This window comes from Orbaceae bacterium BiB, from assembly GCA_036251205.1.
GTDB classification, from domain to species: Bacteria; Pseudomonadota; Gammaproteobacteria; order Enterobacterales; family Orbaceae; genus Orbus; species Orbus mooreae.
The window spans coordinates 2,191,518-2,249,188 of record CP133958.1 but is presented as its reverse complement, the minus strand read 5'-3'; the positions used below and the strand labels follow the sequence as shown (position 1 = coordinate 2,249,188).

General features: G+C 35.5%; 55 protein-coding genes, 1 tRNA gene and 3 pseudogenes (2 of these 59 cut by a window edge). 33 read left to right on the top strand and 26 right to left on the bottom strand.

The window, feature by feature from the left end:
* From RHO11_10635 to RHO11_10620, 4 genes are all read left to right on the top strand, one after another.
* Positions 1-642 carry the 3' portion of an AGE family epimerase/isomerase gene (locus RHO11_10635; GenBank protein ID WVD62890.1) on the top strand. It extends 606 nt beyond the left edge of the window, so 642 of the gene's 1,248 nt are visible here — the last part of the coding sequence; its start codon lies off the left edge, out of view; it ends in the stop codon at positions 640-642.
* A gap of 159 nt (positions 643-801) precedes the next feature.
* Entirely contained in the window at positions 802-2,265 is a 1,464-nt protein-coding gene (locus RHO11_10630) for an MFS transporter (GenBank protein WVD60934.1), read from the top strand.
* 87 nt (positions 2,266-2,352) lie between these two features.
* A complete protein-coding gene (locus RHO11_10625; GenBank protein ID WVD60933.1) occupies positions 2,353-3,747 on the top strand; it encodes a glycoside-pentoside-hexuronide (GPH):cation symporter in 1,395 nt (464 codons plus the stop codon).
* Between the two features lie 131 nt (positions 3,748-3,878).
* Positions 3,879-4,604, top strand: a complete 726-nt coding sequence (locus RHO11_10620; protein ID WVD60932.1) for an oligogalacturonate-specific porin KdgM family protein — start codon at positions 3,879-3,881, stop codon at positions 4,602-4,604.
* A gap of 62 nt (positions 4,605-4,666) precedes the next feature.
* Here the strand turns inward: RHO11_10620 and RHO11_10615 are convergent, their stop codons facing one another.
* The 11 genes from RHO11_10615 to RHO11_10565 form a co-directional block, all read right to left on the bottom strand.
* The gene (locus RHO11_10615) at positions 4,667-5,377 is read right to left on the bottom strand and encodes an IS6 family transposase (GenBank protein WVD60931.1); all 711 of its coding nucleotides are present in this window, start codon (positions 5,375-5,377) and stop codon (positions 4,667-4,669) included.
* 143 nt (positions 5,378-5,520) lie between these two features.
* Positions 5,521-6,327 (bottom strand): SDR family oxidoreductase, encoded by an 807-nt coding sequence (locus RHO11_10610; GenBank protein WVD60930.1) that lies wholly within the window; start codon positions 6,325-6,327, stop codon positions 5,521-5,523.
* Positions 6,328-6,471: 144 nt separating this feature from the next.
* A complete protein-coding gene (locus tag RHO11_10605; protein ID WVD62889.1) occupies positions 6,472-7,056 on the bottom strand; it encodes an IS6 family transposase in 585 nt (194 codons plus the stop codon).
* 348 nt (positions 7,057-7,404) lie between these two features.
* Positions 7,405-9,741: an autotransporter domain-containing protein gene (locus RHO11_10600; protein WVD60929.1), complete on the bottom strand. Its 2,337-nt coding sequence runs from the start codon at positions 9,739-9,741 to the stop codon at positions 7,405-7,407.
* Between the two features lie 505 nt (positions 9,742-10,246).
* A complete protein-coding gene (locus RHO11_10595) occupies positions 10,247-10,504 on the bottom strand; it encodes a hypothetical protein (GenBank protein ID WVD60928.1) in 258 nt (85 codons plus the stop codon).
* Between the two features lie 40 nt (positions 10,505-10,544).
* A complete protein-coding gene (locus tag RHO11_10590) occupies positions 10,545-11,255 on the bottom strand; it encodes an IS6 family transposase (GenBank protein ID WVD60927.1) in 711 nt (236 codons plus the stop codon).
* Between the two features lie 123 nt (positions 11,256-11,378).
* Complete coding sequence (gene hxlB, locus RHO11_10585) at positions 11,379-11,939, bottom strand: 6-phospho-3-hexuloisomerase (GenBank protein ID WVD60926.1); 561 nt, start codon at positions 11,937-11,939, stop codon at positions 11,379-11,381.
* A gap of 11 nt (positions 11,940-11,950) precedes the next feature.
* Entirely contained in the window at positions 11,951-13,360 is a 1,410-nt protein-coding gene (locus tag RHO11_10580; GenBank protein WVD60925.1) for a PTS mannitol transporter subunit IICB, read from the bottom strand.
* A 12-nt stretch (positions 13,361-13,372) separates the two neighbouring features.
* A complete protein-coding gene (locus RHO11_10575) occupies positions 13,373-13,798 on the bottom strand; it encodes a PTS sugar transporter subunit IIA (protein ID WVD60924.1) in 426 nt (141 codons plus the stop codon).
* Between the two features lie 3 nt (positions 13,799-13,801).
* On the bottom strand, positions 13,802-15,019 hold the full coding sequence (locus RHO11_10570) for a mannitol-1-phosphate 5-dehydrogenase (GenBank protein WVD60923.1): 1,218 nt from the start codon (positions 15,017-15,019) through the stop codon (positions 13,802-13,804).
* Positions 15,020-15,040: 21 nt separating this feature from the next.
* Positions 15,041-15,736: a ribulose-phosphate 3-epimerase gene (locus tag RHO11_10565; GenBank protein ID WVD60922.1), complete on the bottom strand. Its 696-nt coding sequence runs from the start codon at positions 15,734-15,736 to the stop codon at positions 15,041-15,043.
* Between the two features lie 169 nt (positions 15,737-15,905).
* On the opposite strand from RHO11_10565, the gene RHO11_10560 reads away from it, so the two are divergent.
* The gene (locus tag RHO11_10560) at positions 15,906-16,676 is read left to right on the top strand and encodes a DeoR/GlpR family DNA-binding transcription regulator (GenBank protein ID WVD60921.1); all 771 of its coding nucleotides are present in this window, start codon (positions 15,906-15,908) and stop codon (positions 16,674-16,676) included.
* 212 nt (positions 16,677-16,888) lie between these two features.
* On the opposite strand, the gene RHO11_10555 is transcribed toward RHO11_10560, so the two are convergent.
* Genes RHO11_10555 through RHO11_10545 form a run of 3 tightly spaced genes read right to left on the bottom strand, consistent with a single transcriptional unit; the run spans position 16,889 to position 19,013 of the window.
* Positions 16,889-17,446: an IS6 family transposase gene (locus tag RHO11_10555; GenBank protein ID WVD60920.1), complete on the bottom strand. Its 558-nt coding sequence runs from the start codon at positions 17,444-17,446 to the stop codon at positions 16,889-16,891.
* 44 nt (positions 17,447-17,490) lie between these two features.
* Positions 17,491-17,889: a hypothetical protein gene (locus RHO11_10550; protein ID WVD60919.1), complete on the bottom strand. Its 399-nt coding sequence runs from the start codon at positions 17,887-17,889 to the stop codon at positions 17,491-17,493.
* 38 nt (positions 17,890-17,927) lie between these two features.
* The gene (locus RHO11_10545; GenBank protein ID WVD60918.1) at positions 17,928-19,013 is read right to left on the bottom strand and encodes a class I SAM-dependent methyltransferase; all 1,086 of its coding nucleotides are present in this window, start codon (positions 19,011-19,013) and stop codon (positions 17,928-17,930) included.
* Positions 19,014-19,212: 199 nt separating this feature from the next.
* Here RHO11_10545 and RHO11_10540 point away from each other — a divergent pair, with 199 nt between their 5' ends.
* The 16 genes from RHO11_10540 to RHO11_10465 all read left to right on the top strand — a co-directional run bounded on the left by RHO11_10540 (position 19,213) and on the right by RHO11_10465 (position 32,807).
* A complete protein-coding gene (locus RHO11_10540; protein ID WVD60917.1) occupies positions 19,213-19,935 on the top strand; it encodes a beta-ketoacyl synthase chain length factor in 723 nt (240 codons plus the stop codon).
* Positions 19,932-20,717 carry a lysophospholipid acyltransferase family protein gene (locus RHO11_10535; protein ID WVD60916.1) on the top strand — a complete coding sequence of 262 codons (786 nt, stop codon included), beginning with the start codon at positions 19,932-19,934 and terminating at the stop codon, positions 20,715-20,717. Before RHO11_10540 ends, RHO11_10535 begins: the two co-directional genes overlap by 4 nt.
* 12 nt (positions 20,718-20,729) lie before the next feature.
* Positions 20,730-20,984 carry a phosphopantetheine-binding protein gene (locus RHO11_10530; GenBank protein WVD62888.1) on the top strand — a complete coding sequence of 85 codons (255 nt, stop codon included), beginning with the start codon at positions 20,730-20,732 and terminating at the stop codon, positions 20,982-20,984.
* Positions 20,985-21,003: 19 nt separating this feature from the next.
* Positions 21,004-21,255, top strand: a complete 252-nt coding sequence (locus RHO11_10525) for an acyl carrier protein (protein WVD60915.1) — start codon at positions 21,004-21,006, stop codon at positions 21,253-21,255.
* A 151-nt stretch (positions 21,256-21,406) separates the two neighbouring features.
* Entirely contained in the window at positions 21,407-21,850 is a 444-nt protein-coding gene (locus tag RHO11_10520; GenBank protein WVD60914.1) for a hypothetical protein, read from the top strand.
* Positions 21,820-23,181: a hypothetical protein gene (locus tag RHO11_10515; GenBank protein ID WVD60913.1), complete on the top strand. Its 1,362-nt coding sequence runs from the start codon at positions 21,820-21,822 to the stop codon at positions 23,179-23,181. Before RHO11_10520 ends, RHO11_10515 begins: the two co-directional genes overlap by 31 nt.
* Positions 23,181-23,528 carry a hydroxymyristoyl-ACP dehydratase gene (locus RHO11_10510; protein ID WVD60912.1) on the top strand — a complete coding sequence of 116 codons (348 nt, stop codon included), beginning with the start codon at positions 23,181-23,183 and terminating at the stop codon, positions 23,526-23,528. Before RHO11_10515 ends, RHO11_10510 begins: the two co-directional genes overlap by 1 nt.
* A complete protein-coding gene (locus tag RHO11_10505; protein WVD60911.1) occupies positions 23,519-25,276 on the top strand; it encodes a glycosyltransferase in 1,758 nt (585 codons plus the stop codon). The genes RHO11_10510 and RHO11_10505 overlap by 10 nt, the downstream gene beginning before the upstream one ends.
* Complete coding sequence (locus RHO11_10500) at positions 25,266-25,688, top strand: thioesterase family protein (GenBank protein ID WVD60910.1); 423 nt, start codon at positions 25,266-25,268, stop codon at positions 25,686-25,688. The genes RHO11_10505 and RHO11_10500 overlap by 11 nt, the downstream gene beginning before the upstream one ends.
* Positions 25,685-26,287, top strand: a complete 603-nt coding sequence (locus tag RHO11_10495) for an outer membrane lipoprotein carrier protein LolA (protein WVD60909.1) — start codon at positions 25,685-25,687, stop codon at positions 26,285-26,287. The genes RHO11_10500 and RHO11_10495 overlap by 4 nt, the downstream gene beginning before the upstream one ends.
* Positions 26,265-28,589, top strand: coding sequence for an MMPL family transporter (locus RHO11_10490; GenBank protein ID WVD60908.1), 2,325 nt, complete (start codon positions 26,265-26,267; stop codon positions 28,587-28,589). The genes RHO11_10495 and RHO11_10490 overlap by 23 nt, the downstream gene beginning before the upstream one ends.
* Before the next feature lie 25 nt (positions 28,590-28,614).
* Complete coding sequence (locus RHO11_10485) at positions 28,615-29,187, top strand: DUF3261 domain-containing protein (GenBank protein ID WVD60907.1); 573 nt, start codon at positions 28,615-28,617, stop codon at positions 29,185-29,187.
* 5 nt (positions 29,188-29,192) lie between these two features.
* A complete protein-coding gene (locus RHO11_10480) occupies positions 29,193-30,374 on the top strand; it encodes a beta-ketoacyl-[acyl-carrier-protein] synthase family protein (GenBank protein WVD60906.1) in 1,182 nt (393 codons plus the stop codon).
* Positions 30,374-30,835 carry a 3-hydroxy-fatty acyl-ACP dehydratase gene (locus RHO11_10475; GenBank protein ID WVD60905.1) on the top strand — a complete coding sequence of 154 codons (462 nt, stop codon included), beginning with the start codon at positions 30,374-30,376 and terminating at the stop codon, positions 30,833-30,835. The genes RHO11_10480 and RHO11_10475 overlap by 1 nt, the downstream gene beginning before the upstream one ends.
* A gap of 17 nt (positions 30,836-30,852) precedes the next feature.
* Positions 30,853-31,584, top strand: a complete 732-nt coding sequence (locus RHO11_10470; GenBank protein ID WVD60904.1) for a 3-ketoacyl-ACP reductase FabG2 — start codon at positions 30,853-30,855, stop codon at positions 31,582-31,584.
* Positions 31,581-32,807 carry a beta-ketoacyl-ACP synthase gene (locus RHO11_10465; protein WVD60903.1) on the top strand — a complete coding sequence of 409 codons (1,227 nt, stop codon included), beginning with the start codon at positions 31,581-31,583 and terminating at the stop codon, positions 32,805-32,807. Before RHO11_10470 ends, RHO11_10465 begins: the two co-directional genes overlap by 4 nt.
* A 426-nt stretch (positions 32,808-33,233) precedes the next feature.
* On the opposite strand, the gene RHO11_10460 is transcribed toward RHO11_10465, so the two are convergent.
* From RHO11_10460 to RHO11_10450, 3 genes and pseudogenes are all read right to left on the bottom strand, one after another.
* The gene (locus RHO11_10460) at positions 33,234-34,073 is read right to left on the bottom strand and encodes an IS3 family transposase (protein WVD62887.1); all 840 of its coding nucleotides are present in this window, start codon (positions 34,071-34,073) and stop codon (positions 33,234-33,236) included.
* A gap of 14 nt (positions 34,074-34,087) precedes the next feature.
* On the bottom strand, positions 34,088-34,381 hold the full coding sequence (locus RHO11_10455) for a transposase (GenBank protein WVD60902.1): 294 nt from the start codon (positions 34,379-34,381) through the stop codon (positions 34,088-34,090).
* Between the two features lie 96 nt (positions 34,382-34,477).
* A pseudogene (locus RHO11_10450) lies at positions 34,478-34,651 on the bottom strand (IS6 family transposase).
* A 77-nt stretch (positions 34,652-34,728) separates the two neighbouring features.
* On the opposite strand from RHO11_10450, the gene RHO11_10445 reads away from it, so the two are divergent.
* Positions 34,729-35,574 (top strand): hypothetical protein, encoded by an 846-nt coding sequence (locus RHO11_10445; protein ID WVD60901.1) that lies wholly within the window; start codon positions 34,729-34,731, stop codon positions 35,572-35,574.
* A 132-nt stretch (positions 35,575-35,706) separates the two neighbouring features.
* Positions 35,707-36,782, top strand: a pseudogene (locus tag RHO11_10440) (IS3 family transposase).
* A gap of 45 nt (positions 36,783-36,827) precedes the next feature.
* On the opposite strand, the gene RHO11_10435 reads toward RHO11_10440, so the two are convergent.
* Positions 36,828-37,538, bottom strand: coding sequence for an IS6 family transposase (locus RHO11_10435; GenBank protein WVD60900.1), 711 nt, complete (start codon positions 37,536-37,538; stop codon positions 36,828-36,830).
* A gap of 154 nt (positions 37,539-37,692) precedes the next feature.
* Between RHO11_10435 and RHO11_10430 the strand changes: the two genes are divergently transcribed.
* Both RHO11_10430 and RHO11_10425 read left to right on the top strand, forming a co-directional pair.
* Positions 37,693-40,362 (top strand): DUF4132 domain-containing protein, encoded by a 2,670-nt coding sequence (locus RHO11_10430; GenBank protein WVD60899.1) that lies wholly within the window; start codon positions 37,693-37,695, stop codon positions 40,360-40,362.
* 119 nt (positions 40,363-40,481) lie between these two features.
* A complete protein-coding gene (locus tag RHO11_10425) occupies positions 40,482-41,636 on the top strand; it encodes an SEL1-like repeat protein (protein WVD60898.1) in 1,155 nt (384 codons plus the stop codon).
* Positions 41,637-41,937: 301 nt separating this feature from the next.
* On the opposite strand, the gene RHO11_10420 is transcribed toward RHO11_10425, so the two are convergent.
* On the bottom strand, positions 41,938-42,648 hold the full coding sequence (locus RHO11_10420; protein ID WVD60897.1) for an IS6 family transposase: 711 nt from the start codon (positions 42,646-42,648) through the stop codon (positions 41,938-41,940).
* A 121-nt stretch (positions 42,649-42,769) separates the two neighbouring features.
* On the bottom strand, positions 42,770-44,395 hold the full coding sequence (gene rtcR / locus RHO11_10415) for an RNA repair transcriptional activator RtcR (GenBank protein WVD60896.1): 1,626 nt from the start codon (positions 44,393-44,395) through the stop codon (positions 42,770-42,772).
* 318 nt (positions 44,396-44,713) lie between these two features.
* Here rtcR and RHO11_10410 point away from each other — a divergent pair.
* The 7 genes from RHO11_10410 (at position 44,714) to RHO11_10380 (ending at position 51,174) form a co-directional block, all read left to right on the top strand.
* A tRNA-Leu gene (locus RHO11_10410) sits at positions 44,714-44,786 on the top strand.
* Between the two features lie 286 nt (positions 44,787-45,072).
* A complete protein-coding gene (locus RHO11_10405) occupies positions 45,073-46,653 on the top strand; it encodes a slipin family protein (protein WVD60895.1) in 1,581 nt (526 codons plus the stop codon).
* 55 nt (positions 46,654-46,708) lie between these two features.
* Entirely contained in the window at positions 46,709-47,929 is a 1,221-nt protein-coding gene (locus RHO11_10400; protein ID WVD60894.1) for an RtcB family protein, read from the top strand.
* A 45-nt stretch (positions 47,930-47,974) separates the two neighbouring features.
* Positions 47,975-48,433 carry a hypothetical protein gene (locus RHO11_10395; GenBank protein WVD60893.1) on the top strand — a complete coding sequence of 153 codons (459 nt, stop codon included), beginning with the start codon at positions 47,975-47,977 and terminating at the stop codon, positions 48,431-48,433.
* Between the two features lie 40 nt (positions 48,434-48,473).
* Positions 48,474-50,075, top strand: a complete 1,602-nt coding sequence (locus RHO11_10390; protein WVD60892.1) for a hypothetical protein — start codon at positions 48,474-48,476, stop codon at positions 50,073-50,075.
* Positions 50,076-50,431: 356 nt separating this feature from the next.
* Entirely contained in the window at positions 50,432-50,707 is a 276-nt protein-coding gene (locus RHO11_10385; GenBank protein ID WVD60891.1) for a DUF1778 domain-containing protein, read from the top strand.
* Positions 50,695-51,174, top strand: a complete 480-nt coding sequence (locus tag RHO11_10380; protein WVD60890.1) for a GNAT family N-acetyltransferase — start codon at positions 50,695-50,697, stop codon at positions 51,172-51,174. The genes RHO11_10385 and RHO11_10380 overlap by 13 nt, the downstream gene beginning before the upstream one ends.
* Positions 51,175-51,529: 355 nt before the next feature.
* On the opposite strand, the gene RHO11_10375 is transcribed toward RHO11_10380, so the two are convergent.
* From RHO11_10375 to RHO11_10355, 5 genes are all read right to left on the bottom strand, one after another.
* Entirely contained in the window at positions 51,530-52,363 is an 834-nt protein-coding gene (locus RHO11_10375) for an IS3 family transposase (GenBank protein WVD60889.1), read from the bottom strand.
* Positions 52,360-52,656 carry a transposase gene (locus tag RHO11_10370; GenBank protein WVD60888.1) on the bottom strand — a complete coding sequence of 99 codons (297 nt, stop codon included), beginning with the start codon at positions 52,654-52,656 and terminating at the stop codon, positions 52,360-52,362. The genes RHO11_10375 and RHO11_10370 overlap by 4 nt, the downstream gene beginning before the upstream one ends.
* A 179-nt stretch (positions 52,657-52,835) precedes the next feature.
* Positions 52,836-53,399, bottom strand: a complete 564-nt coding sequence (locus RHO11_10365; protein ID WVD60887.1) for a DJ-1/PfpI family protein — start codon at positions 53,397-53,399, stop codon at positions 52,836-52,838.
* 149 nt (positions 53,400-53,548) lie between these two features.
* Complete coding sequence (locus RHO11_10360) at positions 53,549-54,688, bottom strand: glycoside hydrolase family 88 protein (GenBank protein ID WVD60886.1); 1,140 nt, start codon at positions 54,686-54,688, stop codon at positions 53,549-53,551.
* A gap of 59 nt (positions 54,689-54,747) precedes the next feature.
* Complete coding sequence (locus RHO11_10355) at positions 54,748-56,247, bottom strand: MFS transporter (protein WVD60885.1); 1,500 nt, start codon at positions 56,245-56,247, stop codon at positions 54,748-54,750.
* A gap of 417 nt (positions 56,248-56,664) precedes the next feature.
* Between RHO11_10355 and RHO11_10350 the strand changes: the two are divergent.
* Positions 56,665-56,919, top strand: a pseudogene (locus tag RHO11_10350) (transposase).
* Positions 56,920-56,995: 76 nt separating this feature from the next.
* On the opposite strand, the gene RHO11_10345 reads toward RHO11_10350, so the two are convergent.
* Positions 56,996-57,671 carry the 3' portion of an IS6 family transposase gene (locus RHO11_10345; GenBank protein WVD60884.1) on the bottom strand. 35 nt of this gene lie beyond the right edge of the window, so the window shows 676 of its 711 coding nt (coding positions 36-711); its start codon lies beyond the right edge, outside the window; its stop codon occupies positions 56,996-56,998.

The following is a 57,671-nucleotide window of genomic DNA, read 5'->3' as shown; positions in this document are numbered from 1 at the left end:
GCTTCTGTCATTATTCATGATGTAGCAAGAAACAATCATTTCCGTGTTAACGAACACTTTGACTCTAATTGGACGCCACTGCTTGATTATAACAAAGAAAGCCCAGCAAGCCATTTTAGAGCTTACGGGGGAACACCTGGACATTGGGTTGAATGGGGTCGTTTAATGTTACACCTTCGAGCAACACTACTTGCTAACAAGATGGAAACACCCGATTGGCTACTTGAAGATGCTAAAAATTTATTTGCAGCAGGTGTTCGTGATGCTTGGTCAGTTGATGGAAAACCGGGTTTTGTCTATAGCGTTGATTGGGATGGTAAGCCAGTTGTACGTGAAAGAATTCGCTGGGTTATCGTCGAAGCAATGGGAACTGCTTACGCACTTTATGAAGTAACTAAAGAGGCAAAATATGAAGAATACTATCAAAGTTTTTGGGATTATTGCCGTACCTATCTTATGGATTATGAAACGGGGTCTTGGTGGCAAGAGCTTGATACGAATAACAAAGTCTCTAACAAAGTGTGGGATGGTAAACAAGATATTTATCACTTATTACATTGTTTAGTAATTCCACGGCTGCCTTTAACGCCAGGATTAGCCCCTGCATTAGCGGCTGGATTATTGGATAAAAACGAACATTAAGTTTGAGGGGTAGAGAGGTATTTTATCTCTCTACCAACAAAAACAACTGGCGTAGCGTTCGAGTCAATAAAAAAACCGAATTAAACACTTAGTTAAAACTGGATAAATCGTATTTTATGCAGAACGGGATTTCTTTGCTCAAAATTTACCGAGGTAACAATGATTCTTTCAAAGCAAACTAATGAATCTAAAGGATTATTAAATATTAATAGCACACAAGATGTGATTAATATTATCAATGAGCACGCGCCTAAAAATAAAAGACATTTCTTTATTTATTTTCTCGCTTTAAGTGGTGTGTTTCTTGATGCTTATCAAGTGGTCATCATGGCTTTTGCCAATAAATATATTGCGGCCGAATTTGCTGTTTCGCCTACATTTAGTGCAACAGTGAACTCTGTTTTTTTTGTGGGATTAATGGTTGGTGGTTTAGTTGCTCAATCAACAGTTGATAAAATCGGGCAAAAACGCTCATTTTTACTCTCGGTTGGACTATGGATACTTGGCGCGTTAATGCTGCCATTTGTCACTAATATTTGGATTTTGCTTTTTGTTTTCCTTGTGATGGGAACGGGTTTAGGGATTGATTTCCCATTATCAACCAGCGCAGTTGCAGAGCTTGCCGGCACTAAATCGAAAAAATCAGGGAGCTCAGTCAATTTATGGCAAGTAGTTTGGTTTTTAACCACAACTTTTGTCTATTTATTACTTTTTGCCTTGTACAAACTTGATATTAGTGAAATGAAACTATGGCGAGTGGCATTTTTTATTGGCGCGCTATTTGGTGTGGCAGTGCTTGTTTTGAGATATCGTTTAATTGGTGAGTCAGCCATTTGGGCAGCTCGAACCAAGCGTACAGATGACCTCCATCATATCATCAAAAAACGTTACAAAATTCATGTTGATATTGCTTCAGATTTCGATGCTTATCAGCATTCTCCTGATGCGCAAAAACAACAAAAAATTAGTAAAGTTGCCCAGTACAAAATTTTATTTACCAAAAAATATTTAAGAAGAACCGTTTTATCTTGTGTGATTGCAACCATGCAGTCATGGCAATACAACGCGGTCGGGGCTTATTTACCTGTCATTTTAATTAGCATGTTAGCTGGCGATTTATCTGCCTCTTTATTAGGCACAGCTTCTGTGAATATGTTAGCGGGGTTAACTGGTGCAGTTATTGGCTCGCTTCTTATCGCCCATTTAGGCACAAGAAGACAAAGTATGATTGGATTTGTTTTTGCGATGCTATCTTTATTGGCGCTAGGGTTTGTAGGTCAATCAAGTGCGCTACTCACGCTTATCTTTTTAATGACCTTGATCTTTTCTCATGCAGCTGGTCCTGCTGGTTTAGGGATTACGATTGCAACATTATCTTTCCCACCAAGTATTAGGGCGGCTGGCGTTGGGTTTACTAATGCAGTTTTAAGAATTGGCGGTATTGCTGGTGTGATTTTCTGGCCATTAATTTGGTACAAATATGGAGTTACCGCATTTTACTTATTAGCCCTTGTTCCATTTATCGGTTCTTTAACTTGCTACTTAATCAAATGGGAACCTCTAGATAATGAAGTAGATAAAGAAGATGAAGATGTGATTTTACAACTAAAACAGATGAGCTGATTCACATCAGACTAACACATGGGTAAAGAACTATCCGTATTGAAATAGAATCAAACGTAACATAGCAGTTTAATTAAGGAGGCTACTATGCCAAAAGACATATCAGTTTCAGAAAATCAAGAATCGTTAACACCGATGAAGACAAATGTTAGACAACGTATTTTTTATGGACTAGGTGATACAGGTTATAACTTTTTATTCGATATGGGACAGTTGTATTTACTTAAATACTATACTGACCATTTAGGTCTACCAAGTGTTTGGGCTGGTTCCGTATTCCTTGTTGCCAAAGTGTGGGATGCGTTTGCAGATATCTCTGTTGGTACCTGGATTGATAGTCGAATGAATATTGGTAAAAATGGGAAATTTAGACCGTTTATATTCTATTCTGCGATTCCGCTAGCGCTACTACTCATTGCAACGTTTGCAATACCTGAGTTTTCATTAACGTGGAAAATTATTTTAGCTTACCTAAGCTACATGATATTTGGTACGGTTTATTCAATAGGGAACATTGCTTATGGTTCTATTGTGCCAGCGATGACTAAAAACTCGCAAGAAAGAACCATTTTAGCGTCATTTAGACAAGCAGGGGGAACGCTCGGGCTATTAATTGCAACCGTTGCTTTTATGCCAATTGTTTGGATATTCGATAATGAGTCAACCGGTTACTTGGTTGCGGTTTGTGTCTTTGGCCTTGTTGGTGCAATTCTTGTGATGCTTTCAGCTAAAAACGTTAAAGAAAACTATGTTGTTAAACCCGCACAGAAAGTAACGAAAGCAGCCCTAAAAAAATCATATGGTGCTTTATTAAAAAACAGACCATTAATTATTCTTTGTATTGTTAATATTTTCACTTTCTCTGCGTATAACGTGAAATTAGCGATTCAAATATACTTTGCGCAATATACATTACAAGATACCTCAATCATACCTTACATGGGATTCTTCGCAATTGGGGCGGTATTTATCGGTACGATTCTTGTTCCTAACCTTGTGAAATATGTTGATAAAGTTTGGTTATATATTGCGGGTTGTGTGATTTGGGCGGTTGCTGATTTAAGCGCATTCTTCCTTGTCGATTCACCTTTTTCTTTTGTTGCCTTTGCCTCTTTAGCATTCTTAGGTAGCTCATTTATTAACACGCTTAACTGGGCATTAATCTCTGATGCGGTTGAGTATGGCGAGTGGAAAACAGGTATTCGGGCTGAAGGTCTAGTATATTCTTCTTATACATTCTTCAGAAAATTATCGACAGCACTAGCTGGATTTATACCTGGTATTGTTTTGGCATTTGTTGGTTATGTGCCAAATGTAATTCAATCAGAAAGTGCACTACTTGGTATTCGTGGTTTAATTTATATCTACCCTGGCGTTTTAAGTATTGTCACTATGCTCGTTATGTACTTCTACTACCCACTTTGGAATGAGAAATATAAACAAGTGATTGGTGAATTATCAAAAAGAAATTCACAACAATAAATAAGTGTATATTGCTTTAATATTTAATTAAAGAGTTTCGATAAGCGTTAGTGGTGTGATTATAATCGCATCACTAAAATGAGAGATAAACACAAAATCTATTTTCAAGTATTTATGTAAGGGCAGATATAATGATTGTACAAAAAAAAACGTATTTAATTAAAACCATGGCAATTGCATTAAGTGGAATTGGGTTTTTAGCCTTACCAATGCAAAGTTTTGCAGCTGGTGCATGGGTTGAAGCACGCCAAGCTTATTTTACAGCCACCGATACAGCAGAAACTGCATTTAAAGCAGGTTATAATTTTGACAATGGACTTGGGTTAATGGTGACTAATGCCTATAATACGAGCAAATTTGATCAGTTTTCTCATAGCTGGAATGAGTTTGAAGGTTGGTATCCTCTATTTAAAATAACACCTGCATTTACGATTGCACCAGGATTAATTTTAACTTCAACAAGTGCGGGATCAACTGTATCTGGTTATGTTGATTTTAAATATCGTTTTACGGATGATTTCAATGTAACAACACGTTATCGTTATAACCATCGTAATTACGACACAATGGATTTAAATAAGAAAGAAGATAAAGATGATACACACCAAATCGTGATGTATTTTAATTATCGCATCAATGAGAGTTTTGATTATACGCTTGAGCCGGATTATTTCTACCGAGTAAATGATTTTCATTCAGCTAACGGCAAAGATTACAACTGGCAAATCAATAATAAATTAACCTATAATTACGACAAGCATTGGAAGCCATATATTGAAGCTTCATGGCTTGATCGAGTTAAGAGCAAAAATAGCGAACAATACAGATTCCGAATTGGTGTTCGTTATAATCTGTAGTATGACTTTAAGGTACTGTCAAATTAACTTTTTAGAATAAATCTTAATTTGACATTTAATCCCTAATTTTGAAATTCAGGTACAACTTGGGTAATAGCGCCCCACTCTTTAAATCGACATTCAGCTAAAATTCGAAAGGTTTTAGCTGAGCATAAATGCCTTGCACAATTAAAATGATCATAGATATTACCAAAGCACGATAAGAATAATTGTGCTTGTTTTAATGATTTAAATTTACGCATTTTCTTCTCTCTAAGCCTTGTTGCTTGGTGTGAGTTTTCTGCTCTGTTATTGGCATATTGTTGAGTAAGATGAGGTGTAGTTGAAAGTAATATTTTGATCGGTTTAATATAACTTTTTAGTTTATCAGTAACGACTTTTGAAACGGGTTTTTGCATACTCTTTCGGACTTTTTTAATAAATTTAGTTGCTGCTTTGCTATCTCTTTTTTCTTGAACTAATACATCAATCGTTTGACCATCTTGATCAACGGCTCGCCACAAATAGACACGTTTACCGTTAATTTTACAAAAGACCTCATCCATATAAACATAATCACCATAGCGCTTAACTTTTTTAATTCGTTTTGCATAAAGTTTACCGAATTTAATACACCAATAACGAATGGATTCATAGGTAACAGATATCCCTTTTTTCATCATGATGAGTTCAATATCTCGATAACTTAATGTAAACCGATAATACAGCCACACGCAGTGGCTAATAATCGAAGAATGGTAACGGTGTCGTTGATAGATTTTATTAGTATTCATCTGTATGATTATACAAAAGATAGGTTAACTTGACAGTACCGTTGCACTTCATACTTGAATCTGAGATATTTTATCCGTTAAGCCTTACATCCTCGCACTGAACGACGAGGTTTTACAACTTAACAGATAAAAATCATTTTTTACTATTTTGTTATAACAAATGAACGATAATCAATATTTCCATATCCCGTGTTCTGCCATCCACCATCAACAACTAAAGAAGAACCATTCATATAGCAAGATAAATCACTAGCTAAGAATATAGCAGGCCAAGCAATCTCATCAACTGTTGCAAACCTTTTTTCAGGACAAACTCTATCAAATTCGGATTTTTTAACTTTATCTTCCATTATTTTATGAGTTAACGGAGTATCTGTTAAACCAGGTAAAATACAATTAACTCTAATTCCGTCTTGAGCCATTTCAATAGAAGCATTTTTAACTAACATTTCAACACCAGCTTTAGATGAGGCATAAGCAGATCCACCCAGCATTGGTACGTGAGAATTTAATGAGCCAACAACAACAATACTTCCTTTCTTTTCTTCCCTCATTACATTGCCTAAATATTTAAGCCAGTAAAAATTAGATATTAAATTAACATCTATTGTAGCTTTCCAATCTGAGGAATTTTGCTCATAAATACTTCCTGTCTTACTAATCCCCGCAACTAAAAAAGCATAATCAATTTTTTTATTTGATTGTTTAACATTGTTAATCAATTGATTAACATGCTCTTCATTCGTAACATCTAATTTTTCGGTTCTAAGTTTAGAGTTATGATGAGCTAATTTTAAAGCATCTAAATTATCCTGATTAAAATCAACAACAACTACATTGCATCCTAAACTTAACAATATTTCAGTTATACTCTTACCAATGCCGGATGCTCCACCTGTAACTATAGCTAGTTTACCAAAAAATGATTTTTCAAAAACACCTGATTTCATTTAAACCCCCTTAAACATTAGATATGCCATTATAATGATAATAACATATCATGAAATATGGTACTGTCAAATTTTTCAGTGGTTTTAGTGACCAGCACTGTCAAATTAACTTTTAACAATACATCTTAATTTGACATTTAATCCCTAATTTTGAAATTCAGACGCAACTTGGGTAATAGCGCCCCACTCTTTAAATCGACGTTCAGCTAAAATTCGAAAGGTTTTAGCTGAGCATAAATGCCTGGCACAATTAAAATGATCATAGATATTACCAAAACACGATAAGAATAATTGAGCTTGTTTTAACGATTTAAATTTACGCATTTTCCTCTCTCTAAGCCTTGTCGGTTGATGTGAGTTTTCTGCTCGATTATTGACATATTGCTGAGTAATATGAGGTGTAGATAAAAGTAACGTTTTGATAGGCTTAATATAACTTTTTAGCTTATCAGTAACCACTTTTAAAACAGATTGTTGAATGCTTTTTCTTACCTTTTGAATAAACCGATTAGCGGCTTTGCTATCTCTTTTTTCTTGAACTAACACATCAATGGTTTGACCATCTTGATCAACGGCTCGCCACAAATAGACACCTTTACCGTTAATTTTACAAAAGACCTCATCCATATAAACATAATCATCATAGCGCTTAACTTTTTTAATTCGTTTTGCATAAAGTTTACCGAATTTAATACACCAATAACGAATGGATTCATACGTAACAAATATCCCTTTTTTCTCATGATGAGTTCAATATCTCGATAACTTAAAGTAAACCAATAATAGAGCCACACGCAGTGGCTAATAATCGAAGAATGGTAACGGTATCGTTGATAGATTTTATTAGTATTCATCTGTATGATTATACAAAAGATAAGTTAACTTGACAGTACCTCTCAACATAATACGTTGTTGTTTTATCCTGATTTAAGGAGTGGGGCGCTATTACCCAAATTACGCCTAAAATTCAAAAATAGGGATTAAATATCAAATTAAAATTCATTCTTAAAAGTTAATTTGACAGTACCCAAAAGAGGCTCATAAGAGCCTCTGGTAGATGTGGCGAAAAGGATGTAATTAAAAATCGTATTTAACCATCACCGCCGCACTAGCACCATCACGTTTACCGCTATAGCCTCTAACATTTAAGTTAAGCGATAAATCTTTATTTCCTTCCAGTGGCGTAGCAACAATACCTAGTTCCATAATCCCCGTTGAACCTTTTACTCTTGGGGCATCAATACCGACTCCAGAGACAGTAGCGTTGGAATCACTATCAAGTTCATACTCATAAATACCGGCTAAGGTAAATTTTATATTTTCTGAAGATTGATAGTTATACTGCTCTTTCACTTGGAATCGCGTTGAGTTCATTTTTTGGAAATCAACGTTATCACTATCTAGTACAATACTATCACTACCTAGTCGCGTCCATAAATAATGAATTGAAGAATCAAAACTTGAACTGTCATTAATGTGATAAATAAAACCTGTTCCTAAATTCACACCATAGTAATTCACTTTACTCTTATAATGAGCGGTATCGCCATTACCCATCACGATATCACCAGATTGAAACTCTGTGCTGGTACGACCAAATCGAATAGCGCCATCCATATACATCTCATTACCAGTATCTAATGCTGTTTGCAATTTACTAAATAAAGAGACGCCGTAATTATACGTATTGCCATCCCCCTTTACCTTACCTGAAGCAAACTCATTATAAGTATCATAATTACTACGGCCATACTCTGTTGTTACACCAAAAAATAAGTTTTCAGTTACTTGATATTGTGAGCCGATAATGACTCGATAATCACGCGTATCAACATGAGAGCCACTTTTATATTTATTCACCACACCATTAATTGCTGCGATTGGCGTAAATGTTCCGACTGGTTTTTGCTCACCCATTACGCTCATAAGTAAATCTGAACCTCTAGTGACATTTTCTAGTGCAGCAAGGCGCCCTTCTGCTAAAGGTTTTACATTTAAGTTAACATCGTCTGGATTGATTCTCATATCATCGATTTTAGCAATAATCGTCTTATCTTTAATCTCATAAGAAATATCTGCACTGCGGACTAACCCGACTTTAACGGTATTATTCGCTGAAGTATTAAACATGGTTTCTAATCCTACCGTTCCCGAATAAGATGTCTGTTGTAATGCCGCATCCGTTGCATCAAGTAATATAACTGATTGGCCTTTGCCTATTATACCGTTACCCGATATGCCGGAAAGCTCAATATTCGACACGTTAGCTGTTTTAACCGCATTATCATTGCCATCATTTACTGAGGTATCAATATTTCTAATCGAATCAGTTACTTTGAGAAGCGCAGTATTAGATCCCACCACGTGTTTATTGTAATCATTAAGGTAAAATCGATAATTTTCAAAACTATCCACGATTGCCACTGTTAGTGGCGCATTTGCTATGGATAGGGTATTGCCAGTAAAAACATCGTAGTATTTGAAATCAGAAGGATAAAAATCAACCGCCGTCAATGTTGTATTATAATTTACCGAGCCATCATCATAATCACGTTGTAGTTTTGAATCACCGTAAATAAACACACTTCCTGTTGCGTTAGTATAGCTATCATTTGAAGCCGCAGAAGCATAAACTCCGGAAATACTGCCATCAATACGTGAGTTATCTATATATACGTTCCCCACTGCTGTTATTTTAGTTGTCAGATTATTGCTATAGGTACCTTGAGAGGACGCTGACACACCAAAAATTATTCCTCGACCACTTGAGTTTTTTAAATACACTTGTCCTATTGCTGTTGCTGTCGCACTAAAGTCTTCCTCACTCCCTGCTGCTGCATGAGCACCAATTATGGAACTTGAAAAAGTTGAATTATTTAAATAGACACCGCCTATTGCGGTAGCGGATGCATCAACGTCGGAAGGCGTATCAGCAAAAGCACCGTAAATTTCATAAGCACTGGCACTGTTTAAATAGACATTTCCTACTGCGTTAACAGGATTATCATCGTTAGCAAACGCACCATAAATTACGTGTCCTCTACTTTTATTCAAGATAACTGCAGTATTTAACACATGACAATTATTAGCTGAATGACGACAATATCCGCCATAAATACGGTTTAAATTAGAGGGTGTTCCGTTTGCGACAACAACGTTATTTTCGTTAATATTACTGCCCGTTGTTGTATCTGTTGAGATAAAATCACCAATATAATTTAAAGGTGTTGAGCTGTCCATGCTAACAATATTGATATTGGTGTTGTTAAGCCATTCACTGCCATCGGTTTGAGATGAAGAAATATCAAAACTGCCATCACTATCTATATTAATGCTATTCGATGCTTGCGCAAATAATGGCATTAATGCTGGGATTAATATTGCTATTATGCTTTTTTTAAAATGCTTTTTCATGTAATTCCTTATAAGTAAAGATTATTAATACTAAAACAATGATGTGCTTTACTGTTAATTATTAAGAATATTATATAGAGCAAAATAAATAAAATTTATACTGTAAGGCACTGTCAAGTTAACTTTTTTTTAGTATAATCATATAGATGAATACAAATAAAATCTATCGGCGGCATCGTTATCCTGCATCTATTAAATGCATTAGGCCATTGTCCAAATGATAAATTACTTGTTAAGGCACTGTCAAATTAACTTTTAACAATACATCTTAATTTGACATTTGATCCCTAATTTTGAAATTCAGGCGCAACTTGGGTAATAGCGCCCCACTCTTTAAATCGACGTTCAGCTAAAATTCGAAAGGTTTTAGTTGAGCATAAATGCCTAGCACAATTAAAATGATCATAGATATTACCAAAGCACGATAAGAATAATTGTGCTTGTTTGAATGACTGGTACTGTCAAATTAACTTTTAAGAATGAATTTAAATTTGACATTTAATCCCTATTTTTGAATTTTAGGCGCAATTTGGGTAATAGCGCCCCACTCTTTAAATCGACGTTCAGCTAAAATTCGAAAGGTTTTAGCTGAGCATAAGTGCCTTGCACAATTAAAATGATCATAGATATTACCAAAGCACGATAAGAATAATTGTGCTTGTTTTAACGATTTAAATTTACGCATTTTCTTCTCTCTAAGCCTTGTTGCTTGGTGTGAGTTTTCTGCTCTGTTATTAGCATATTGTTGAGTAGGTACTGTCAAATTAACTTTTTCACACAAATCTTAATTTGACATTTAATCCCTAATTTTGAAATTCAGGTACAACTTGGGTAATAGCGCCCCACTCTTTAAATCGACGTTCAGCTAAAATTCGAAAGGTTTTAGCTGAGCATAAGTGCCTTGCACAATTAAAATGATCATAGATATTACCAAAGCACGATAAGAATAATTGTGCTTGTTTTAACGATTTAAATTTACGCATTTTCTTCTCTCTAAGCCTTGTTGCTTGGTGTGAGTTTTCTGCTCTGTTATTAGCATATTGTTGAGTAAGATGAGGTGTAGTTGAAAGTAATATTTTGATCGGTTTAATATAACTTTTTAGTTTATCAGTAACGACTTTTGAAACGGGTTTTTGCATACTCTTTCGGACTTTTTTAATAAATTTAGTTGCTGCTTTGCTATCTCTTTTTTCTTGAACTAACACATCAATGGTTTGACCATCTTGATCAACTGCTCGCCACAAATAGACACGTTTACCGTTAATTTTACAAAATACCTCATCCATATAAACATAATCACCATAGCGCTTAACTTTTTTAATTCGTTTTGCATAAAGTTTACCGAATTTAATACACCAATAACGAATGGATTCATACGTAACAGATATCCCTTTTTTCATCATGATGAGTTCAATATCACGATAACTTAATGTAAAGCGATAATATAACCAGACACAATGGCTAATAATAGATGCGGGATAACGATGGCGTTGATAGATTTTATTAGTATTCATCTGTATGATTATACAAAAGATAGGTTAACTTGACAGTGCCGTACCAATTAAGATATTAATACCTGTTAAGCATAAAAAAAGCCCTAAACATAAACATTTAGAGCTTTAAGTAAAAATAAATAATTATTCTAAATTAGCATGATTTTTAGCAACTTCTTCTAGCGTTAATCCTTTTTGGCGAACTAACTCAAGGCAAATTAAATCACCGAATAGTAATAATGATTGTTCAAATAATGTAGTCATTGGTTGAATAGTTGCAATTCCATTGCCTGATTTAGAATTACAGTGAAAATCAACGACTACATCAGCCATTTGTGCAATTGTACTTTGCGGTGATGATGTTAAATGTGCAATTTTAGCATTATATTTTTTCGCACATAATGCGATATTTTTAGGAAATAATGATTCACCAGAGCCTGAACCGACCAATAATAAATCTTTATCTGTAATTGGAGGCTCATTGATATCACCAACCATCCATGTTTTTATACCCAAATGGTTTAATCTTTTTGCCATCGCTGATAATGAAACATATACACGACCAACGCCAATAATGAATACTTTTTCAGCGGTTAATAATTGGCTAATTAGTTGATTAATTTGTTCTGCATCAATGCTACTTAATACGGCATCTAATTCTTGGACGATTTTTTTACTATTTACATTAAAAGTTGAATCTAACATACAAGCTCCTATTATTTATTTTTTATCAGATTGTTAAGCATTTCTTCAATATTTGGATCATCGATATAACTCGATATCTCAATGATTGAACCATCTAATTCGGTCATTTTTAGCCTGTCAGCTAGATTTTTATGAATAACGATAATATCTGAATCTTTTGGTATATCTTCAATTCGATAGTGTTTGACTTCAATACCATCAATATTGTTTTTAGCTAGTTTTTTCCTAAATACAGAAGCTCCCATTGCACTTGACCCCATTCCTGCATCACAAGCAAAAGAGATTTTGTTTATTTCTTGTTTTTTCAATAAACTTTTACCTTCAGCTTTCATTTTTTGTGATTTTTCAATGTAATCATGTAGATCGTCAGCATCTGCTTCTGGCTCTTTCGTTACTTTTAAGATAAATACTGTAACAAGGAATGAAACCACTGCCGCAATCGTTACACCAGCAATTACACCGATAAAATTACCTTTTGGCGTTAATGCTAAGTAGGCAAAGATTGATCCAGGACTTGGACCAGCAACTAAACCTACATCAAATACTTGGAATGTGATAATGCCAGCCATTGCGCCAAGGATCATCCCAATAATTGTAATTGGTTTCATTAATACATATGGGAAATATAACTCATGGATCCCACCAAAGAAGTGAATGATAGCTGCACCTGGTGCTGTACGTCTTGCAATAGTGTTACCAAAGAAAGTGTAAGCTAATAATAGTCCAAGTCCTGGGCCAGGATTTGATGCAACCATAAAGAAGATTGATTTACCATGCTCTAATGTTTGTTGCATACCCAATGGGTAATAAATACCTTGGTCAATTACATTATTTAAAAAGAGAACTTTGGCTGGTTCATTAATAATTGATAAGAATGGTAAACCGCCCGTTGCAACTAATGCTGTAATTCCTTTAGTAATTAGTTGATTGGCTTCTTCAATTGTTGGTCCAATAACAACATACGATAGAATCATTAATAAGAAACCAAAGATGCCGATTGTGAAATTGTTAATTACCATTTCAAAACCAGAAGGCGTTTTCTTTTCAACAACATTGTCTACTTTTTTGATGATATATCCACCTAGAGGTCCAATAATCATCGCGCCTAAAAACATTGGGATACTTGAACCAATAATAAGGCCCATTGTTCCGATTGTTCCCATTACTGCGCCACGTGTTTTGGCAATCATATAACCACCAGAATAGGCTAGTAACAGAGGTAATAAGTTAATAATGGTTGGCCCAACCAATTTACCTAGATATTCATTTGGTAACCAACCAGTTGGGATAAATAATGCAGTTAAAATACCCCAAGCGATAAATGCGCCAATATTAGGTAAAACCATATTTGTTAAAAATCCGCCCATGGCTTGGATTCTAGCCCTGATCGAGACTTTTTTCTGTATTGCATTAGTGCTCATAATTCCTCCGAATTAATTAAAAACAGCTAAAATATCTTGTTTAGTTTTGGCTTCTTTTAATTGTTCAACTTTCTCTTTTTCACTTAAAACATCAGCGAAATCACCTAAAATATCTAAATGTGAATCATCATTTGTTGCTAAAACGAAAAAAACACTGACTGGCTGTTCATCAGGGAACATCACAGGATTCGTTAATTTTAGGCAAGAGATTGATGTTTTAAATACATTCCCATTACTACGTGCGTGAGGAAGCGCAATATACGGAACAAGCACAATATAAGAACCATTTTTTTCAACATTTAAGATCATATCTTCAACATATTGTGGTGAAATCGCACCTTCATCAATTAGTTGTTGAGAAGCCAGTTGAATTGATTCTTGCCAGTTCAGATTTTCATCTGAAATAATGATACGTTCTGCAATTTGACTTTTAATCATAATTTATCCTTCAATATTTAAAAATGATGTAATGGCATCTGTTAAATTGCCATTTAATTGCTGATTAGATGCAACTAAATTTTTTAGGTCTAAATATTTTTGAGCAATATCATTTACTAATGTATCTTCAGTTAATCCTGTTAATTGTCGAATAATATCCTCAATCTTGTTTTCACGGATCATCGATTGAATTTTTTGCGATTGCTCATCTTCTTTCACATCAAAACATAAAGCTAGCGCTGCGATTACAACTAGATGTTGATATGGCAGATTGTGACGATAAAGCTGTTGCAAAGGTCCAATAATGCGCTCGTTATTACCTAATTTTCTGATAGGAGAACCACCAACTCGAGTTACCGCATCAACCAAATGAGGATTAGAAAATCTTGCCAGAGTATTATCGATATAATCTAAAAGCTCATCGTTTGAAAATGAGTATTGTTTAGTTAAGTAAGTTGCCGATTGCTTCATTGTTTCGCGAATAAAAGCTTTAAAGCTAGGTATCATTAAAGTATCGAGAATCGTTGATTTACCGACAAATTGACCTAAATAAGCTGCGGCACAATGACCTAAATTTACAATATAGAGTTTTTTCTCTATATAAGGTTTTAGCTCAGGAACAAATTTAACTGATTGTAGATTCAGTAAATCTTTATTTAATAATTCTGAATTATTAATAACCCATTCAAAAAATGGCTCGACAGCAGTGATTGGTTTACCATTATGCTGAGCGGTAAGTGATTGCCTATCAATTGCTGAATTAACAAATGAACAATATTTATTTAACTGAGTAAATTCACTCTCAGCTGTTAATTTTTTAATTTCATCAGCAAGTAATGAACTTGCATTAATTGCATTTTCATTTGCGATGATATCAATACTTTTTCTCGCTTTAACTCTTTCATTAATTAACTGTAATAAGACAGGCGCAATTTTTGATAGATTATTAATTCCTACCGATGTTGTGACTAAATCTGCATCTAAGAATTTATTAATTAATTCATCAGATATATTACCGCACGCTAATGCAGATATATTTTTGATCGTCACGATATTCGTTGGATCGTTTAGTATTTCAATCGAATAAGATTTATCATTATTCAATTGATCAACCGCACTATTATTCACATCAAAAAAGCAAATATTACAATTATTGAGAGAAAGGATATAACCAATTAATCCTCTACCAATATTACCTGCTCCAAAGTGAACTACATTCATAATTTATCTCCAAACAAGTTATTAACCGCGCTGAAAATCACTAATTAGTTGATCAATATATTGTTTATTTTCGAGTAACGTACGACCTGAGCGATATAAACTTGTACTACCTAATACTAGGTTATCAGCACCAGCTTTAAGTAAATTAGGAATTGATTCCAATGATACTCTCCCATCAGCTTGAATAGATGTTGATAACGATTTACTTTGGATTAAATTCGATAGGTCTTTAATTTTCTGAAGCGCGTATGGTACTTGTTGTTCGTTTTTGTCGGTTGCAAAACCAGGATTAATCAACATTAAAAGGACATAATCACATAGCGGTAATGTGTAATCCAATACAGATAGTGAGGTTGCTGGATTAAGTGCTAAACCAACTTTAACTCCTTTTTTCTTGATCATATTAATATGGCGATCTACGTGTAAACTGGTTTCAACATGAAAGCTAATACTTTGTACGCCGATATTTAACATTTCAGTAATGAAAAATTCATTATTAGTGGTCATCATATGAATATCGAGATTCATATCAGTAATGTCTCGAACTTTTTTAATCGTATCGATCCCTAACGGCATTGCAGGGCTAAATGCACCATCAATAACATCAACATGAAGATCTGTAATCCCAACCTTTTCCAACTCAGAAATCCCTTCTTTTAACGCCGTTAAATCTGAACACATAACCGATGGGGATAGTATTATTTTCTTATTTACCATTCTATTGCCTCTATATTTAAATTGAATATCACAACTTCATTTAATCATTAATCCAAACTTAATTCAATATGAATTGCGAATGATTTGGACTTATATGTGATAAAATTCACATTATTAAAATTTGAACTTATGTTATATTAATGACATGAAAATAAGTTAGGATAAGTATATGGAATCGATTACAGAGTATAGGCGTAATAAAATTGCACAATTAATTGCATCACGCGAAAATATTAAAGTCGGAGAATTGGCAAAAGTATTTAAAGTATCCACTGAAACAATTCGAAAAGATTTAATTTTTTTAGATAAAAAAGGAATCATTAAAAAAAGCCATGGAGGCGCAATTATCAATGAACAGTCTCTTAGGATGTCAGTGGAAAAACCATTGTCAATTAAGGAATTAGAGAATTCGGAAAATAAAAAAGCTATCGCAAACTATGCATTATCATTGATTCCAGATAATGCATCATTCTTTATTGATTCAGGAACGACTAATTATTTTTTAGCAAAACTTTTAGCTAACAAAAAAAATATGAATATATTTACAAATTCAATACCAGTAGTAAATATGTTGTCAGAGAGTGATAATAACATTTATATATTAGGTGGTAGGTTAAAAGAACAAAGCCACTGCATTGTAGGTAATTGGACTTTACAAATAATTGATAGTATCCAACCCGAGTTGGCATTTCTTGGCTCTGATGCCTTTAAAAATACAACTGGTCCATGTACCGCATCATTTGAAGAATCTGGTATAAAATCTAAAATAGTAGAAAAAGCGGATAAAGTAATTGTTCTCGCTGATAGTAGTAAATTTAATCATTCAGGATTGTTTACTTTTAGTGATTGGAGCAAAATAGACTTATTAATAACAGATAAAAACGCGAATAGAAAAGATATAAAACGCTTACAAAAATTCACGCAAGTTATTGAGGTATGAGTATTTACGGCACTGTCAAATTAACTTTTAACAATATATCTTAATTTGACAGTTAAACTCTAATTTTGAATTTTAGGCGCAGTTTGGGTAATAGTGACCCATTCTTTAAATCGACGTTCAGCTAAAATACGAAAGGCTTTAGCTGAGCATAAGTGCCTTGCACAATTAAAATGATCATAAATATTACCAAAGCACGATAAGAATAATTGTGCTTATTTTAACGATTTAAATTTACGCATTTTCTTCTCTCTAAGCCTTGTTGCTTGGTGTGAGTTTTCTGCTCTGTTATTAGCATATTGCTGAGTTACATGAGGCGTACTTGAAAGTAAAGTTTTTATCGGTTTAATATAACTTTTTAGTTTATCAGTAACGACTTTTGAAACGGTTTTTTGCATGCTCTTTCGGACTTTTTTAATAAATTTAGTTGCTGCTTTGCTATCTCTTTTTTCTTGAACTAATACATTAATCGTTTGACCATCTTGATCAACGGCACGCCATAAATAAACACGTTTACCCTTAATTTTACAAAATACTTCATCCATATAAATATAATCACCATAACGTTTCGTTTTTTTAATTCGTTTTGCATAAAGTTTACCGAATTTAATGCACCAGTAACGAATGGATTCATAAGTAACAGAAATATCTTTTTTCATCATGATTAATTCGATATCGCGATAGCTTAAAGTAAACCGATAATATAGCCACACGCAGTGGCTAATAATAGATGCTGGATAACGATGTCGTTGATAGATTTTTAAAGTATTCATATGTATAATTATACAAAAGAATAGTTAACTTAACAGTCCCTATCCTATTTTTTTATAAATATATTTTGTTGAATTTTAACATTTAAGTTATTCACCCAACGATTATAATTACGATGGATATGACCTGCTTTATCTTTTAAATTATCGCTTGCTGATACATATTTAATTTCATATCCTTTAGCACTATATGGAATACTAACTACCGCTTCGTAACCACGGTTGAATAATGTTCCCTCAATAGTGTTATTATCAATAACCTTCATCTTCCATACACCAAACGTTGCATCGTCCGTTGTTCCTGCACCAAGAATCGCGGCTTTTACCTGCTCTTTTGTTAGCCCAGTTACAGGTGTATTAAATTGTTGCGGTTCTTGATATTTAGAAGAACACCCAAATAATACAACAGCAAACATCACGGATAATACAATTTTCAAAAACTTCATTATTACTTGCTCCTTTAAATAAGATTAATTATTGTAATTTAACGCTTTTTACATATAAGCAAAGTATGGCCCAAACCCAGACCATCAATATCTTGCTCAACATGAAAACCTACCTGACTTAAACACCGATAAAATACCTTAGAATGATAAAAACGACTATTACCATTAGCTAAACACGTAAAATAAAGCGATGAAGCATTCAAACTAAGTGCTCCAGCTTCAAACGGTTGCCGATCCCAAAATATTTCCATGATACATACTACTGTATCTTTCTTCATACTACGATAAATCAATGATAAAATCTGCATAATTTGTTCTTCACTAAAACAATCAAGAAATTGGCTCATCCACCACAGATCTGCTTGAGCAGGTAAAGTCTCTGCAGTTAATAAGTTAACAGAATATCCTGAAATTCTCGATTCAAATCCCGCTTCATTAATATTATTTTTTGCCAATTCAATCTGCTCTGGCAAATCCAATATAGTAATGTCAACGTTAGGCAGATTTTTCGCACAATATAATGCCCATTTACCCGTATTCCCCCCAACATCATAAATATGTTGAGGATTTAATTTTTTAATATAATTAAATGCGGGCGGAAAAGCACTATCAGAATAGAAATGATCAAAATCAAACCAACTGTTTTTTGGTTTGTCTGGTAATTGACTCAATGCTGGGTAAATTGTCGACCAATCACCAAATACTTTTAATCCCGCTGGAGTACCTTTTTCTAGCGCCTCTTCTAGATGAAACATGCCTTGGTAGCAAACATCTTGAGTAAAATCTAAATTAATTTGAGTCATTTTATCATGTAACAAAAAATGTCCGACTTTCCCTAAAACGTAACATTGATCTCTCAGATAAATAATATGCATACTCAGTGCAACATCTAATAATAACTGAATACCATAAGTCGATAATGCAACATTGTCACAAATATCGTCAATCGTCGCCCCCTTTTCCCCCTGCCGATCCAAATATGCAAAAATACCCTTATTACGCATGCAAATAACAGCTTGAAATAAAATGGGTGAAAATGCGATTTTTTGAGCTTCGGTAATAGCCTCTAATGCAGTATAAACCTCTTTGTTATACCCATATTTGATATATTCCTTGTTGTACAAATTACTTTCCTTATATCTCAATATACTTATTTTAAGGATACAACGTACTTCTTACGCCATATTTTTATCGCTACAGTGAAGAGCGAATATAGCATAATATTTAACGTCAATGATGCCAATTATTTTTTATTTTTTGGCAATAAAATTAATAGACGATATAATGTTTAGCAAATGATGCTATATTGAAATAATAATTACTGTGAAATTGTCCTTCTCTCTTGAAAAGTGGTATGCACTATCCGCTGGTTTAGCGAATCAAAATGATTGGCTAACGTGGTCACATAATGAAAATCATGATTGGATGCTTCCTCTACCTAAATCACAAAGGATTCCAATGATGCAAGCGCGACGAATGAGCGAGCCATCTCGTCTTGCAGTTGATGTCGGCTTAGAACTTATTAATGAAACTAAGATTGATTTCGCAATTTTTATCAGCCGTCATGGTGAGTTGGAAAGAACCTATAAAATTCTCACAACATTAAACAATCATGTTGATGTCTCACCGACTGACTTTGCACTCTCTGTACATAATACCGCATCAGGATTGTTAACCATTATAGCTAAGCAAGCGATACCTATCAGCTCAATCTCAGCTAATCGAGATGGATTTCAACAAGGTTTAATTGAAGCTCAAGCATTATTAAAACAAGGATATAACCGTATTTTATTAATTGATTTTGATGGTTCACTTCCTAATATATATCAAACACAGGTCAATTCAAGTGTATCAGCTTATGCAATGGGGATAATTTTAACTCCAGGCAATACCATCTCTATTGAGGCAACCAAAAAGTATTCGCCTCAGTATCAAACACAATATCCTCAATCTTTAGCATTCTTACATGGTTTTTTAAGTAAAAAACAAACATTTATGTTACAAGGCTATTTTCACGACTGGCAATGGACAATTAACCACGAATGAAAATGTTATATAGTAAACTCAAGCAATTATGGAGAATATTAGCAACAGCACTGGGGTTTATCTTATTTGGACTTGGTGGCTTGCTCATTCTCTCAACATTATGGTTTAACTTGCTGAGAATATTTGTCAGGAATAAAAATCGCCGTAATATTATTGCACAATATAGTATTAGCGTAAGTTTTTCCTTTTTTTTATGGATTCTTAGATCGCTAAGAGCGATTGATTATCGTTTTACAGGCTTGGATAAGCTAAAACAAGATAGAAGTTGCTTAATTATTGCAAACCATCCCTCTTTATTAGATGTTGTACTATTAGCATCGGTAATGCCTCGCTGTGACTGTATCGTAAAAGAGTCGTTATTAAAAAATGTTTTTGTTCGCGATATTATTAAAGCAGCTGGTTATGTCGTCAACAGCGAAGCAAGTAAAATGTTACCCTATTGTAACGAAACCTTAGCTTCTGGTGGTCGGATTTTAATTTTTCCTGAGGGTACACGTAGCGTGCCCAACGAAGCGCTTTCTTTACAAAGAGGTGCAGCAAATATCGCATTACGTTGTCAAGTTGATATTAGAATCATTCATATTGAATGCTATCCACCAATTCTACGTAAAAACCAAAAGTGGTATGATATGCCCGTAACCAAACCGACTTTTAATATCACTATTGGTGAAAAACTTGCAATTAAAAACTTTAGTGATAATAATATCACTATTTCAGCTCGAAAATTGACGCAGTATTTAACTTTAAAACTCAGTGAGCATGAAAATAATAATATAGTATAAATCGAGGAAATGATGAACCAACTGCATAATGATTTAAAAACACTCATTATTGATGTACTTAATTTAGAAGAAATTACACCTGATGATATTGAAACTGATGCACCGCTATTTGGTGAAGGTCTAGGTCTGGACTCCATAGATGCATTAGAACTTGGTCTGGCAATAAAAAACCGCTATGGCACCGTTTTATCCGCAGAAAGTGAAGAAACTAAACAAATTTTTTATTCAATTACCACACTAGCAAATTTTATCGATTCACAGCAATAAATAATCACAGGAACACTCCATGGATAGGCAACAAATTTTTAATGAAATACAATCTGCACTTGTACAACTTTTTGAACTTTCTCCTGAAGATATCAAACCAGAATCAAAACTATTTGAAGAACTCGATCTTGATAGCATAGATGCAGTCGATTTAGTTGTTCACTTACAAAAAAAGATTGGTAAAAAAGTCGATCCAGAAACATTTAAGTCAGTCAGAACCGTACAAGACGTTGTAGAAGCGGTGAACACTTTAGTTAATGGTAGTCATTAGTCCTGATTAGATTCCTTAACTACTTATGAACATGCATACTCTCAAGTTAATTATTAAAATAACCACTAATATCCTATTAGCCTGTTATCCACTGATTATCTTTATATCATTCCGCAATGGATATATTAATTTAGCGGTACTATTTTTGATCATGATTTTTATCTTGAGACTATTCACTCAACCCGGCATATTTTCACAACTACGTTGGTTTGCCAAAATTGTTCCTTGCTTGGGACTATTTTTAGTTAGTGCTAGCTTGCTCTTTACTAAATACCAATTATTACTTTACTATCCAGTTATCGTCAATATTGCTTTTTTAATTATCTTTAGCTATTCCTTGCAATATCCTCCTACAATCATTGAACGATTTGCAAGAATACAGAATCCTGACTTATCTGAAAAAGCAATACAATATACAAATAACGTAACTCGTTGTTGGTGTCTATTTTTTATCGTTAACGGCTGCATCGCACTAATAACATGTTTAGTCGGAAATATTGAGCTGTGGACACTTTATAATGGCGGAATCAGTTATCTATTAATTGCTTTACTAATGGGGGGAGAATGGCTCATTCGCAAAAAATACCAACATTAGTCCCATTATGTCGGCAAATTTATCGTAATGATAATGAAATAATTGCTATTCGTCAAAATAGTCCTTTATCAATACTTGACCTAAGAACAAAAGTAATTGAAATATATCAAGAGGTTACTCAATCACCAATTCAATATTGGGCGCTTGCTATGCAAGATAGCTTTAATTTTGTTGCAGGAATACTTGCGTTACTATATGCAGGGAAACAACCTATGTTGCTAAATCCCCGTTATAGTCAAATGCAGCAATACTATCAAGCGCTACTAACAGATGACGATAGAAATCATACTCAATTACCTGATAATATCATTATCAACATTAATCAATTAAATGGCGATCATCTAACAACATATTTACCTGATAACTTCCCGCTGTCACAAGTGACCCTATTTACATCGGGTTCCACTGGACTACCAAAACCAATTATAAAAACAATCCAACAGCTCGAAAAAGAGAGTGAGATTCTTACTACCTATTTTGGTTCATTATCTGATTATCTATTTGCAGCATCAGTTGCTCATGATCATATGTATGGGTTAACCTTTAAAATTATGTTAGCATTGGCTAATCGAGCACCGTTTATTTGTGAACAGATTCACTATCAAGAACAGCTCACCACGTATAGTGCAAAAAATATAGTCTATATCACCTCACCGTCAATGCTAAAAACCTTAGACTATCAACTAAAAAATAGCCAATGTAAGAAAGTAATATCAGCGGGAGGGCCTCTATCTTATCAAGAAGCTAATTTGAGTTTACAGTGCCTAGGTGCATTACCTAATGAAATTTATGGTTCAAGTGAAACAGGCGTTATCGCGACAAGAGTGCAGTATCGAGAAAATATGCCTTGGGAACTTTTTCCACAAATGATATTAAAATATGTTAAGCAAAAATCGATTCTTATATCACCATTACTGGATGAAGCCCTGCCACTCAGCGATAAAATTAATTCACTTAGTCATAATCAGTTTCATCTTGATGGACGTCTCGATAGAATAGTCAAAGTTGCAGAGCAACGCGTATCACTGACCTATATTGAAAATCAGCTTAACCAATTACCTGAGATTATCAGCGTGAAAGTCATTACGCTGGAACAAAACAATCGAATAATTTTAGCTGGCGTTGTACAACTATCAGACATTGGCAAACATAAACAACAGCAATTGGGACATTTCCGATTATCACAATATTTTCGACAATATCTAAAAGATAAATTATCATTAGTCGCGATACCCAAAAAATGGCGATTTGTCGAACAATACCCAGTCAATAATCAGGGGAAATTGATCTATATCGAGTTACAAGCTTTATTTGATACGCAGAGAAAATAATGGAAAAAACACTGCCTAATGAATTAAATATTACTATAAATGCCAACGGTATAGATCTTGAACTCGATGTTCCTGACGATCTGTTGTGGTTTAAAGGACATTTCCCCGAAAGACCTTTATTACCTGGGGTTACACAATTAAATTGGGTAATGCATTACAGTAAAAAATTATTAAATATTCAAGCAGAAATTGCATCAATTGATGTGATCAAATTTCAGACCCCAATACTCCCCAACGATCGATTGCATTTGAATATTGTCTGGGATAGTGACTTACGTAAACTACAATTTTTTTATATGGTTGCAAATAAAATTGCAAGTTCAGGAAAACTAAAGCTATGTCCATAAAGACTATTTTATCCGATAGCGCCTATAAATATTGCTTTGTAATCCCTTGTTACAATCATAGTAATACGCTCTTTAAGGTATTAGAAAATCTTGAATTATACCAAATAGACTGCTTTCTTATTGATGATGGAAGTGATATCACTCAGGCTGATATACTCCAACACCTTGCTGCACAATTTGCTTGGGTGACTTTAATTCGTTTACCGACTAATCAGGGTAAAGGAGCTGCAGTCATGACCGGAATACAACACGCCTATTCACAGGGCTATTCACATGCAATCCAAATTGATGCTGATGGGCAACATAACTGCCAAGATATTACTAAACTCATTGAAGTGTCTCATCAATATCCAGAGTTACTCATCTCTGGTCAACCAATATATGATGAATCCGTTCCTAAACATCGTTTAATCGCTCGCTATATTACTCATGTTTGGGTTTGGATTGAAACATTGTCTTTTTCAATAAAAGACAGCATGTGTGGATTTAGAATTTACCCACTAGCCAATACCGTTGGCGTAATCAAAAAATACTCAATTGGTCATAGAATGGACTTTGATACCGAGATTATGGTTCGACTCTATTGGGAAAGAACACCGACTATTTTTGTACCGACAAAAGTGATTTATCCTAAAGATGGAGTATCGCATTTTAAAGCCTTTAAAGATAACTTACTTATCTCATGGATGCATACTAAACTATTTTTTGGTATGTTACCGCGTGCAATATCATTACTAAAACAGAATCGTTCAGTGAAGAGTACACAACTACACTGGTCACAAACTAAAGAAAGACAAGGTTTATGGGGAATAAAATTTATTCTTAGTTTATATCGATGGCTGGGTCGTAGAGCCGCGAAATGGATTATGCTACCCGTCATCACTTATTTTTGGTTAACAGGGACAAACCAACGTAAAGCATCCAAAGCTTATTTACAAAAAATCAATCAACACTATGATCGCGTCGCTTTAGTTGAGCAAAAGAAGTTAACCACATTTCACCATTTTTATCGTTTTGGTGAATCGTTGTTAGATAAACTCGCTAGTTGGCAAGGTGATATAAAAATTAACGATCTCTATTATCCAGATAAAAAACAGTGCTTAGATATCATTGAAAAACAACAAGGGATTATTTTAATTGGTTCTCACCTCGGTGATCTAGAAATGTGCCGCGCCATTGCTAATCTGTCTCATAATGTCACCATTAATGCTTTAGTATTTACTCATCATGCCAAGCGCTTTAATCAAGTTTTAAAAGAGGTTAATCCCACATCAACAATTAATTTAATACAAGTTGATACGCTCGGTGCCGATACTGCAATTTTACTCAAGCAAAAATTAGATGCGGGTGAATGGATTGCAATCGTAGGCGATAGAACGTCAACCAATATCCATCAAAGAACATCAGAAAATTCCGTGATTTGGGCAAACTTTTTAGGGCAACCAGCCCCTTTTCCAAAAGGTCCTTTTATCTTATCTGCCGTATTAGGTTTTCCGGTCTATCTCATTTGGGGACTCAAACCAAATGGTCGATTTCAATTCTATTTTGAACATTTTACCGATAAATTAATTTTACCCAGAAAAGACCGTGATGCCGTGCTGTCAAGCATTGTGCAAAATTATGCTTCGCGTTTAGAACACTATTGCCTAATTTCGCCTTTAGACTGGTTTAACTTTTATGACTTTTGGCGATTTACGCCACCCAAACCACATAACATTGAGACAAGTACAACTCACAATGAAAAATAATCCTGACTACTGCATCACAACTGAACTAACTGTATCATTTCACGACACGGATGCAATGGGCGTCGTCTGGCATGGCAATTACTTAAAATTTTTTGAAAAAGCGAGAGAAGCGCTATTCCAAAAATTTAATTATGGTTATAAAGAGATGATTGAATCGGGCTATGCTTGGCCAATCGTTGACACCCGATTAAAATACACGGCAATGACAGTAGCCGAACAAACGTTACAGATTACCGCACAGTTAGAAGAGTTCGAAAATCGCATTAAAATTGGCTATATTATCCGTGATGCGCAAACAGGCAAAAAAACGACAACAGGCTATACCATACAAGTAGCACTATCTACACAGACAAAAGAGATGAGTTTCATCACACCAGATATTTTCTTAGAACGATTTGGATTATTAAAATGAAAAAATATTTCATCACCTGCTTCACATTATTGATGATGGTCAGCCATTTTAGCTATGCAATAACCTTAGAACAGCTACAGCTACAATTTGCTCAATACCCAGTAACTCGAGCTGATTTTACACAAGATCGTTATATTCAAGGTTTAAGTAAACCATTACATTCAACTGGTAAGATGATTATCAGTAAGACATTAGGATTATGGTGGCAACAAAAAACGCCATTTATCATGACGTTAAAAATGAACGATCAACGCATGGAACAACAAATTGCAAACCAAGCACCACAAATTATTACAGCACAAGCACAACCTCAGCTATTTCAATTCAATTCATTATTGAGTGCGGTATTTGATGCTGATAAAAATACACTGGAACAAAACTTTACTCTGACCCTTTCTCAACAAGACAAACAATGGCAACTTATTTTGCATCCTAAGGCAGCGCCCTTGAATAAGATTTTTACCCAAATAGAACTTAGTGGTACTAAATACTTATCACAAATTATAATAGATGATAAGCAACATGATAAAACCATTATCACATTCACGAACCATAATACAAAACCTTTAACCACTGATGAAAAACAATTATTTCAGTAACCATATAAGGCTAAAGAAATGGGCGATTTCATGGTTAATTATCGTGATTGGCTTACTATTTTTTGCCAGTTATTTGCTACCTAACAGTAAGATAAATAGCAGTGTTTTATCGCTACTGCCACAGGAACAAAACAATAATGTCCCTATTGATTTAATCAACGGATTTCAAGATAGATTAGATAAACAAATCGTCTGGTTAATTAAACCTGCTACGAATGATGAAATACAAGCTGTTCAATGGTGGTATAACACGCTCAAACAACAAGATTTTATTCAAGACATTAATGGTCAATTTGACCAAAATTTTCAACAAGATTGGGGAGTCTTTGCTTACCAGTATCGTTATCAACTCGCCGATCCTCAAACTATTAATCGCCTTAGGGAGCAAACACAGTTTGATTGGGTTCTCAGTCAAATCTACTCACCTTTTAGCGGTATAAGTGTCAATGAGTTAAATAATGATCCTCTATTACTTACGCGTTCTGCCCAAATTAATCAATTAAGTACTGCTGGGAATCTAAGCATCACCAATAATTGGTTAACCGGCAAAGATAATGATGGTAATACATGGTATATGCTTTATGGTGAGCTAACGGGTTCATCTTTCAATATGAAACAGTCGCACCAAATCGTCAACCAACTATCAATTCTAGAAAATCAGTTAAAACAACAATGGCCAAATACAGAAATACTAAAACGCGGCGTAATATTTTATAGTGATAACGCTGCGACACAAGCAAAAAGCGATATATCAACGATTGGCACGTTATCCATGCTGGGAATTATTTTTTTAATACTAGCTGTTTTTCGTTCAATCCGTCCCATCTTATTAACACTCTTATCAATCGCTATCGGTATCTTATGTGGTACCATTGCTGTATTAGTCATATTTGGAGAAATTCATATTATGACTATTGTCATGAGTTCAAGCATTATTGGTGTAGCAATCGATTATTCATTACACTATCTTACTGAACGCTTGTTACACGGTGATCGAGAGTCACCAAATCAAAGTTTAACTAAACTGTTACCGACACTAGTAATTGCATTATATACAAGCCTTATCACTTATCTTATTTTGTTAATAACACCATTCCCAGGTCTAAAACAATTATCAATATTTGCCTGTTTTGGCTTAATTGGTGCATTTTTATCTGTCATCTTGTGGTATCCATTTTTAGTGCATAAATTACAAGTCAGGGCTAACACAGGACAGACGTTATTAACACTCTGGTTAAATTTATGGCAAAAAAAAGCGATGCAACTCAGCATGATCTTTGCTGCGCTAATCTTTATCGGTGTAGGGCTTGCTAATTTAACGATTGATGATGATATTGGCCGTTTACAAACTATTCCGCCTATATTACATAGTGAAGAACAACAGATTATTGCTATTACTAAACAGTCTACCGATCAAAAGTGGTTTATTGTTTATGGTGAAACACCAGAAAAAACCTTACAACATTTAGAACAATTTTTACCTAAATTAGAGGATGCTAAACAAAAAGGGATTCTCACGCAATATCAAACCATCAACTTACCATCAAAGCAAAAACAGCAACAAAATATTGCGATAATTGAACAATATTCACCTGATATTATTACTGCATTACAGCAACTAGGACTAGATATCAAATTTCCGTCTATTGAAAAAGTTAATCATGAACTAATAACGCCAGAACTGTGGCTACAACATGCTATTAGCCAGGGACGAAAATTATTGTGGTTTAGCGAAGAAAATGGTCACAGTGCAGCATTAATTCCCATTAGTGGCATTACCAATATCAATGCAGTTAAACAATTAGCACAAAATGAACCCGGTGTAGAATGGTTAGATCGTAGGCAAGAGTTTAACAATATGTTTACCAATTATCGTGTACATTTAACACAATTATTAATCGCAACGATTATCGTTATTTGTTTGAGCTTCATTTATCGAAATCGTCATCATGGCGTGAAAATGGCACTAAAAAGCACGTTACCAATATTATTATCGGTAGGGTGTGCACTATCGATACAGGGTTTCACACAGCAACCTCTTAACCTATTTTCGATGCTCGCTCTTATCTTAGTGATCGGAATCGGTATTGATTACAGCTTATTTTTAAGTAATCATAGCGAACAAAAACAAAGTGCATTATTAGCCGTATCTATGGCAGCATTAACCACTCTACTCTCATTTGGCTTATTGGTGTTAAGCCACACAAGTGCAATTGTTGGTTTTGGTTTAGTCTTAGTTGGCGGTATTTTTGCGGCGTTTTTATTTGCGCCATTAGTTATCAAACCACATTATAAAAAATAACAATGTAATTATCGGGTAGAACAACATGAAATCTTATTTATTTTTAATGACCAGTTTTTTAGTTATTTTACTAACAGCTTGTGCAAAACCCTCTACGTCAGCTACAGAAACATGGTTAACAAAAGAAACTAAAGTAAATTTACCCTCACCAATTTTAGGTCAAACCTATCACGACCAACAACTATTAACGTTTAATTATAACGGGCAACAAAATTCATTAATTGTATTAGTCGATGTGAATAACGACACATTAAACGTCGTTGGCCTATCAACATTAGGCATTCGACTATTTAAAATTGAGTATCATGATAACGTGATCACTACTGAACAGTATATTTTTATCAAAGAACTACCTCCAGCCTCGCAAATTTTATCTGACATCATGCTAAGCATTTATCCAATACAAACATGGCTAGCAGTATTGCCTGCAAAATGGCAATTAGTTGATGATAAATACCATCGAAAGCTGCTGAATGATAAACATGAAATAGTCATTGATATTACCTATCAGAAACCATTATCATCACAAATTCGCAAACCAAGTAATATTGAACATAAGGTGTTTAATTATCAAATTGCGATAGAGAGTATGGAGTAAACATTATGGTTTATATTGCGGCATTGGGAGCAGTTAATTCGTTAGGAAGCAATATTGCTAATATGAGACAGTCTTTGGCTCAAAATTACAATGCTCCCCATCATCTGACCAAGAAAAAAGGCTGGATACTGAATGATGAAAGTAGTTGGTTTGGTGAAGCAGATTATCCATTATCAGTAATACCAGATGCGCTTCAACAATTTGCGAGTCGTAATAACCAATTACTCTATAATGCCTATTTACAAATTAAGATAGAAATTGAGCAAATCATTGCCGAATATGGTCAACAACGAGTAGCTGTGATTATGGGAACCAGTACTTCAGGGATTCATGAAGGTGATCTGGCTGTTAAGCATTATTTACAAACCCAAACCTTACCCAAACACTACACATATAATCAACAAGAGCTAGGCGATCCCTCGTGCTTTTTAGCAACATTACTCGGCTTACAAGGCCCCGCTTATACAATATCTACTGCATGCACATCAAGTGCAAGAGCAATAATTAGCGGTAAACGTTTAATTGATGCCGGTATCGTTGATGCTGCAATTGTTGGGGGGGCCGATAGCTTAAGTAGAATGCCAATTAATGGCTTTTATGCCCTTGACTCAATTTCAAAGATGCCTTGTATGCCTTTTTCACAAGACCGCAATGGAATTAATATTGGTGAAGCTAGCGCACTCTTTTTGCTAACAAAAAAAGAGAGCAGCGATATTGCGGTTTTAGGAACGGGTGAGTCTTCTGATGCTCACCACATATCTGCTCCACACCCCGATGGTACTGGTGCCGAAAAAGCGATGAGAATGGCACTACACAACGCGAGTCTTAATGCGAGTGATATTGGTTATATAAATTTGCACGGCACGGCTACAGAACTAAATGATTTAGCTGAAAGTAAAGCGGTATATCGCTTATTTCAACACACAAATACCCCATGCAGCTCCACGAAACATTTAACGGGTCATACATTAGGAACGGCTGCCGCAACTGAATTAGCGCTCAGCTATTTACTCATTGAACAAAAAATGAAACTACCTCAACAAGATTTTTCCATATCGCCATTTGATTCAAAATTGGATAAAATTTCGATAATTACTCATGATATGGTATTAGAAAAACCGCTGATTATGTCAAACTCATTTGCATTTGGCGGCAATAATACCTCTCTCATTATTGGTAAAAAATAATGCAATACCATTTAGCAATAAAGTACTTACCTCATGATACACCAATGGTTATGATTCAAGATGTTCATCTTATCGATGAAGAAAACTGTATCTGTAGTGTAAATGTCAGTAAAAACGGTATTTTAGCTCCTTTTTTAACGCCACAGCATACCTTATCCAATGTCTACGTAATAGAGCTTATGGCACAAACGATTGGGGTATGGAATGGTTATCATGGTCTGAAAAACAATCACCAATGCCAATTAGGGATGTTACTCGGCGGACGAGCCATAAAAATGGAACTCGCGAAATTTGAAACAGACAGTACATTAATGATTCACGCGAAACTAGTCCTTACCGATACCAAACTAGCTAATTTTGATTGCCAAATCAGCGTCGATGATGTAACGGTTGCTACGGGTAAATTGAATGTTTATGAGCCTGATCATCTTGAATTAGAACAGTTAGTTAGTCGGAAATAAATAGGAGAATAATAATAATGGAAAAAACAGTTCTAGTAACCGGAGCAAGCAAAGGAATTGGTAAAGCAATTGCTTGTCAACTTGCTCAAGATGGTTTCACTATCGTTATTCACTATCATAGCGATAAACAAGGTGCTCAAGATACGCTCACGACAATTGAATCATTCGGGGGCAAGGCACGACTATTACAATTTGATGTCAGTAATCGCTTACAATGCCAACAAATCCTTGAAGCAGAAATTGAACAACATGGTGCTTTTTACGGAGTCATTAATAATGCAGGTATTATTCGTGATGGCGCATTTCCAGCTCTAACAGAAAAAGACTGGAATGATGTTATTCATACAGATTTAGATAGTTTCTACAACGTACTACATCCTTGTATAATGCCAATGATTGGACTTCGCAATGGCGGACGTATTATCGTAATCTCATCAATATCAGGAATTACGGGTAACCGAGGACAAGTTAATTATAGTGCAGCAAAAGCAGGACTAATTGGCGCCAGTAAAGCGCTCGCACTTGAACTAGCCAAACGGAAAATTACCGTTAATTGTATTGCTCCTGGATTAATTGATACCGGAATTTTAGACATGGAACCAATAGCACTACAAGAAGCGATGAAAATGATTCCACTCAAAAGAATGGGCACAGTTGATGAAGTTGCCGGGCTAGCCAGTTATTTAATGTCAGACATTGCTAGCTATGTTACTCGTCAGGTTATATCAGTTAATGGAGGAATGATATGAGTCGGCGAGTAGTCATAACAGGTATGGGTGGAATAACTGCCTTTGGTAATGACTGGAAATCTATTGAAGATAAGCTTAAACAATTAAACAATGCAGTAAGATATATGCCTGAGTGGGAAATTTATGATGGATTAAATACTAAACTTGGCGCCCCTATTGATGACTTTAGCTTACCAGATCACTATACTAGAAAAAAAATTCGTTCGATGGGGCGAGTCTCATTAATGTCCACCCGAGCCACAGAAATCGCACTGACACAATCTGGACTACTTGGTGATCCGATACTAACAGAGGGTCAAACAGGAATTGCATTCGGTTCCTCAACCGGTAGCACGTCTCCTGTTGCCGCATTTGCAACCATGCTTAATGAAAAACATACCAACAATATCACCGCAACGACCTACGTGCAAATGATGCCCCACACTACAGCCGTGAATACGGGATTATTCTTTGGTTTAAAAGGTCGTGTACTCACGACCTCTAGTGCCTGTACATCGGGGAGTCAAGCGATTGGTTATGCTTATGAAGCGATAAAATATGGCATGCAAACTGTTATGGTAGCAGGTGGTGCAGAGGAATTATGCCCATCAGAAGCAGCTGTATTTGATACTTTATTTGCAACTAGTCAAAAAAATTCTCATCCCAAAAGCTCCCCTAGCCCATTCGATCAACATCGTGATGGTTTAGTGATTGGTGAAGGTGCTGGTGCATTAATACTTGAAGAGTATGAACATGCCAAGGCTAGAGGTGCTAAAATTTATGCTGAAATCGTTGGCTTTGTGACAAACTGTGATGCAAGCCACATTACACAACCACGCAAAGAGACTATGAAAATCTGTATTGAACAAACACTCAAACAAGCAAACTTACCAGCAAGCGCGATTGGTTATATTAGCGCTCATGGTACAGCAACCGAGCGTGGTGATATAGCAGAAAGCAACGCTACAGCTGAAATATATGGTAATAAAACACCGATTTCATCATTAAAAAGCTATTTGGGGCACACGCTGGGAGCATGTGGAGCTTTAGAAGCATGGCTATCAATTGAGATGATGCATTCAGGTTGGTTCCATCCAACGATTAACCTTCTTACTCCAGATCCTAACTGCGGAGATCTCGATTATATTATAGGTAACGGTAGAAACTTAGATATTGAATATGTTCAAACCAATAATTTTGCATTTGGTGGAATTAATACATCAATTATTATAAAACGTATTTAAAAAATGGACGTATTGCATATAGGGATGGTACTGTCAAATTAACTTTTTTACATGAAGCTAAATTTGATAACTATCTTCTAATTTTGAAATTTAGGCACAACCTAGGTAATAAAATCCACTCTTTAAATCTTCGTTCAGCTAAAATTCGAAATTTTAGCTGAGCATAAATGCTTTGCACAATTAAAATGATCGTAAAACTTAGCTTAAATTGTATATTTCTACAGCAAATGAAGTATTGGAGCAATATTGGAGTCAACTTTGATAGAAAAAATAAAATAATCACGGTTAATCAATTCATTACTTGTTTTCATCGATTCCTGCTCCAGGACTCGCACTACTTATGCTAAGGAGAGGTAATTTGATTTTAGATTTAACGCATTTAAAACTGATCTGCCCACATTTTAGTGGAGAGTTATTTTCAAATTATTAAATCATTTTTTCTTCAAATTGAACAGGTGATAAATAGTTTAAATATGAATGTTTTCTTACTCGGTTATAGTAAACCTCAATGTACCACAAGAGCATCGATTTAGCTTGTGCCATATTTTCTAGTTTGTGTCGGTAAATCCATTCTGTTTTTAAGGTATGGAAAAAGCTTTCAGCCACCGCATTATCCCAACAGTTACCTTTGCGACTCATACTACACGTTAAGCCATAAGCCGTTAATATAGCTTGGTAATCATCGGAACAATACTGGCCACCACGGTCACTATGAACAATCACTTTACTCGGATAGCCCCGATGAAGCAAAGCCATAGTTAAGGCTTGACAAACTAGCGAGCTTTCCATATGCGTATCCATCGCCCAGCCTATGATTTTACGAGAGTAGAGATCAAGTACAATCGCGAGGTATAACCACTGTCCGTTCACTTTAATATAAGTTATATCGCATACCCAAGCTTGATTAGGTGTGTCCATGGTAAAGTGCCTATCTAAAATATTTTCAGCGACCGGTTTGTTGTGGTTACTGTGCGTTGTTTGTTTATACTTTTTGCGTTGTTTTGCTTTAAGGTGAAGCTTGTGCATTCGTCGACGAACTCGTTCACGTGATAAACAATAGCCTTCCTCCAAAAGTTCGACATGTAAACGCCGATAACCATAGAGATGCCGATGATCTTCAAATAGTGTTTCAATCTTTTTGTCAAGCTGCTGATTAAACACTGTTCTCTGAGACGGTAATCGCTTTAAATAGGCATAGTAACCACTACTTGACACGTCAAATAGATGAAATAAACGACGCTTAGATAGCGTGTTTTGCTTTTTAATAAATTCGTACCTGGCTATTTCAGGCTCGCAAAGTACTGAGCGGCCTTTTTTAGGATATCGATCTCCTTTTTACGTAGCTCAAGCTCTTTTTTCATCGCTTTATTTTGACGCTCAAGTTCGTGATAGTCTGGTTTTTTATTTGATTTTATCGCTTGATGGGTTGGTTTATTCATCGTTTGGTACATCCAATTACAAAATGTTTTGTAATTTATACCTAAATCATTGGCTGTTTGTCGATAAGTTTGTTCGCTATTTAGGGCTAAATTGCTCGCTTCTTGTTTAAATTTGGGATCGTATTTTTTACTCATTTGAGACTCCTTTTTTGTTACTAAAAAGTCTCCATTAAACTAGGAGCACATCACACCATAGCGCTTAACTTTTTTAATTCGTTTTGCATAAAGTTTACCGAATTTAATACACCAATAACGAATGGATTCATATGTAACAGCTATCCCTTTTTTCATCATGATGAGTTCAATATCACGATAACTTAACGTAAACCGATAATATAGCCACACGCAGTGGCTAATAATCGAAGAATGGTAACGGTGTCGTTGATAGATTTTATTAGTATTCATCTGTATGATTATACAAAAGATAAGTTAACTTGATAGTGCCTTAGAAGATTATCTTGAAATATGAGTAGGAATAAGTAATGGCAGAATTTAAATTGGGGTATAAGCATTACCCTAAAGACTTAGTAAAATTTAAACCGGTTAAAAACTACGACGAATTAACTAACCTTCGTTTTGGCAATGATACGCTTATTGAAATTGGACGAACCAGTGGTCAAATAGACCGTACTTTAGAGATGGCTCTTGCATTAAGTGGATCTGGTATGTTTCTTTTCGCCATTTATGCTGGAATATCATTATTGCACGATGTTAATCCTTATTCTATATACAGTGATCTAGCATTTTCGTTAGGATTAATTATATTTTCTTTGTTTGCATTAACTTTACCTCTATCACAACTAGCCAAAGCTGTTATTTGGCCAGCCGACTACCCAGTGCGTTTTAATCGTAAAACAGGTAAAGTCTATGTGTATGAGCCTAGGTTAAGTAAGCGCCATTATTATTTTCCCTTAAGGGAAATTGTCAAGCTTTATAAGCCGGTCATTAAAGTCTATGACTGGCAAAATATTGAAGGCATGGTGACGCGTAAAGGTTTCTTTTTACAGCAGGAGGTTTGTGCGGCGGTAGTTGACCTGCAAACTGACACCCTGATGGACTATTTTAGCTTATGGGATAATGCCAATTACATCAATCACAGCGAGTGGCGTTGGCTATTGAGTTATATGAATGGCATGCCGAATATGAATTACAAAAGCAAAATCCGTGGTCGTTTTTGGTTAGGTCGATTATGTAACTGCTTTGCCCCTGAATTTAGTTGGCCAGAAGGTATTGATAAAGCTTCACGAGCTGAGTCGCTTGAAGAGCTAGCCAAAATTGAACAGCAGTATGACTTAGTTGGTAAACACTACCCTTATGAACAACCATAGCGACTAGATTAGTACTGTCAAATTAATTTTTAAGAATGAATTTTAATTTGATATTTAATCCTGTAAATATCCCCTAAAATAATACAGCATACTCGTAGAATTTCTTTTAAAATAAACCAAAGGAGTTTTACAATGAGCAAACGCATGACAGAGAGCCAAATAGTCGCTATTTTGAAAAAAGCCGAAGCAGGCATACCGGTTAAAGATATTTGCCGTGAATATGGAATAGGGAATTCAACATTTTATAAATGGCGAGAAAAATACGGAGGAATGGAAGCGTCCGATATCTATCGCTTAAAAGTGCTTGAAGATGAAAATCGCCGACTTAAACAGATGTATGCTGAGTTGAGTCTCAAATCCTTGATGCAAGAAGATATTATAAAAAAGCTTTAGTACCTGTAACAGAAAGAAAAGTTTGGGCTCAAGAGTTGCAGGTAAAGTATCAGGTCAGCGTGGTTAAAAGTTGTGATGTCTCAAGTATTAGCCGCACGGCTTACTATTATGAACCTAAACTTAGCGATGACGATGAAATCATTCAGGAATTAAATCGGTTAACCGAGCGGCATCATCGTTGGGGATTTCCTAAGTGTTTTAACCGACTTCGTAAGCTAGGTTATCACTGGAACCATAAACGTGTTTACCGTGTTTATACGGAACTAAAATTGAATATGCGCCGCAAAAGTAAAAAAAGATTACCAAATAGATGCCCCAAACCGTTAGCACCTTCTGATGCATTAGGTAAGTCTTGGTCGGTCGATTTTATGAGTGATAGCTTGCATAATAAAGTTCGATTTCGTACATTTAATGTGATTGATGATTTTAATAGAGAAGTACTCGGGATCGATATTGCAACGAGCATGCCGTCTTTACGGGTAATACGTTATCTAGATAGGCTTGCTCAGTGGTATGGTTATCCGGAGAAAATACGGACTGATAACGGTAGTGAATTTACCTCGGATGTTTTTGTCAACAGGGCAAAAGCTCATGGGATTATAATTGACTACATTAAACCGGGTTGTCCATACCTAAATGGGTACATAGAACGATTTAACCGGACTTACCGTGAAGATATACTCGATAGCTATATTTTTCGTAATTTAAATGAGGTGAAACAAATGACGGTTGATTGGATTGAACAATATAATCGAGAAAGACCACATGAATCACTGAATAATATGACGCCATATGAATATCGAAATGTTGCATAAATTATTCTACGAGATCACTGTGTTACAAATGGGGTATTTACATCCCTAATTTTGAATTTTAGGTACAACTTGGGTAATAGCGCCCCACTCTTTAAATCGACGTTCAGCTAAAATCCGAAAGGCTTTAGCTGAACATAAATGCCTTGCACAATTAAAATGATCGTAAATATTGCCAAAACATGACAAGAATAATTGTGCTGATTTTAATGACTTGAATTTACGCATTTTCTTCTCTCTAAGCCTTGTTGCTTGGTGTGAGTTTTCTGCTCTGTTATTAGCATATTGTTGAGTAAGATGAGGTGTAGTTGAAAGTAATATTTTGATCGGTTTAATATAACTTTTTAGTTTATCAGTAACGACTTTTGAAACGGGTTTTTGCATACTCTTTCGGACTTTTTTAATAAATTTAGTTGCTGCTTTGCTATCTCTTTTTTCTTGAACTAACACATCAATGGTTTGACCATCTTGATCAACTGCTCGCCACAAATAGACACGTTTACCGTTAATTTTACAAAATACCTCATCCATATAAACATAATCACCATAGCGCTTAACTTTTTTAATTCGTTTTGCATAAAGTTTACCGAATTTAATACACCAATAACGAATGGATTCATACGTAACAGCTATCCCTTTTTTCATCATGATGAGTTCAATATCACGATAACTTAATGTAAAGCGATAATATAACCAGACACAATGGCTAATAATAGATGCGGGATAACGATGGCGTTGATAGATTTTATTAGTATTCATCTGTATGATTATACAAAAAATAGTTAACTTGACAGTGCCAACGAGAGTTATATTGAATTCAACACCAAAGTACTAATTTTTCTACACAGCGTAAATATTAACGCTATAATCTTTACAAAAATAGCGTGTTTAAATAAAAAGGACTATGGCAATCATGACAACATCAGATTCGCAAGTATTAGTACTCCCTGCTTATGCAGAAATTATCGATCTTCCTTTACCCGCCGTTGCAATGTCAATAATAGAACAAAACTTTAATCTATTTTTAGCTAAGTCACAGCAACAGCACCAACAGCAGCTTGATAAATATAAACGCTATCAGGTTGATTGTTCTAGCTTTGTCTCTGATTATACTAAAATACAAGGCATCACAGCCGATGATTTACAAAATATGTTTGACTATTTAAACGGTCAAGCGGCACTTAATGAAACGTTAAATCAGTTAAAATCAATCTTACCAGATGGCAGTTCATTATTGACGAATGTGATCTTGAAAGATGATCGATTACTCGCACTGCCTGAATTTAACTTATTTCATCTATTTCGTTCTTTTCAGTTACATAAAGAACCGATGAGGTGCTTTGAATATAGCTTTTATGACTATGATATTGCGCGTAACGCTGATTTACGTCAAGTTGTACAAGTGCTGAAGAATATTGATGGGTATTCCATTGAATATGCTATTGAGTATGCCTTTTTAGGTGGGGTCAGTGCGCACTTATGGATGGATAAAGAGCTGGTATGGCCATTTTTTGCTGAAAATAGGCATTATTTGGACGATGCATTGGGATTCCCTAATAAAGATAAAAACCTATTAACGCTTGACGCACGTAATGCTATTAAAATTTTATCTTATTTTCCGCGATTGCCTAATGAGTACGTTTCTTTTTTATTCGCAATCGCTTTAGCATCGACCAAAGCTTTGCGCAGTGAGGCGCAATATTTATTAATGACGCAAAAAGATATCCATCAATATGCGGAAAAAGCGTTATGGTCAACTAACGCTGAAGAGCGTATTGTTGCCGCAAAATGGTTGGCTAAAATAGGAAAGCCATCTTCAATTAATGTGCTGTATCAAGTGCTAAAACAAGAACAAAAAGAAGATGTAAAGGCCGCTATTTTAGCGACATTACAGCATTTTGGTGAGCATATTGATGACTATTTAAGCCATGACGCCTTATTAAAACAAGCCCAAAAGGGTTTGCAAACGAAAATACCGGTTGCCATTAATTGGTTGAAAAAAGAAATGCTCCCGACGCTAACATGGCAAGATGGTTCGCCGATTGATCCTTGTGTTATCTACTGGTGGATTGTTTTTTCGGTTAAGCTTAAAGATCCTAAAACCCATCCAATTTTACAGTGTTATATCAATTTATTGAGCACCGATAGCCAGCAAAAACTGGGCGTATTTATTCTCAAATCATTTATCACTTATGACACGCGAACGTTTTCGTTAGATCAGGCAACGGCACAAGCACAACAAGAATTACAAAATAGGCTTTTGATGGATCAACGAGCTCAAGCAAATCCAGAATTATACCCACAGTATCAACATGTTGTGGAGCAAGACTTCGTTGACAAATTAACAAAATTTTATTTATCTTGTTGCGTTGATGATTTGGCCATTAATTGTCGAGGCATGCTGGCGTTAATTATCGGAATTAATGGTTATCAAGCTAAATGTTTATTACAAGAGTATATAAAAAAATACCCATCAAGGCATAAACAGTTCCGTTACATGCTTGACGCCATATCGATGACTAATCACCCGTTATTACTTCAGTTTTTAAATGCTATCGCACGCTCATACCAAATATCGTCCGTTAAAAAATGTGCAAAAGCCTTATTAAATGAGATTGTCGAACGCAATAATTGGAATGATTGGCAAGTTTCAGAACGAATATTGTCCAATCTTAATTGGAATGAACATGAACAACTTATTTTAGATTATGGCTCAAGGCAATTTTTGGCAACGCTCAATGATCGATGTGAGCTAGAATTACATAACAGTGATGGCAAAGCAATTAAAGCCCTGCCCGCTATTACCGCTAATGATAGCGAATCACTTGCAAAACAGGCTAAAACAATTTTAGCCGAGAGTAAAAAAACATTAAAATCAGTCGTTGAGACTCAAACTGCTCATCTATATGAAGCCATGTGTTTACAACACCAATGGACTCTATCAGATTGGCAAACAGCGCTGCTTGAACATACGATTATGAATAAACTCGCTCAGCGCTTAATTTGGATCGAAATCAATCCAGAACAACAGATTATTAACGCCTTTAGGTTGGTAAATACAGATCAATTCGTTGACTACAACGGAAATGACGTGACACTTAAACCAAATAGCCAAATTATGCTAGCTCACAGCGCTATTTTAGACTCGTCAATTGTTGACGCATGGCTTGAATATTTAGAAAAACACCCTATCAGCCCACTGTTTGATCAGTTTCCAAAAGTGGTGATTCCAAGCAGCGCTTATCAACAACAATCGATTCAGCTAGATCAAAATTTAATGATTGATAGTGGAATGATGATTAAACTATTGCATCAGTTAAATTATCAAGCTTCATCGTGGTCGATCTATTCAGAGCAAAAAATATACAGCAAAACATTTAAACATTCAGATGTTGCAATTAACATCGAATTTATCAATGACCATTCGGATGAAAAATCAGAACAATTCATATCAGCAAGTCTTAATTTTAGTCATGAAAGGCCATTTCATCGAAAAATAGTCTCAATAACGCACGTTTCGCCAATAATCGTGTTGGAGGGATATCGCGATTATCAACAAATTATTAAATTATGTACAAAATAAAACGCAATTAAATCATGATAATCGTTACGCTGGCGATACTAGCTATTTCCGCCAAAATGGTTGGTGGCCGATTTAATTTATGTATTAAGATTCAATACACTTAGTTGAAATATAACATTATGAATAAATTTTTTACCCAGTTAAAACGCCTATTGTCACTTACTTGGCTAAAGTATTTTAAGTTGTTTAAAAACAATGAATTATCAATTAAAAGGCGAATAAGGCAGTTTAAAAAGCAAGCAATAAAATCGCCAGTAATTCAATGTGATATAGGCTTGGGCTATTATGATCCTAATGGTGGCGCACTTAATTATAAAAAAGCTTTAAAATATTTTAGGCTGGCTGCTAATCAAGGTTATGCTGAGGGGCAATATTTTTTGGGATTGATGTACTATCACGGTCATGGTGTTAAACAAAGCTATTCACAAGCATTAACATATTACAAACTAGCGGCTGATCAACATTATGTTCAAGCGCAATATGAATTGGCCGCGATGTATTATGATGGTAAAGGTACTGAGCAAAGTTATGTTGATGCCTTAAACTATTACCAGCTAGCCGCTAATCAAAATGATGCAAATGCGCAATTTTTTTTAGGACTTATGTATTACCAAGGGAATGGCGCAGCGCAAAGTTATCTTGAGGCGTTAAAATACTATGAGTTAGCCGCAAAGCAAGGTTCAGTTGTAGCACAATATTATGCGGGTTTTATGTATGATATGGGTTTGGGCGTTACGCAGAATTATGGCGAGGCATTAAAATACTATGAACTAGCCGCTAACCAAGGCATGGCGAATGCACAATATAATCTCGGTGTCATGTATGAGCATGGTGAAGGTATTAAGCAAAACTATTCAACAGCATTAAAATATTATGAACTTTCAGCCGAGCAAGGTTTGGCTGATGCTCAGTTTGGATTAGGAAGCCTGTATTACAACGGCAATGCTGTAGAGCAAAGTTATATTGAGGCATTAAAATACTATGAACTAGCCGCTAACCAAGGTATGGCGAAGGCACAATGTAATCTAGCTGTCATGTATGAGAATGGTGAGGGTATTAAGCAAAACTATTCAACAGCATTAAGATATTATCAACTTTCTGCCGAGCAAGGTTTGGCTGATGCCCTGTTTGGTTTAGGGACTATGTATTATCACGGAAAGGGAATTACGCAGGATTTGAAAAAAGCTCAGGAATTATTCCGCCAGGCTTGCGATAACGGTTCAGCACAAGGGTGCGAAGCCTACCAGTTTTTAACATCAAACATGAATTATTAATAAAGCTAGCAAAAAAAATAACTTGAATATGGCATCAAATCCCCACTCAAAAGTATATAGTTTGAAGCTTATTTAACGAGTGGTTTTTTGCTGATTTTGGGGATTGTTCGGTCGTTTGATGAATATCAGGTTATCAATTAACTTCACGGCTCACGACCGATTAAGGACGGGGCCGCCCGTCCTTAATAATCCTGCTCTCGACCTGAACATTGCGGCCGCTTTCGCGGCAAATTTCCTCGAGTATTTTCGTGGTACTGTCAAATTAACTTTTTCACACAAATCTTAATTTGACATTTAATCCCTATTTTTGAATTTTAGGCGCAATTTGGGTCATGATATTCCATTCAGTAAATCTTCGTTCAGCTAAAATACGAAAGGCTTTAGCTGAACATAAATGTCTAGCACAATTAAAATGATCGTAAATATTGCCAAAACATGACAAGAATAATTGTGCTGATTTTAATGACTTGAATTTACGCATTTTCTTCTCTCTGAGCCTTGTTGCTTGGTGTGAGTTTTCTGCTCCGTTATTAGCATATTGCTGAGTAATATGAGGTGTAGATAAAAGTAACATTTTGATAGGCTTAATATAACTTTTTAGCTTATCAGTAACCACTTTTAAAGCAGGCTGTTTAATACTTTTCCTTATCTTTTTAATAAATCGTTTAGCTGCTTTACTGTCTCTTTTTTCTTGAACTAATACATCAATCGTTTGACCATCTTGATCAACGGCACGCCATAAATAAACACGTTTACCCTTAATTTTACAAAAGACTTCATCCATATAAATATAATCACCATAACGTTTCGTTTTTTTAATTCGTTTTGCATAAAGTTTACCGAATTTAATGCACCAGTAACGAATGGATTCATAAGTAACAGAAATATCTTTTTTCATCATGATGAGTTCAATATCACGATAACTTAACGTAAACCGATAATAGAGCCACACGCAGTGGCTAATAATCGAAGAATGGTAACGGTGTCGTTGATAGATTTTATTAGTATTCATATGTATGATTATACAAAAGATAAGTTAACTTGACAGTACCTTACCTTGCCATGCTGAGATTACCTCGGAATAAAATGCATTCCCTTGGTATTTTGTCGTATCAAAAAAAAGTTCTCTTATGCTATTCATTTAGGCTCACCTGTTTAACCTTATCCCAACTCAGCCCAAACTTCGCCAAATACTTTTTGAGCCTGTCGGCATCATTGCTCTTTTGTTTTTTGGTTCTTGATACCGCAAACAGTTGTCTACCGGCTTCAGATAATGTCGGATTTTTTTGACACACCTCAAGCACTTTCTCAAGCTGATAACGATCAAACTCATCGATTTCGAGTGGGATTAATGCATTATATTGCCTATTTTGATGCCAGTTCTGCTTAAGACGTTTAATCTCTTGTTGAACTTGCTCAACCGTAATATTCCCTTGTGGTGCCAGCGTTGCCATACGGGTAATGGATGCAGTGAGTTCACGGAAGTTGCCTTGCCATAATGCTTCATTCGAGGTGGCAAACTGCAAATAGGTGCTGCGCGACTCGCGATTAAAGCGCGGCATTAAGCCATATTCTTTGGCGTAACGTGCCAGTTCATAATCGATATTGGGTTCGATATCCTCTTTACGATCGGCTAACCCTGGCAAGGTATAATTCCACAGATTAATACGGACATACAAATCCTCACGAAACTCGCCTTTGCTTATTGCCTGTTTAAGGTCTTTATTGGTACCGGCAATCAGCTGAAAGTCACTCTGTATGGGTTTATCACTACCGAATGGATAAAATTGCTTTTCTTCAATAGCTTTTAATAGCATTGCTTGTTCATCTAGCCCAAGCTCTCCGATCTCATCTAAAAACAATAATCCACTATCGGCACTTTTTAGTAGTCCAATACGCGCCTGATTTGCACTGGTAAACGCTCCTTTCACATGACCAAATAAGGTAGACATCGCACTATCGCCACGTAAGGTGGCGCAGTTAATCTCAACAAATTGACCACTGATTTGATGGTTACTTTGTTTAAGTAAATAGATCTGTTTCGCTAAAAATGATTTTCCCGCGCCAGTTGGCCCACATAATAACATCGGTGCATAAGAACGGCTGGCCACTTGCTCGATTTCAGTAATTAACTGGTTAAACTGTTTATTACGTGTGGCGATGCCCGATTTTAACAGCTCGGTAGCTTCACTGGCATACTGCTGAAAACGGGTGAGAATTTGATCATAGCGATTAAGATTCAAATCAATGGTGTTGGCTTTTCCTCGAAGACTATTGGCAATCTGCTCCGCTTCATTATGATAAACTCTTTCTTCAACGTCATTTGATTTTACTGGCGGTGATGTTTGCAATAACTTAGCGGGGTAGTAACGTGATTCAGCTAATAAGAACCAACAAATTTGCGCCACATGGGTTCCGGTTGTGATATGCAAATAGTAATCTTCTTTATCTGGATCAAAAGAATATCGTTTAGCAATATCAAATAAACACGTATAAACCTGCTCAAAATCCCATGGGTCAGCAATATTGATGGCAATGGGTTTAACATCGGTATTGGGAGATAGGATTTTGATATCATTAACAATATCACAAAGTAGCTGCTCATCATTTGCAAAATAAAGTAATTCTAAACGAGAAATAGCTAAATCAGCTTGTCGGCACAAATCAATGGTTGGCCGCCAGCGCGCCCAGCGTTTTTTACCTCTACCTCGGTTATCCAGCACATTACCTAAAAAACCAAATACCACGTTCTTTTTCATGATTAAGTTTATAATATTATATAAATGATTTGATAAAATTATAAAATTTATGGCCATTAAAATCTATATATATTTCCTGTGCATTAATGATATTTATTTTTTATATCTATAAATCAATTAATTAAAAAATATTTCCATTCCTTTCTATTTTTTGGCACGCTTTTCGCAATATCAAATATACCTAAGCAAATAAATGCTGTTTTTGATAGCAGCAAGGTACATCGCGAATCCTTTACGGGTTTATCTACGGGATAAAAGGACGGAAGATTATCAACATGTATTCCTTACTGTGTGATTAGGTGACTGTGTAAAAGTCAATTTTGAATAGTTCATCTGGTAGAACAATCGACTAAGGATCGATATGTAGTGGGTTCGAATCCTGCTTCAAAAACCGTAAAACAAAAGTAGAAAAAACAAACACAGTCAGTGATCGACGTTAGATAAGCCAAGTGACAAAGTATCGAACCAAGCTTATCCGCAAGAACAAACCGGTTAACTTAGCAAGTCATTATGATTGCCAAGGTAAACAAACTGGATAATAGGTAGAACGTTAAATACCAATAAGTGGCGATTTATTTTTCTTATTGCTTTTCACCTTCCCCCTACTATTTCGTTACTTAGCCCGTTTTAATTGTGCCAAACGAGATCGCTGATTGTACTAAATAAGGAAAAATAAAATGATAAAAACCATTAAAGTCAAAAAATATGAAATTGCCGTGTTATATAAAAACAGTGAAATTGAACAGATATTAACTGCTGGTGTGTACCGAATGTTTAATCCATTGAATGCAATTAGTTATCAATTAATTAATTTAACTGCGCCAAAAATAGAAACTAATATGGCAGAACAGTTAATTAACTTTTATCCAGAAATCATTAACCAACACTGCTATTTAGTGGATGTTGCAGAAAACGAAATTGCTTTACGTTATGAAGAGCAAAAGTTGGTTGAAGTGATTTTACCGGCAACCAAAGCATTATATTGGAATAGCTACAAAGCGCATACGATTAAAAAAGTAACCTTACAACACGGTTATACACTGCCAACTGATATCGCACAAGAATTGATTGAAGCTAAAAATAGTAATAAAACCATTATGAATATCGAAAAATTAGTGCTGCACCACTTTATTCATGAACAAATTGGGACTTTATTTATTGATAACCAGCTAATACAGATTATTGCGCCAGAATCGATCGTCGGTTACTGCCAATTTAAACATACGATTGTACTGGGTAAATTTAACTTACGCGACAACCGGATTGATGATCGTATCGCTGATGCCATTGAACAACGAACCCAAGAACAACGGGCACAATTTTGTTTACAGATGGAAGTCGGTGCAAATCAGGCTGGTTTGCGTTATGAAAATGACCTATTGGTAGAAATTTTATCACCAGGTACCAAGCGCCTTTACTGGAAAAATAGCCATAAACAGCATATGGTGACCGTGGATTTACACCAAGGCTATACCTTAAGTGATGAAATGGTACAGCAATTGCTACAACCAAAATTACGCCAAAAAGAAGTACTCGGTGATAACAGCGTATTAATTGCTCAAGTGCCGACTTATCATGTCGGGGTATTAAAAGTGAACGGTAAAATTGAGCAGTTATTAACGGCTGGCATTACCGCTTATTGGCGTTTTAACCGTGAAATCTCGGTGGATATGGTGGATACTCGCCTGCAAGCATTAGATGTGGCTGGGCAAGAGATTTTAACCAAAGATAAAGTCAACTTGCGGGTAAACTTAGTGGCTAACTGGCACTATACTGACGTATTAACCGCGTTTGAAAAAACGGCACAGCCAGTTGATTTGTTGTATCGTGAATTACAATTTGGTTTACGTGAAGCGATTGGTACTCGCACCTTAGATGAATTATTAGAAAATAAAAATATCATCGACGAAGTGGTGACTAAACATATCAAAGCGCGCTTACAAGGCTTTGGTTTACAAACGGTTTCACTGGGGGTAAAAGATATTATCTTACCTGGCGATATGAAGGCGATTCTATCGCAGGTGGTCGAGGCGGAAAAAGCGGCGCAAGCTAATGTGATCCGTCGCCGAGAAGAAACCTCGGCAACCCGCTCTTTATTGAACACCGCCAAAGTGATGGAAAACAACCCAGTTGCTTTGCGGTTAAAAGAGATGGAAACGTTGGAACGTATTGCTGAACGTATCGATAAAATTTCGGTAGTGGGTGGGCTTGACCAAGTGTTACATGGCTTGGTGAACATCCAACCTAAAAATTCATAACAACATGAAATATTAAGCCGCCATGTACAATCGCATGGTGGTTAAGGAATAAAAAATGACACAATATAACGTATTACAAGTAGAAAACGCTAAACCCATCAAAATGTGGACCAAAGGCGTACCGGTTGAACCCGAGGCTAAAGAACAGCTAAGTAAAACCGCCCAGCTACCGTTTATTTTTAAACATATCGCGGTGATGCCCGATGTACATGTGGGTAAAGGCTCAACCATTGGCAGTGTCATTCCAACTATGGGGGCAATTATTCCAGCCGCGGTTGGGGTGGATATCGGCTGCGGTATGATTGCGGTACAAACCTCGCTGATGGCGGCGGATTTACCGGATAATTTATTGCCACTACGTACCGAGATTGAAAAAGCGGTGCCACATGGACTTACCCCAAAACACCGTGGGCGAGATTATGGCAGCTGGCATGATGCCCCTGCGATTGTCGAACAGTACTGGCAACAGTTAGCTCCGGGATTTGATAAGTTAACGGAAAAATACCCACGCTTTTTAAAAACTAATAACTACCGTCATTTAGGTACATTGGGTACTGGCAACCATTTTATCGAAATCTGTTTAGATGAAGCCGATCGTGTTTGGATTATGCTACACAGTGGTTCGCGCGGCGTGGGTAATGCCATTGGCAGTTTTTTTATTGAAATGGCTAAAAAAGACATGGAAGTGCATATTCAAAACTTACCAGATAAAGATTTAGCCTATTTGGAAGAGGGTACAGAGCACTTTCACGATTATGTCGAGGCGGTGCATTGGGCACAAGAGTTTGCGCGGTTAAACCGTGAAGCGATGATGCATAATGTGATTTTGGCAATGCGTAAAATCATTACTAAACCGTTTACCACACACATGTCAGCGGTGAATTGCCACCACAACTATGTGCAAAAAGAGCAGCACTTTGGCGAAGACATTTTTGTCACCCGAAAAGGCGCGGTATCAGCACGCAAAGGTGAACTCGGCATTATTCCTGGTTCAATGGGGGCAAAAAGCTATATTGTGCGGGGTTTAGGTAATGAAGAAAGCTTTTGCTCCTGTTCACATGGTGCCGGCCGCGTGATGAGCCGAACAGCGGCCAAAAAGCAATTTACCATTGAGGATCAAATCAAGGCCACTGCCCATGTCGAATGTCGTAAAGATGCCAACGTGATTGACGAAATCCCGATGGCATATAAAGACATTGATGCAGTGATGACCGCGCAAAATGAACTGGTCGAAATTGTGCATCAATTACGGCAAATGGTGTGTATTAAGGGGTAAACAACATATCGGGGGTCACTCCTCGGTATTAAACAAGATAAAAATATGATAAATCTTAATGGTATAAATGGCTATTTAGAGGCAATACGTTGCTTAAATGCGGGGCCCAATCACGGTTGTGATTATGCGATTAAGTTACTTGATTATAAGGGCAATTATACGGATACCTTAGCCCATCACTTTCAATCAATTGCCGATGGGCAAGGAAAATGTTTCGATGCTCAGCTATGGCATATAAAACCAAAGCAGATCACCGTTGATGAATTTATACAGCAAATTGATACATGGTTTTTTCAGCAGTATTATTCACCGACACTGCATAAAGAAAACGGAAATTGCGGTATTACCGGTTTTATTGATATGCTGTTGCCGATAAAACTCAGCCAATGTCAATTATATGAAATCGAAACAGTGCCACCAATATGGTATGCAACACGTTGGTGTGATTTATTATGCGTTTACCAAAATGACTATTATTTATTACATTTTGATTTAGATGATTAACGATCACCATAAAATTTAAAATAATAATAAAGGAAAACAGATGAAAAATTGGCTAAAAGACTTGTTTACAAGCAAAAAAAGAATACAAGACGATAACGGGTTTCCTATTGTTTGGGATAATTCACTGATAAGTATTTATCAGTTTCTATTACCTTATAAAGATGCGGACAAACTTCCTGACACAGCCCAAAATTTACCCGATGAATCACATGATGACTCAAAAATAAAGTGGGCAGCGGGCGCCATGGATGGTGTGATGAATCATCATGTATCGTCAACTGAACAAACATGTGTTGAACAAATTTTGGCATTACTCAGAGCTGTTTCAGTTCAACCCAATAAACAAGACATTGCAAAACTGTATACCTTAATTAAAGAGCAAGGCACTTTAAGTTATATTGATGAATTAACAGAAAAAATGGCAAAGGCTGAAGTTAACTTCAATAAATTATATGAATTTGTTTATTGGTTACTACTCAATAGCCCAGATCGCGAAGTGATTAAATTTAGTATTGCCATTCTGGGGCGTTTTAATACCTCGCAGAAGGAATTATTTTTGCTATTTGCTATGCATGATGAGTTTACGTTGTACTCGGCTGTGGCGTTACAAAATACGTTATCACCGCCGATTGAAGTCGAAAATGCTTTGCTTACATTAGCCAAAAAAGTTGATGGCTGGGGGCGCATTCACTTAGTGGAACGGTTAGCAAAAAATCCTTCTCAGGAAGTCAAAAACTGGCTATTAAGGGAAGGCTATAAAAATAGCGTGATGTATGAATACCTTGCCTATACCTGTGCAACTGCGGGTGATCTGCAAACCGCATTAGCACAGCCATCCGCTGATATGGCATTACTTGTGGCAACGGGTGAGATGATTGAAGCGCTAATAATGGGTGGGCCGGCCGAGGACATGCGTGATTATGATCAAGGTGCTAGTGTTTGTTTATGTTACTTAACTCAACTAGCACAGCATCAATTAACCGATATCAATATTTTAAGAACTTTCCTGATTATGCAAGATTTTGTGGTTAATCAAACTGATGATAGTTACCCTAATTGGAGTGATGACATTAAAGTGGAATTACAAACAACATTAACCGATCTCATACAACAAGAACACTGGTTACCTTTAGTTGAAGAAAGCTTACAAACTGATGATCAGTCGCTGTGTTGGCTAGCCACTGATATTTATACCCGTTTGGGTTATGATGCATGGGATGTGCGTTTTGAACATCAAAAACGATATCAAAATGAACAATGGTTTTACTTGATGCAAACGAATGATAGTCAGAGAGTTGAACAAGCTATGACACTTGCAAAACAGCAAAATGATTTTTCCTTAGTAGCAACAGGGCCCGATGAATCGCTCGGATTGGGGCCTGAATTTAAGTTACATCGTAATTTAGATTCATTTTTACAAGAACTCGGTCGCTTTCCGGGGATGGGGGAAGATTTACTGCTCATTGGATTAAATAGTCCAGTAATCCGTAATCGGAATATGGCATTAAATGCCATAGAAAGTTGGGATCGGCAGCTATGGTCACCTGAACTCAAACATGTGCTTAAAACGTTAGCGCAAAACGAACCAAATGAAGATACAAAACAACGGGTGATAACATTATTAAATTCACTCGGTGCTTGATAAAATAGTGGGGAAACGAGAGTTTACAACCGTTGACGGTACTGTCAAATTAACTTTTAAGAATGAATTTAAATTTGACATTTAATCCCTATTTTTGAATTTTAGGCGCAATTTGGGTAATAGCGCCCCACTCTTTAAATCGACGCTCAGCTAAAATTCGAAAGGTTTTAACTGAGCATAAATGTCTAGCACAATTAAAATGATCGTAAATATTCCCAAAGCAAGACAATAATAATTGTGCTTGTTTTATTAAAAAATAGGTAACAGTGCCTTCGATAGATATTATTTGTGTAGCAATTTGATATACAGTTATGTTATAGTACTTTCTATATCAGATTAAGAGAAAGGTAATTTATATGAGAAGTGAAATCAAAGAGTCTCCTATTAATATTAGAGCTAAAATATCTCAAAAAGAATTGATCGATATTGCGGCTCATTTACAATCTAAATCACGAACTGATTTTATTTTAGAAGCTGCCTGCTCAAAAGCAGAAGATGTTTTACTTGATCAGCGTCTTTTTTTAATCAATGATGAGCAGATAAATGCATTCAATCTGGCGATAGAAACATCTTTTGACAGTAATGAAAAAATTCAAGCTTTATTGTCTCGGAAATCACCATGGGAGAAATAAAAGCACCACACCTATTAAATGAGCATCATGATTGTACGCTATTTGATTGTGAAGAGTTATCTTTAAATGAATGGTTAAAACAAAAAGCGCTAAAAAATCAAAAAAGTGGAGCTTCGCGTACATTTGTAATTTGTGAAAATGATAAAGTAATCGGCTTTTATTGTTTATCGACCGGCAGTATTCAACATCAACAACTAACATTAAATAGATTTAAACGTAATATGCCAGATCCTATTCCTGTTATTCTCTTAGGTCGTTTAGCTATTGATAAAAATTATAAAGCAAAAGGATTGGGTGCAGCATTATTAAAAGATGCCATATTACGTTCGAAAGAAGTCTCTAAACAAGTTGGTTCTAGAGCGCTATTAGTACATAGTTTAACAAATGAAGCCAACGCATTTTATATGAAATATGGGTTTGTTGACTCCGGAATTCAGAAAAGAACTCTGCTGATTTCTTTATGGTAATAAAATCAAGCTTGAACTGTATATTTTCCAAGCAACTCAACTTTAGGGGTATAAAACCGGGTATATTTTTAATCCAAAAAATAATAAATCATGTAATGATAAGCTCTCAAGGTAGTCAGTTCGATTCCGCGTCCGGGCACCAATCAACGAATTACAAACCCTGCTTCTAGCAGGTTTTTTGCTATCTAACGCTTTTTACTATAAAGCTTCTCTCGTTGTTAGTTTGTCAACTGACGTCAACTGCTGTAAATTCCAATCAAGCACTTTTTGGGGTACAAAACCGGGGTATAAGCAGTTCGATAATGACGTATACCCCAGAAAAGTAGATTTGGAATGTCTACACATTTTCATACAACTAAATTAAGGGGAGCTGTTTATTAAATGCAACAGGCGTCATATATCCCAATGACGAATGTAGTCGTTTATAATTATACCAATACGCATAAGCAGAGAAACGCTGTTGTAGCTCCCTAGTATTGCTAAACGTTGTATTTTTTACAAACTCAGTTTTAATTGTCTTAAATGTTGCTTCTGACACGGCATTATCGTAAGGACATCCCTTATTGCTTAGTGAACGGGTGATCCCAAACAGGTCAAAACATCCATCAAGCAATTGATTATCAAATTCTTTTCCTCTATCGGAATGAAATAACGCAATTGACGATAAAGGCGCTTTAATTTGGCTTAATGCTGACATAACAAGCTCTGCTGTTTTATGTTGTCCAACACGATAGCCTGCGATTTTTCGTGCTGAAAGATCAAGTAATACGCAAAGGTAATTCCATTTTTTACCGACCTTTATATAAGTCAAATCAGCAACAATCACGGTGGCTTTCATTCCTACTGTAAAATTTCGTTGCAATACATTATTTATAGTAACGGAATTAACGTTTTTGTTATTGTTTTTGTAACATTTTTGGGTGTATTTTGACTTTAGCGATAATGATTTCATCACTTTTGCAACATAACGACGAGAGACGCTTATCCCTTCAGTTAACAGTGCTTGCCGTATTCTTCTTGTTCCGTAAGACTGATAACTACCATTAAAAATCGTTAAGATCTGTTGGGCGTATTTTAATCTTCTTTGATACGCATTTTTTTTGCACTGATAATAAAAATAATGCCTTGATATACCTAAGCATCTACATAACCACTGCAACGAGTAGCGATGTCGGCAAGCTTGGATCACTGCGATTTTCGTCCCATTATCAGTGCGGCTTGCTTTAGGATATCGTTTTCCATACGAAGCTGCTTAAGCTCTTTGCGTAGAGCAATTAATTCCTGCTCCTCTAGGCTACGATTATCTTTTGTTTTGAATGAACCACTTTGCGTGGCTTGAGCAATCCAACGATCTAATGCTGATGGTGTGAGATCATATTCGGCTATTAGCTCACTACGTGACTTACCATGCTGATATAAATTAACCATCTGTTGTTTAAAATCATCATTAAATGTTCGTCTAGGTCGTTTGACTGTATTCATATTTATTTCCTCTTTTAGTGATAAGTTTACCTTACCCCCTAAAAAAACTGTATGAATTAGTGTAGCCTATCCAATTTATCCCTTTATTTTCAATAGATAGCGAAGTTTACTTACCGGTACTATCAAGTTAGTCGCTTACCTTCTGTTTTTAGGTACTAATTTCACTATAGGCTAAAGTTTTATATATCATACAGATAAATATGTTCGGCCTGAAATTGAACCTCTTTCTCATCCATACCGAGTTTTTTCGCGAGGGTAAAAGCAAATTTATAGGCATACCCAAGACCTTGACCACTGAATAAATTGGCATCGATGACAATATCTTTATTAAGATATACACCATCATTCTCCATCATAAATAAATCACCAGAACAAGTATATTGGCGCCCTTTTAATAACTTGTTTTTACCTAAAACTTTAATGGCTGCTGAGCAAATCGGGCAAATCAACTTACCATTTTCATCATGAAGTTTAATGAAATTAATCACATCCCCATTCTTGCCTAAATTGACAGTGCCCTCAGGACCACCAGGTAAAACAATCGCATCATATAAAGTCGTGTTTTTCTGTTTAAGTAAGCCATGAGCTTTTACTATCACGTTATGATAACTCAGTACCTCGAAGTCATTCGAACAAGATAGAAACTCAACATCAATTTTAACTCTTTTTAAAGCATTAAAGATCATAAATGCTTCTGCCTCTTCAAATCCATTGGCTAATAGAATCGCAACTTTAGGACTCATCTCATCCCCTTAAATAATATTGTCAATTAATGGATAACTAAGCTATAAATTCACATCTAAATTCAATCAAAAACAACCTCTTTGAATTTAAAACAATAACGATTAAAAATTTATCAAGAGGTTGGTTTTCTATTCAAATGCGATAAGTGTTAAATAAACACACGCAAATATTCAGTTAAACATAAAATCGCCATTGCTTGTCCATATGGCATAGATGTTAGTGGGATATTTCGGTAGAAATCGAGATCATTCCCCATCGCAGTACCAAAAGAGACTTGTTGCAAGGTTCCTTTATCATCAATATTATTAATCACGCCTTTTACAGCTTTCTCCGCCATCTCTTGATATTCGTCAGAGATATAATTCTTTCTAATTGACTTTAAAATACCGTAAGCAAAGCCAGCCGTTGCTGAAGCTTCTAAATAAGAAGATTTATCATCAATAATGGTATGCCATAAACCTGATTCATCTTGATATTTTTTAAGTGCTTCAACTTGAACAGTAAGTACTTGAACCAAAATACGTTTAATTGGATCGTTATCTTTTAAGTCTAATAGCTCAATAAATTCAGGAATCACGATCGTTAACCAGCTGTTTCCTCTCGCCCATCTTGCGTTAGCAAAATTATGATTACCGTCAAATGTCCAGCCATGGAACCATAAACCAGTACTTCTATCCATCAAATATTCAATATGAATCAATATTTGATAAATCGCTTCTTGGATATATTCTGGTCGATTAAGTAATTTACCGATTTTGGCTAGCGGTAAAACACTCATCATTAACGTGTCATCCCAAAGCTGCTGATGATTTTCATTGTTATAAACAATGTGCTGAATTCCACCACATTCGGTTCTTGGCATTTTATGCATCACCCATTCCGCCCAACTATCTAAATAAGTGAGCCATTTAGGATCTTTAGTTTCTTCATAACAATAAGCTAAAGTTAAAAATGGGCAGACGGTATTGACATTTTTTGTTGGCATCCCTTCAGCTAGGCGCTCACTAAACCAATCGCTAATAATTTTATGCACATTTTGATCACCAGTTTGAGAATAGAATTGATACATCCCATACAGGCCAATTCCATGAGTCCACTCCCAGCCAGCCCAACCTTTCGTGTCAATTACGCGACCATCATCAAGTCGAAGTAAGAACTCACCAGTTTCATCTTTAATGTTAATTAAATTATCGATAACTTTATTGATAAGCGCTGTCATCTCACCACGCGGCATAATGTGATTCGGCTGTGCAAGTAATTTACTATGTTTAACTGGAAAAATTTTCATGTTTGATATTCCTCTATCTATTTCTGTTAAATTTAACGATTAACTGATTAATTAATTATCTATTTTTCTTTATATCCGATATTATTATTGCCCCATAACTCATTAACTTTCATCCCCGTTAACATCTCAACAACAGGTTTACCCTCATCGCTGATACGACGTTCTGAGTTTGTACCAATCCCTTTTATATTATTGATCTCATCAATTAAGACTTTATGAGTCTTTAAATTTAGCTTAAATTTAAGTGAAACATAGAACCCACAAGATAGGACAAGTATTGCACCAAAGACCATGATAAATAAAATTGCATGTATTACTTCAGGTGATTGAAGCGGGCTGTCTGCTGTAAAGCCAGAGAATTGTAAACTAATACCAATCAACATTACTGCACCAGCTTGAGATGCTTTACGGGTAAAAGTCATCACGCCTGCAAAAATCCCTTCTCGGCGCTTACCTGTAATAATCTCATCAATATCTGAGATATAAGTATAAATATTCCATGGTACATAATTGATACCGCCTCGCCCAAGGCCAGCTATCGCAGAAAGAACGACAAGAATTAAATGGATACTACTTAGGTTAAAGTACCAAATAACACCGAATGCCAAACAGCTCATACCAAAAATAGTAACAACACCACGGTAAGCTGCAGCTGGTCCATATTTGATACATAGAGGCATCATCCCTAGGACTGCAATAAATTGAGTAATTGACATGATACCGATTAGCATAGAGGCCACTGTTGCTTCTTTAAGTAAAACGAAAACAACATAATAAGTAAAGGTGGCATTAAATATGTCTTGCGCAATATATCCACCAAGATACATACCAAGATGCTGTCTAAAGATTTTAATTTTAAATGTAGATAAGAGTTCAATAATTAAACGTTTAAAGTTTTCTTTAAAAGATAATGATGTTTTCTCTTGCTCTGCTTTAAGTTCTGCTTCTGATTTTAATTCTTTTGGACGTTCCCAAGTGAAAAGATAAACCAAAGTCAGTGCAATAGCACAAAGAATAGAGAAAACTAAACTCGCATAAAAAAATGAGATTGCGTTATCTTTACCTAAATAACTCAGTAAAATTCCTGGTAAGAAACCGGCTAAAATAGCAGAAAGTTGAGCTGTCGAAATTCTTGCGCCAGAGAATTTCGCTTTTTGTTTAAAATCATCAGTCATTTCAGGAACTAATGTTTCATATGGGACTAAAATCATTGTATAAACCATATCAAAGAACAGATAGGTTAATAAATAATAAATATAGCTCATTCCAGGTGCCCACATCACACTATAGCTAAAAATAAGTGGGATCCCGATTAGAATAAAAAATTTTCTTCGACCAAAACGTTGACCCAAATAGGTTTTACCAAAGTTATCGGTTAAATATCCCATCAGTGGGCTAATGACCGCATCTAAGACTCTGGCAGCAGCAAATATAAATGTTGCCTCAATCGGTGTTAATCCACAAAAATTTGTATAAAAGTATAATAACCAAACTGCGGTTAAAGCAGTCGTTCCAGCACCTAAAAAATCACCTACTCCATAGGCAAGATAATTTTTCATGCTTATTGTTCTTTTTTTAATCATAATCCCCATGTTTTTAATATCCTCAAAATAGTAGATATGTAATTGTTCTAAGCTAGAATAGTGACTTAACACTATTTATACTTTTAAATTTTAGACATTTTATCCATAAACATGGCAGAATTTTAAAGTCGATATTGATCCGCTTCACACTTATGAAATTGACTTAGAGTGGTACTGTCAAGTTAACTTCTGATAACAAATTTTAATTTGGCAGTTAGTCTCTAATTTTTAAATTCAGAGGGAACTTGGGTAATGAAGTTCCATTCTTTAAATCGACGTTCAGCTAAAATTCGAAAGGTTTTAGCTGAGCATAAATGCCTAGTGTAAATATCCCCTAAAATAATACAGCATACTCGTAGAATTTCTTTTAAAATAAACCAAAGGAGTTTTACAATGAGCAAACGCATGACAGAGAGCCAAATAGTCGCTATTTTGAAAAAAGCCGAAGCAGGCATACCGGTTAAAGATATTTGCCGTGAATATGGAATAGGGAATTCAACATTTTATAAATGGCGAGAAAAATACGGAGGAATGGAAGCGTCCGATATCTATCGCTTAAAAGTGCTTGAAGATGAAAATCGCCAGCTTAAACAGATGTATGCTGAGTTGAGTCTCAAATCCTTGATGCAAGAAGATATTATAAAAAAGCTTTAGTACCTGTAACAGAAAGAAAGGCACTGTCAAATTAACTTTTAACAATAAATCTTAATTTGACATTTAATCCCTAATTTTGAATTTTAGGCGCAACTTGGGTAATCGCGCCCCACTCTTTAAATCGACGTTCAGTTAAAATTCGAAAGGTTTTAGCTGAACATAAGTGCCTTGCACAATTAAAATGATCATAGATATTCCCAAAACACGATAAGAATAATTGTGATTGTTTTAACGATTTAAATTTACGCATTTTCCTCTTTCTAAGCCTTGTCGGTTGATGTGAGTTTTCTGCTCGATTATTGACATATTGCTGAGTAATATGAGGTGTAGATAAAAGTAACGTTTTGATAGGCTTAATATAACTTTTTAGCTTATCAGTAACCACTTTTAAAGCAGGCTGTTTAATACTTTTCCTTATCTTTTTAATAAATCGTTTAGCTGCTTTACTGTCTCTTTTTTCTTGAACTAACACATCAATGGTTTGACTATCTTGATCAACGGCTCGCCACAAATAGACACCTTTACCGTTAATTTTACAAAAGACCTCATCCATATAAACATAATCACCATAGCGCTTAACTTTTTTAATTCGTTTTGCATAAAGTTTACCGAATTTAATACACCAATAACGAATGGATTCATACGTAACAGCTACCCCTTTTTTCATCATGATGAGTTCAATATCACGATAACTTAACGTAAACCGATAATATAGCCACACGCAGTGGCTAATAATCGAAGAATGG

Coding starts and splice junctions, on each gene's coding strand:
- RHO11_10580 (WVD60925.1), bottom strand. CDS start 13,360: ATGAGCACTAATGCAATACAGAAAAAAGTCTCGATCAGGGCTAGAATC.
- RHO11_10480 (WVD60906.1), top strand. CDS start 29,193: ATGGTTTATATTGCGGCATTGGGAGCAGTTAATTCGTTAGGAAGCAAT.
- RHO11_10625 (WVD60933.1), top strand. CDS start 2,353: ATGCCAAAAGACATATCAGTTTCAGAAAATCAAGAATCGTTAACACCG.
- RHO11_10610 (WVD60930.1), bottom strand. CDS start 6,327: ATGAAATCAGGTGTTTTTGAAAAATCATTTTTTGGTAAACTAGCTATA.
- RHO11_10560 (WVD60921.1), top strand. CDS start 15,906: ATGGAATCGATTACAGAGTATAGGCGTAATAAAATTGCACAATTAATT.
- RHO11_10470 (WVD60904.1), top strand. CDS start 30,853: ATGGAAAAAACAGTTCTAGTAACCGGAGCAAGCAAAGGAATTGGTAAA.
- RHO11_10365 (WVD60887.1), bottom strand. CDS start 53,399: ATGAGTCCTAAAGTTGCGATTCTATTAGCCAATGGATTTGAAGAGGCA.
- RHO11_10620 (WVD60932.1), top strand. CDS start 3,879: ATGATTGTACAAAAAAAAACGTATTTAATTAAAACCATGGCAATTGCA.
- RHO11_10420 (WVD60897.1), bottom strand. CDS start 42,648: ATGAATACTAATAAAATCTATCAACGACACCGTTACCATTCTTCGATT.
- RHO11_10570 (WVD60923.1), bottom strand. CDS start 15,019: ATGAATGTAGTTCACTTTGGAGCAGGTAATATTGGTAGAGGATTAATT.
- RHO11_10455 (WVD60902.1), bottom strand. CDS start 34,381: ATGAGTAAAAAATACGATCCCAAATTTAAACAAGAAGCGAGCAATTTA.
- RHO11_10465 (WVD60903.1), top strand. CDS start 31,581: ATGAGTCGGCGAGTAGTCATAACAGGTATGGGTGGAATAACTGCCTTT.
- RHO11_10485 (WVD60907.1), top strand. CDS start 28,615: ATGAAATCTTATTTATTTTTAATGACCAGTTTTTTAGTTATTTTACTA.
- RHO11_10355 (WVD60885.1), bottom strand. CDS start 56,247: ATGAAAAATTATCTTGCCTATGGAGTAGGTGATTTTTTAGGTGCTGGA.
- RHO11_10430 (WVD60899.1), top strand. CDS start 37,693: ATGACAACATCAGATTCGCAAGTATTAGTACTCCCTGCTTATGCAGAA.
- RHO11_10370 (WVD60888.1), bottom strand. CDS start 52,656: ATGAATACAGTCAAACGACCTAGACGAACATTTAATGATGATTTTAAA.
- RHO11_10525 (WVD60915.1), top strand. CDS start 21,004: ATGGATAGGCAACAAATTTTTAATGAAATACAATCTGCACTTGTACAA.
- RHO11_10555 (WVD60920.1), bottom strand. CDS start 17,446: ATGAATACTTTAAAAATCTATCAACGACATCGTTATCCAGCATCTATT.
- RHO11_10550 (WVD60919.1), bottom strand. CDS start 17,889: ATGAAGTTTTTGAAAATTGTATTATCCGTGATGTTTGCTGTTGTATTA.
- RHO11_10565 (WVD60922.1), bottom strand. CDS start 15,736: ATGGTAAATAAGAAAATAATACTATCCCCATCGGTTATGTGTTCAGAT.
- RHO11_10405 (WVD60895.1), top strand. CDS start 45,073: ATGATAAAAACCATTAAAGTCAAAAAATATGAAATTGCCGTGTTATAT.
- RHO11_10425 (WVD60898.1), top strand. CDS start 40,482: ATGAATAAATTTTTTACCCAGTTAAAACGCCTATTGTCACTTACTTGG.
- RHO11_10395 (WVD60893.1), top strand. CDS start 47,975: ATGATAAATCTTAATGGTATAAATGGCTATTTAGAGGCAATACGTTGC.
- hxlB (WVD60926.1), bottom strand. CDS start 11,939: ATGTTAGATTCAACTTTTAATGTAAATAGTAAAAAAATCGTCCAAGAA.
- RHO11_10600 (WVD60929.1), bottom strand. CDS start 9,741: ATGAAAAAGCATTTTAAAAAAAGCATAATAGCAATATTAATCCCAGCA.
- rtcR (WVD60896.1), bottom strand. CDS start 44,395: ATGAAAAAGAACGTGGTATTTGGTTTTTTAGGTAATGTGCTGGATAAC.
- RHO11_10360 (WVD60886.1), bottom strand. CDS start 54,688: ATGAAAATTTTTCCAGTTAAACATAGTAAATTACTTGCACAGCCGAAT.
- RHO11_10535 (WVD60916.1), top strand. CDS start 19,932: ATGAAAATGTTATATAGTAAACTCAAGCAATTATGGAGAATATTAGCA.
- RHO11_10435 (WVD60900.1), bottom strand. CDS start 37,538: ATGAATACTAATAAAATCTATCAACGCCATCGTTATCCCGCATCTATT.
- RHO11_10495 (WVD60909.1), top strand. CDS start 25,685: ATGAAAAAATATTTCATCACCTGCTTCACATTATTGATGATGGTCAGC.
- RHO11_10490 (WVD60908.1), top strand. CDS start 26,265: ATGAAAAACAATTATTTCAGTAACCATATAAGGCTAAAGAAATGGGCG.
- RHO11_10475 (WVD60905.1), top strand. CDS start 30,374: ATGCAATACCATTTAGCAATAAAGTACTTACCTCATGATACACCAATG.
- RHO11_10510 (WVD60912.1), top strand. CDS start 23,181: ATGGAAAAAACACTGCCTAATGAATTAAATATTACTATAAATGCCAAC.
- RHO11_10590 (WVD60927.1), bottom strand. CDS start 11,255: ATGAATACTAATAAAATCTATCAACGCCATCGTTATCCCGCATCTATT.
- RHO11_10400 (WVD60894.1), top strand. CDS start 46,709: ATGACACAATATAACGTATTACAAGTAGAAAACGCTAAACCCATCAAA.
- RHO11_10505 (WVD60911.1), top strand. CDS start 23,519: ATGTCCATAAAGACTATTTTATCCGATAGCGCCTATAAATATTGCTTT.
- RHO11_10515 (WVD60913.1), top strand. CDS start 21,820: ATGGCTCATTCGCAAAAAATACCAACATTAGTCCCATTATGTCGGCAA.
- RHO11_10615 (WVD60931.1), bottom strand. CDS start 5,377: ATGAATACTAATAAAATCTATCAACGACACCGTTACCATTCTTCGATT.
- RHO11_10390 (WVD60892.1), top strand. CDS start 48,474: ATGAAAAATTGGCTAAAAGACTTGTTTACAAGCAAAAAAAGAATACAA.
- RHO11_10530 (WVD62888.1), top strand. CDS start 20,730: ATGAACCAACTGCATAATGATTTAAAAACACTCATTATTGATGTACTT.
- RHO11_10575 (WVD60924.1), bottom strand. CDS start 13,798: ATGATTAAAAGTCAAATTGCAGAACGTATCATTATTTCAGATGAAAAT.
- RHO11_10500 (WVD60910.1), top strand. CDS start 25,266: ATGAAAAATAATCCTGACTACTGCATCACAACTGAACTAACTGTATCA.
- RHO11_10380 (WVD60890.1), top strand. CDS start 50,695: ATGGGAGAAATAAAAGCACCACACCTATTAAATGAGCATCATGATTGT.
- RHO11_10445 (WVD60901.1), top strand. CDS start 34,729: ATGGCAGAATTTAAATTGGGGTATAAGCATTACCCTAAAGACTTAGTA.
- RHO11_10385 (WVD60891.1), top strand. CDS start 50,432: ATGAGAAGTGAAATCAAAGAGTCTCCTATTAATATTAGAGCTAAAATA.
- RHO11_10630 (WVD60934.1), top strand. CDS start 802: ATGATTCTTTCAAAGCAAACTAATGAATCTAAAGGATTATTAAATATT.
- RHO11_10520 (WVD60914.1), top strand. CDS start 21,407: ATGATTTTTATCTTGAGACTATTCACTCAACCCGGCATATTTTCACAA.